Raw genomic sequence first — 43,830 nt, 5'->3', positions numbered from 1 at the left:
AAAGTGGGTTTTGCATTGCTGCGGAGTGTGTCGATTTCGGCCTGTTGGTCTGGGGTGATGGGCATGGCGTGTCTCCGGGCTGGCGGTGAGTCGGGATGATGTCGGCGCACTATAGGAAATGGTGGGCTGCGACAAAACCATTAACGTTCTCGCTGAATTAAATCATAGGTTGCGCCTTGACTTACAGTGGATCGCCCTGAAAGGTGTGCCCGTTAAGCATTTGATAAATTTGGAAGGTGATGATGAAGAAAGTATTTGGCATGATGGTGGCAGCGGCACTGCTGGCGGCCTGTAATGACCGGAGCGCCCTGACAGATGATGAGGTCGCGCAACCTGATACCGGCGGTGGTGCTGGGAGTGTTGGTGGTGCTACAGCATCTTTGGGTGATGTGGACTCGGGCACACTGGAAAACGGTGTCTTGACCGTGGTCGTTGCACTGGACGGTGAAGATGCCATTCAAGAGTATGCGTTGACGGGCGATGTGAACGGCTATGATCGCTATGACCAGCAGGAAACCCCGATCAACAGAGCGTTCACCGCAATTGCCGGATCATCTTCGGAAGAAAACGAGCTTGTCGCGATTGTCACGATGGATGGTGGTCAGTTTAACCGTTTCTTTGGTGGTGCCGTTCTGGAACAGGGTGATTTTTCTGCACCCGATAGTGGTTTTGTCTACTACCAAGGTGACTATGCAGGTCTGGTAAATGCAGGTGCCGCACTGCCCCCCGGCGGCGGTGCCCCTGATGCTGTGACACCATTTGGCGTGGGTGAGGTCGTCGGCTCTGTCTATTTGATCGCGGATTTTACCGATAACGCGACGGAAGGCACGATTTATGGGCGTCAGGTCGACATCGGTGGCGGGTTTATAGATTTGGAAGACGTTGTATTGATCACGAGCGATATTGCGGCTGATGGCACGTTTAACGGTACCGTCGAGTTGGGAGACCTGAGCGGCGTTGGTACCTATAGCGGCGCCTTCGGTGGCGACGACGCCGCCTTCGCAGGCGGACTTGTTGCACTGGATGATGGCGCTTACGAAGGTATCTTTGAAGAGGGTGTGGATACGTCAAATCTGCAGGAGTACGGCCTCTTCGTCATCGGGCAATGTGAACCGGCAAGCTGTTTCGCCGCTCCCTGAATGAACTGGCAGTGTATGAAACACATATGTTTCTCGATCGCGCTGGCCCTTCTGGGGGCCAGCGCCACCGCGCAAACGACAGTTGATTTAAGTATCGACCAAGCACGCAATATCGCGACACAGGCGCTTTTGTCAGACGACCCCGCACTTGCGTTGCAAATTGCCGAAGCAATCCTGACACAAGTCCCCGATGATCGCACCGCTCTGATCGTCGTGGCCGCGGCTGCCCCGCAGTTGGGTGATCCCGCGCGCGGCCGTGCCGCAGGGGCGCGTGCCTTTGCCGTGTCCCAAAGCGATGCCCAAAAATACGAGGCCGCCCGCCTGACCGCCTTGGCCGCTGCAAATGACCAGCGCTATACCCTTGCCACGTTCTGGTTGCGCCGCGCCCTGACCGTCGCGCCGAATGAGCAAGAGCGCAACCGCACCCTGCGTGATGCCCGTGGCGTGACCCGTCTGAACCCCTGGTCCACAAGCCTGTCATTTTCGCTCGCGCCGTCAAACAACGTGAACGGCGGTGCCGAAGATGAAGCCTCGACAGCACCCGGCAACCCCACCGGCACATTGTCAGCGGATGCGCAGGCGATCGCGGGATGGCGCGCAGTCCTTGCGTTCAACACCAGCTACCGGATGCACCAATCGCGCGAGAGCCGCACGACCGTCGGCGCGCAATATCGCGGCACGCGCGTGCGTATTACCGACGACATCGCCGTCCCTGATGAAGCATTTACAACCGATTACTACGAACTCGCTCTGCGCCATGAGCGTGCGCTGGAGAACGGCACGCTCACCTTGCGCGCAGCACGCGGACTTTATGAATATCGCGACCTTCGCGGCCCATCGGACGCACAGGTTCTCAACGATGAATACTATGATATCTGGCGATTGGGCGTTGACCGTCAGGTGTCACTGAATGCGCAGACCGTGTTATCGTTTTCGGTTGGTCGGGAGTGGCTGGACTACCGCAACGCGGGCATTGGTGAAGTCAACCGCTTGACCTTCGGTACGGGCTTTGTTCACCAGCTTGCAAGCCGCGACAGGGTTAGCGCCAATATCACAGTGGTCGATAGTACGGGCGACAGCGTAAACTATACATCACAGGATCTGACGCTGAGCGGCAGTTATCGCTGGGCCGAGCCGTTGGGCCCGATCACCCTTGGCGTTGGTGGTGGCTTCCGTTGGAGCGATTACCCCGACTACAACCTGTTGTTTGCCGTCACCGGCGGACGCCAGGACCGCACGGTCTTTGCCAATGCCGATATCGGATTCCCCGAGATATCCTATGCGGGCTTCACGCCCGGTCTGCGGATCGACGCAAGCCGCACGGACAGCAACGTGAGCCGTTTTGACCGCACGACGCTTTCAGCGAGCCTGACGATTTCATCGCAGTTCTAGTATATCCGAGTGGATGTCGCCCCTCGAGGCCAATTCCTAGAGCGCTGTAACCCATTTATTTATTTGGAAATATCGCAGAATGCGTCAGTATTCAGTTTCACTGGTGTGTCTCATGGTTATCAAGCCACGCGCGGATGATCGCCTTGTGCCGCGCGCCGTCATAGCTCGGAAAGTGCCCGCCATGCACAACGCGCACCGGCAGATCGTAAAGCCGCACCATGGATCGGTAATAATCCGCAGCATCTGAGTGATATGTATCTTCAATCAGCGGTCCGTCATAAACGATATCACCCGAGAAAAGCGTTGCAGTCGCCGCCTCCCAGAGCGCTATGCCACCCGGAGAATGGCCTGGCGTGTGGATCACCTCAAAGGTCCTGTCTCCCAGATCGACAACATCGCCATCAGCCAGCAGACGGGTCGCAGGCGCAGATTTCACTTGATAGGTCGCAGATTGGTAGGGTGCCGGTGGCAAGAGGTCAAAAATATCGTCGGTGACATAGGGATCGGCCAGCGTGGCTTCACGCGTTGGATTGGCCAATAGATCAGCCTCTGCGTGATGCACGCAGCGGTCCTCGAATTCGTGATGACATCCGATGTGGTCAAAATGTGTATGGCTGGCCACGGCCGTCAGGGCGCGTTCCGTCACCAGCGGCACCCAGTCACGCAGCGACACGACACCCATGCCGCTATCGACCAGAAGGTCCCGGTCACGACCGCGGATGTGCCACATATTGCAGCGGTAAAACGGCTGGATAAAGGGCTCGTCGATCAGGGTCACACCATCGGCTTTGGTTTGCAGTCGGTACCAGTCTTCAGGGCGGGCGCGGTCCATTGCTAAGGCTCCTTGGGAAAGACGCTGACCGTATCAGCACCGGCGGAGATGACCAGCACATCGCCAGGTGCCGGCATATCGCTGGGTGGGAGATGCGCGATCAATACCAGATCAGGGGCCGCGTCAGGGACCAGATGCGCGCGAATATGGGTGCCGAAAAACGCCGCCTCGCGGACACGTGCCGGTCCAAGTGTTATTTGCGCATCGACTGTGCCGATCGCCTCTGGCCGCAGGCATAGCGTCGCGGCGCCATGTTTTGGGGCGTGCAATTGCAAACGGCCAAACGGGGTCTCGACACCGTGCTGCGTGACTTGCGCCGGAATATGGTTCATCTCGCCCATGAAGTCCGCAGCAAACAGGCTGGCAGGCTGGCGATAGATACGGGCGGGCGCACCCTGATCTTCGATTTTGCCCGCATTCATGACGACGATGCGGTCGGCGATCGCCATCGCCTCTTCCTGATCATGGGTGACATGCACAAAGGTCGTGCCGACTTGGCGCTGGATCGCTTTGAGTTCATCCTGCATCGCGCGGCGCAGTTTCAGATCAAGCGCACCAAGCGGCTCATCCAATAAAAGGACGTCCGGTTCCACAGCAAGAGCGCGCGCGAGCGCCACGCGCTGGCGCTGGCCGCCAGAGAGTTCATGTGGGCGCTTTCCCGCGTCGTCACCCAAACCGACCAGCGACAGTTGGGCCTCGGCCTTTCGGTCGCGCTCTGCGCGGCCCATCCCCGCCATGCGCAATCCAAAGCCGACATTTTCGCGCAGGCTCATATGCGGAAATAGGGCGTAGTCCTGAAACATGGTTGTCGTCGGACGCTTGGCGGGCGCTACCCGCGTCATGTCGCGTCCGCCGATCATCACGCGACCTTCGCTTGGCGCGATAAATCCACCCAACACCGACAGCAGCGTGGTCTTTCCGCACCCCGACGGGCCAAGCAGCGTCACATATTCGCCCGCTGCGATTTCCAGATTGATGTCATCAAGTGCCTGATAGGTGCCGAACCAGTGGTTCAGGCAGGACAATGAAACAGGTGCGGTCATGAGCGGCGTTTCCGGAATACAAAAAGTTCAAGTGTCAGGACAGCGGCGATCGAGACAAGAAAGACAAGGCTGCCAATCGCATTGAGCCGTGGCGACAGCCCCGAGCGCAGCATTGACCAGATTTCAACCGGAAGTGTCACGTCAAAACGGGTAAGCAGGAACGAGATAATGAATTCGTCCCAGCTGAAGGTCATCGACAAAAAGAAGGCGGCCCCGATCGCAGGGGCCAGCATCGGTACTGTGACCAGCAAGATTACCTGCATCTCATTTGCCCCGAGATCCCGTGCGGCACGTTCTGCATTCTGCTGCTGTGCGCCCATCGCCGCAAAAATGATCGCAAAGGCCAACGGCAGGTTGATGACGACATGTCCAATCCCGGCGGTCATCAATGACAGACCAAAACCCGCCTGCGTCAGGACGATCAACAGACCAAGCCCTACGATCAGGTAGCTGACGGTCAAAGGCGCGATCAACAACGCACGGACAAGTGCCGATCCCGGCAACACGTGACGCGCCAAACCGTAGGCAGCCAGAAATCCCAGGGTAACCGCGATCAAGGATGCGCCGAAAGCCACCAGAACCGAATGGATCAGCGCCGCCGTCAGGCGACTGTCACCAAGAATATCCGCATACCAGCGCAGCGATGGCCCGTTGAACGGTGGCACCGGCAATTGCCCGTCCTGAAACGAAAACAAGACAAGTGTCGCGACCGGCAGATAGATGAACACGAAAGCCACCGCGAGATACAGCCAAGGGACAACGCGCATCATAACCGGTCCAACCGCAACCAGCGTGCAGCCGCCAGATAGGCCACTGTCACGATCCCCATCAGCACGATTGCCAGTGCCGCCGCGAGTGGGAAGTCCGCGCGGCGTCCAAGTTGCACCATAATCACCTGTGGCACCGTCAATTCCGTATTGCCGCCCAAAATCTGCGGTGTGACATAGTCGCCGATGCACAGCACAAAGGTCAAAAAGGCCCCTGTCACAATTCCAGGCAGCGTGAGTGGCAAGATCACATGACGAAAGGTCTGAAACGCGCTTGCGCCGAGGTCTTGCGCGGCACGGCGGTAGTTCGGCGAAAGCTGCACCAGATTGGCATAGATCGTCAGGGTCAGCAGCATCACGAAGAAATGCACAAAGCCTGTCACGGTTGCGAACCGCGTATTGGCCAGCGTCAACGGCTCTGCAATCAGGCCCAGATTGAGCATGGTCTGGTTGACCACCCCGTCACGCGCCAACACCAAAAGCCATGCGTATGATCTAACGACATAAGAGGTCCAGAATGGCAGGATCGCCAGCAACAATGCCAACCGCTGCCACCGCTTGGGCACATTAAACGCGATGATCCACGCCAACGGATAGGCCAGCACAACCGAAACCACCGTTACCGTCAACGTGATTTCGAGCGAGACGATAATGGCGCGCCACAAGAAACGCTTTTCCGCCAATTCCGCGTAATTCTGGAACGACAGTCCCCAAATCAGCGTGCGCCCGTCCAACGTTGCAAGGCTCATCGCGCCCATCACAATGAAAGGCACGATGAAAAATGCAAATGTCCACAGCAAGGCCGGGGCGACAAAACCCCAGCCCTGCGCGCGCTGTCCCGTGGCGGTCAACTGCAATGCCTTACTGTGACAATGTATCGAGCCACATGTCCTGCATATCTGCGTCGAGCGCATCGTCAGGTGCCGGATAAAGCTGGGTCAGGGCCAGATAGTCCGGCTGATCATCCCAGCGCAGAACCGCCTTTTGGTCGTCGGTCAGAAAGTCACCGGCCAAGGCGTTGGCAGGCATCCCCCAGAAACAGGACGAAGTGGCCAATCGTGCCTGCCCTTCAGGGCTGACGATATATTTGACGAACTCAAGTGCGAGATCCGGTTGCTGCGTACCTTCGACCACACCAATCGACTGGGTCCAGCGCACGGCACCCTCTGCCGGGATCGTCCATGTCAGATCAGGCTGTTCTTCGGCCAGCACAGCCGTCAGCCACTCACCACCACCCACAACAATATCGACCTCGCCTGTGGCAAGTGCGGTCTGCGCCGCAACGACCCCTGCAACCGACGCCGCGCGCGAGCGCATGGTGCCCATCACCTCACCGATCGCACCCAGATTGTCGCTTCCGATGTCCGCGGTCGCGATCCCTTGCGAGATTGCGGCAAGGCCCATCACGGGCAGATAGTAGTCGTATATCGAAATCCGGCCATCATATTTTTCCGACCAAACGGTCGCCAGCGACTCCATATCAGCCGGGTCGACGTTGGCGGCGTTATAGGAAATCGTGTTGTAACCGAACTTTTCGGTCACGGCATAGGTCACACCATCAACCGTGTTGACCTCTTCCATCACCACCTCCGGGAAGAAATCCGCAGTCGGTAATTGTGCTGCGTCAATAGGCGCAAGAATCCCCGCATCTACCGCACGGAACACATCAATGCCGTCGATGACCAGCACGTCCCAATCACCAGGGCGCGACTGGTCAAGAAGTGCAAGAGCTGCACCGGTGCCTTCGTATTCACGCAGGTTCACAGTGACGTTGTGCTCTGCCTCGAACGGAGCGATCAGCTCGGGGTCCATATGGTCGCACCAGACCAGTGCATTCAACTGGTCCTGTGCCGTGGCAGCACCTGCTGCGCAAGTCAGGACAGTCGTCGCAAGCAGTGTCGAAGTCAGTTTTGTCATGTCCATTCTTCCCTTTTGGTTTGATGTCTGACCGCTTGTCGCGCGGCTCTTGATTAAAAAGTTGAAGTCATTCATCTTTGTAGTCAACACCAAATTTCTTCGGAACAGCAAGAATAAGAAGGAAAACAAATGGCCGGATTGCGCGAAAAACAGAAAGCTGACCGCGAAAGGCGCATCTTGCAGGCCGCCGTGACCAAATTTCGGGCAGACGGTTATCGCGCAGTCCGCATCGAGGACCTGGCTGACATGGCAGAGGTCTCGGTCGGGACAGTGTATAATTACTACCAAACCAAGGGCGATATCCTCATGGCCACGGTCGCAATGGAGGTTGAGGAAGTTTTGGACGCAGGCCTGACCATCTTGGCCGACCCACCGCAGGCGGTGGATGACGCATTGCTTGCGTTGATCTTTGCATATTACGACCATTCTTTGGAGTATCTGACCAAGGAGATGTGGCGCACAGCCATGGCACTGGCAATCGAGGCCCCCGGCACGCCGAACGGGCGCCGTTACTTTGAACTGGACCAGCGACTTGCGGCGCAAATGACTGATTTGGTTCAGGTGTTACAGGATCGGGGCACCGTGCGGCGGGATCTGGACCCACGACCTTTGGGTGTTTTGCTGTTCAACAACCTTAATCAAATGTTTTTGGAATTTGTCAAAGATGACGACATGACGCTCGAGGTGCTGCGTCGGCGCGTTGATGCCCAGACACGACCTCTTGCGCAGCTTATCGCCGCTGGCCCCGCGGTGCATTGATACGCTAAATGGATGCTTGTGGTTATCTTTAGCCAAGTAGCCGATCCCAAACGCCACTTTATATCTGCTTCTGGTTAGCTGTTTCATCCCCCTTGCGTTTCGTACGTTGAGCCCTGCTAGTTTCTAGGCTGACCTTTGTGCGGAAAAACAACTATGAAAAAAACCACCCTCAAACCTGGTTTTCAGGATGCTGCAAAGTGTCCAGCGAGATAAGAGCGCAGAGCAAAAATGCGCTCACTGCGTTCGTTTCTGGATGACCCCCCTGTTCAATCTCGCTTTCATCGTTGCGCAATTCATAAGCCGCAAAAATTTTCGCGCAAAGAAGGTCGCACCGCTTCGATTATCTTAACAAGGCTGCCCGTTCTGCCTCCAATGCAGCGATTTGTCGGTTTATCGACGAAGTGCTGACCTGGTTCATGCCCGCCGCCAGTATGTCCAAAGTTCCCATACCTGTTCTTGAACCGGGAGCTTGGCTCGTAACAAGCTCAATGCGTAAGGCAGCGATCTCGGCATCTATTTCGGCTATCCTATCTGCGCTTGTGCGACCTGTGGATACAAAACCCTGGCCGGCGGGGAGGCATCGTGATGTACCGGACGCGACAATCAGATCGACTCTTGGCGCAACTGAGGGTGTAAAATCGGCGGCGCCGAAGCCGTTCTGCTGGCAAAGTTCGTTTGCGCGCCTTATTGCACCCTGCCGTGCTTCCGCAGAGTCAGCTCCAACATACTCCACCTGCCAGACGCCTGCGCCAATCTGCCGGTCTGTATAGCCATAGGCACTGCCTACGAAACCCTCACCAAGCGGGCCATACCCTTCAAAGCCCGCCTGAGAGCAGGCGCACAGCCCAACCAGCCCAAACAACACAAATTTCGTCTGTGCCACGCGCGATTTCATACCCATCGCTCTTTCTCCATTGCTCGCTAGCATACGATCGATCCACCCTGCCATTCCGGTGGACATGAGCTCCCTCCCTGCGAACCCGACGGCGCACTGCTGGTAGCGGTACTTCCCTGTATCGTCGCAGCAACACCTGCGGCAGCCGTTAGTCCGCCCAGCAGATCACCTGCCGTAATGCCCCCCGCTACCGGTTGGTTGCCGCTTGCGACGAAAACGCTGCCACCGGATGGGGCGCGGCCAGATCGCCGTGCCTGATATTGGGACGCCATGTCAAAGACAGTGGCCCCACCGCCACCAAAAACACGCGAGTCGAAACGGCCTGGCGCAGGACTTTCGCAATGCGACAGGGCAGAAACTGAGCTTCCAAGAAGAATAAAGACGAGCGTGATGCTAATACTTGAACGACGGATCATGCCGGAGCCCCTACATCATCATTGCATTGTCAAGGGCGTCAAAGGCATTGTCAGAGGCTCGACGCATGGCAGGAATAACGGCACGATACAGGACAATGGCGGTAAAAATGCCAACTGCGCCCACAGGACCGAAGCCAAAAACAGATGCGGCACCCACCGCAACTGCGGCGCCGACAAAGACCTGACCGATCACGCTCGTGCTCAGGTCACGTCCAAAGTTGCGGGGGATATCCATACGTCCAGATGGACAGTTCGCCATCGCCTGAGCGGGCGTCACAAGCGCCGAAAAGAATAAGAGCAACGCCGCACGGCGTGAATTCGTCATTGATCTAGCCTTCCCTGATAAACGGTGTTTGTGTCACACCGGCACTGTCATAGGTGACCCGCGCCAGACCCAGCGCCAGACGCGCATCAGCTTCGGCGATGCGTGGATCACGTGCAAAACCAGCCCCAATTAGAAATTGGTTTGCTTCTGCCGCCGAAAGGGCACGGTTCAATCGCGCGGACAGGCCTAAAAGTGCCATCAATGCCTCGGGATAGCGATCACCCGTCTGTAGCAACGAAACCCCAAGCGGGATTTCATTTTCTGTACGCACGTAATGGGTCACGACAACGACGCGTTGTCCAGCGCGTGCGGCAGCCAATCGGTTTCGCAACGTCGTGGCTGTAAAGGCACGCGTTGCACCGCAGTGCAGGGAAACCGCGACCTCGGTAAAGGCCGGGGCTGTTGGTGAGCCGAATGCGATCTGCGGCGAAAGAACACGGTTGCCGGGCACAGAGGGCACACCCTGAGTGCCACTGGTAGCAGCAGTGGCGGCGTTTGTCGCTTCGGATGTTTGTGTCCCCGTGCCAGCTTCTTCCATGCAGCCTGCAATGGCAAATGGCATCACGGTAAGAACGGCACGTCGGTCGAACATAATCTGCCTTTGTTCAAAGCGCTAAGTCGCAATTGAATTCTGACGGCGACAACCACCCAGGCTTGCCGCAACCAGTCAAAGGCTAATTTGCCCTGGAGCATCAGGATAGGTATCAATATTGATAATCAGATCTGGACAAGCCCGTGTCGGATTGCAATCGCTAGGGCCTGCTCCCGTGTGCGTGCACCCAGTTTGCTGCGTGCCGATTGAAGGTGCTTGCTGACGGTGACGCTTGCAATGCCCATACGCCAAGCAATCTCGCTGGTTTGGAGCCCTGTCGACAGCCATTGCAAAACTTCGATCTCGCGCGGATTTAGCAAGGGACGGATGCGATATATCGGGGCGTCTTGAGTTCCAAGTCCTTCGGGCCGAACCCATGCCGCCACGGCGCTAACGCAAGCCATAAGTCTTTCACGTTGGTCGGGCGCACGCAACGCTGCAGCAGACTCCAATGATGTTGCATAGAGCACGATCCCTCCGGGACGCGTGCCGTTCCATGTGGGCACCAGAACCGCATGCTTGACCTGATGTTCGACGAGCAACGCAGGCAGTGGGTCCTTGTCCGACAGCAGCCCCTTCTGCCCCACCTTTTGCAAATCGATCTCGTCTAAGGCTGTTTTTGCGGCACAATGAGACATCCACGGGTCGGATTCATGTATTTTGGCACCGACATATTCCGACATCAGACCCGCAGGTGTCGTCGATGCTACACGCACAGAATGTAAGGCTTCGCGCGGGGCAGTGCCTGCCGTCACCCAATCACTGCCAAGATTTTCTAGTAGTCCTTGGGCCACCTGCCAACGGGCGGCGGTGGTCTGCGCTGAGCACAATGCCTGATGAGCATTCACTATCTCGTTCTGCATACCGGTCCCCGCCGCGCAGTTGCCACATGCGATCGCTCTGTTTCCTTAGCCTGCCTCCGATGGCATTTATAAGGTTGCCCGACTTTGCTAAGATATCAAATGCTTTTGTGCTCAAGGACTAATTGGTCGCAGACCATACAGAGTGCATGGTTTTTGACGGGTGGATATCCTCGGCGAACACCAGCGGTGGTCCGCGGTGCTGGATTTTAGTAGCTGAATGCAGATAAAAAATGATGTCTCAAAGTGTAATCCACTTGAACTTCATGGGGACCTCCGAGCGCCACAGGAATGGTTGCCAACACACATGCTCATGAAAGTATAATGCGTCTCGTGCGACGTCCTCGTGGTCCGCACCCGACACAAGTTTTCCAGTCTGCCGCTGGCGGGCCTTTGCTGTCTGCACGAAGGCCCATGCAGTGGCTTTGCGTAGGGAGCGGGTTTTTGGCGGCGTAAGATCGACCCATTTCAAGACGTTCCGAAAAGGAACGTTTTGGGAAGTGCCGCACAGATGATAACTGTGCGGCAAGAAGTGGTTTATTCTACGTTTGCAGCCAGCCAATTTGTCATTTGCTCAATTTCGCCCACTTGTGCTTGCATGATCTCCTCGGCCAGTTTGATCATTTCCGGATCATCGCCATGGTCGAGCAAAACCTGCGCCATGTCGATTGCACCTTGGTGATGCGCAATCATGCCACAAGCGAATGCGACATCGGGATCTTGGTTCATCATGCCTTGTTCCATCGCAGGCATGGTAATCATCATTTTTCGCATGTTTTCCTGAACGTGTTCAGGAAAGGTGCTGAAATCAACGCTATCAGACCCCATCATTTCTACGCCATTTCCGACACTATGGCCCATCGCTCCATGGTTCATCGCTCCATGGTCCATTGCATCCATTTCTGTAGACGTGATGCACTGTTCGGGAAGCTGGAACGCGGCATCTTGGGCAAAAGCAGGGTACGAAATTGCTGCCGCTGCGACCGCTGTTTTTAAAAGGTTCACTTTACAGTCTTTCTCTGGGTTCGGTTTCAGAATGGGCTCACGCGCGAACCCAACAAGGCATTAACTACGGCTTCCTGTAAGTGGAGGGTCAACTACTTTCACAACACAGCTTCGTGAGCATCCAAAAGCGAAAGCGTTCACCATGAAACGTTCAGCACCGGCACGATACCCAAGCGCCATAGTGCCGTTATAACAGCACACTGGCCCTCTCAAGGCGTCCCGTGCGTTCAACGATGACCTAGAGCACCTTTTGTACAGTTACAGGCAGCACGCCTTGCCGGCCATATTCACTGTCCATTTTGTGACGATAAGATGGACAGAAGCCATTACGCTCAGGCCTATTTAATGATTTCAAAGGGTTGGATGGTGCTGTGAGAGAGGATTGAACTCTCGACCTCACCCTTACCAAGGGTGTGCTCTGCCACTGAGCTACCACAGCATCCGTGAAGCGGGGAATTAGCGGCAATCGCCCCTTGGTGCAAGCCCTCTCTGGACGGTTTTTGCGGGTATTGATAAGACCACCCCTATGAGCGACAAACAGACCAAGACCAAAGCCGAAAAGAGCGCCCAAACCCGTGAAGACCGGTTGAAGGCCGCGTTGAAGGCCAATATGGCGAAACGCAAGGCGCAGGCGCGCGCAAGGGCGGCGGCTCCGTCCAGTGAACAGAAAGAGTAGGCAGCATGGATTCCATCGTGGTCACGGGCGGCACCCCGCTGAACGGCAAAATTGCGATTGCGGGGGCCAAGAATGCGGCCCTGACACTGATGCCTGCAACGTTGTTGTCAGAAGAGCCTTTGACCCTGACCAACGCCCCGCGCCTGTCGGATATCGCGACCATGACCGCGCTATTGCGGTCTTTGGGTGTGGAAGTGACCTCAATGCAGGATGGCAAGGTGCAGGTTCTGTCCAGCCACGCCATGACATCGACCACTGCGGATTATGAAATCGTGCGCAAGATGCGTGCCTCGAACCTTGTGCTGGGGCCATTGTTGGCGCGGCATCATCAGGCTGTCGTTTCCTTGCCCGGCGGTTGTGCCATCGGCGCGCGCCCGATGGATATCCATGTCACAGCGCTTGAGGCGATGGGGGCCGAGATTGAATTGAAAGACGGCTATCTGCATGCCAAGGCCCAAGGCGGGTTGAAGGGCGCGCGGGTGCCGTTGCGCTTTGCCTCTGTGGGTGCCACCGAAAACGTGCTGATGGCAGCGACTTTGGCCAAAGGCACCACGGTGATCGAAAATGCCGCCCGCGAGCCCGAGATCGTCGATCTGGCCAAATGCCTGCGTAGCATGGGTGCGCACATTGAAGGGGAAGGCACCAGCACGATTACCATCGAAGGTGTAGACCGTTTGGGGGCTGCGACCCATCCTGTCGTCACCGACCGGATCGAGCTTGGCACCTATATGCTGGCCCCTGTCTTTGCGGGCGGTGAAGTGGAGTGTCTGGGCGGACGCCTTGATCTGGTGGGCTCTTTTGTTGAAAAGCTGGATGCCGCCGGTGTGGATGTGAGCGAGACGGAACACGGCCTGAAGGTCAAACGCCGCACGGATCGAGCGCAGGCGGTGGATGTGACGACCGAAGTGTTCCCCGGCTTTCCCACCGATTTGCAGGCGCAGATGATGGCGATGCTCTGTACCGCTGACGGCACGTCAGTGCTGGAAGAAAAGATCTTTGAAAACCGCTTTATGCATGCGCCAGAGCTGATCCGGATGGGGGCAAATATCGAGGTGCATGGGGGTGTCGCCACGGTGCGTGGTGTGGACCGCCTGAAAGGCGCGCCGGTGATGGCGACGGATTTGCGCGCCTCGGTGTCGCTGATCCTCGCGGGTTTGGCCGCAGAGGGCGAAACAACTGTCAGCCGGATTTACCACCTTGATCGCGGGTATGAGCATATCGAGGAAAAGCTGCGCGGTGTCGGGGCGCAGATTGAGCGGGTGTCGGCATGAGCGAAGATGCAAGATTTGAGGACGGGCGCGAGGCGCCTTTGCGCCTGAAGGCGCTGGATACCGAGGATCTGGCGGTGATTGCCGCACTGGTGCAGGATGCGGTGTTTCCCGCCGCCGAGATGAAATGGGATCGCAAGGCGCGGCGTTTTGCGATTTTGCTCAACCGTTTTCGCTGGGAAGACGCGCCGAAAGCGCAGAAGCGCAAGCGCAGCTATGAACGTGTGCAGGCGGTTCTGGCGGTGGAAGACGTGCTCAAGGTGCAAACCCAAGGGGTGGATAAGGCCGATGCGGATATGGTGTATTCACTGCTCGCGATTGCGTTTCTGCCCGGTGAAGATGGCACAGGCCGTGTGGAACTGACCCTTGCCGGCGATGGCGCGATTGCCTTGGAGGTTGAAGCGTTGGAGGTGCTGTTGCGCGACGTCACACGGCCTTATGTGGCACCGTCAAATAAGGCGCCGTCGCATCCCGAATAGCGCCACGCAGCCCCGGACGTGATCCGGGGCCTTTTGCACGCGACACGGTCGAGGTCCCGGATCAAGTCCGGGACGGCGCCGTGCTCTATTGATGCCCCCTGCCCTGAACGCTATGTCCTGCGCCAAGGAGAATACCGATGCCACAGTTTCTATCCACCACTGATCCCGATTTCGAGGCCCGCTTTACCGCGATCCTGAGCGCAAAGCGCGAAGACAGCCCCGATGTTGATCATGTCGTGGCAGAGATTATCGCGGATGTGCGCAAGCGCGGAGATGCGGCGGTTCTGGAACTGACGGCAAAATTTGACCGTCTGGACCTGACCGCGCAAACCATGCGTTTTACGCCCGAAGAGATTGCGGCGGAATGTGCATTGGTAGATGACGCCGACCGCGCGGCATTGCAGCTCGCCGCTGACCGCATACGTGCCTATCACAGCCGCCAGATGCCGGATGATGCCATGTGGACCGACCCCGACGGTGCAACATTGGGATGGCGCTGGACACCTGTGTCGGCTGCGGGACTTTATGTGCCGGGTGGGACGGCATCTTATCCGTCATCGGTCTTGATGAATGCGATCCCCGCCAAGGTGGCGGGCGTGCAGCGTTTGGCGATTGTTGTACCGACGCCGGACGGCGTGACCAATCCGCTGGTATTGATGGCGGCGAAAATAGCAGGCGTAGACGAGATTTACCGGATCGGTGGCGCACAGGCGATTGCAGCCCTTGCCTACGGGACCGAGACAATTGCGCCGGTCGACAAGATCACAGGCCCGGGCAACGCCTTTGTGGCTGCGGCCAAGCGGCGGGTGTTTGGCAAGGTGGGCATTGATATGATTGCAGGCCCATCCGAGATTTTAGTGATTGCCGACAGGGACAATGATCCTGACTGGATCGCGCTTGATCTGCTGTCACAGGCCGAACATGACGCGAGCGCACAGTCGATCCTGATCACCGATGACGCGGGTTTCGGGCAGACTGTTGCAGCGGCCGTCGACGAGCGGCTTGAAACGCTGGAACGCCGCGCAATTGCCGGTGCGAGCTGGCGTGATTTCGGGGCCATCATCACCGTGAGGGATTTTGACGAAGCCGCCCGTCTGTCGGACCGGATTGCACCAGAGCACCTTGAGCTTTGCACGGCTGACGCCGACGCGCTATCTGCGAAAATCACCCATGCGGGCGCAATTTTCATTGGGGGTTGGACACCCGAGGCGATTGGTGACTACATTGGCGGCCCAAATCACGTATTGCCGACGGCCCGTTCCGCGCGGTTCTCAAGCGGGCTATCGGTCATGGACTTTATCAAACGCACGACCCTTTCACGCATGACCCCTGACGCGCTGGCCGCGATCGGGCCTGCAGCAGAACGTTTGGCAATATCGGAGAGCCTGGAAGCGCATGGCCTGTCCGTGCGCGCACGTCTCGACCGCCTGAACAGAGGTGAGCCATGAGCAAGATCATCCATATCAATATCGACGACCGTAATCTGCCACCGCCGACACCCGAGATTGATCAGGAACGTAAAGTGGCGATGTTCGATCTGCTGGAAGACAACAGCTTTGCCCTGCCCGCGCGTGAAGGACGCGATGTGCCGCCCGGCCCTTACAAGCTTGAGCTTTCGATCAAGGAACGCAGACTCGTTTTCGATATAAGACAAGAAGATGACAGCGTGGCCGGAGAATTCCATCTATCGCTCGGGCCGTTCCGGCAGGTCGTGAAGGATTATTTCCAGATTTGCGAAAGCTATTTTGACGCGGTCAAAACCCTGCCCCCGAGCCAGATCGAGACAATTGATATGGCGCGGCGCGGCATCCACAACGAAGGCGCGCGGGTGTTGCAGGAACGTCTGGAAGGTAAGGCCGACGTTGATATCGACACCGCCCGCCGGCTCTTTACGTTGATTTGCGTGCTGCACTTTGGGGGCTAGGTAATGGCGCAAGGCAGCACATACGCACCCCTTCCCCAGTCGGTGCTGTTTTGCTGTGACCACAATTCTGTCCGGTCGCCCATGGCCGAAGGGATCATGAAAAAGCTCTATGGCAAGCAGTGTTATGTCCAGTCGGTTGGCGTGAAGAACGATCTGGAGATTGATGGGTTTGCCGTGACTGTATGTGCCGAACTGGGGGTGGAACTTTCACGCCACCGGTCGCGCTCATTTGATGAAATGGAAGACTGGGGCGATGATCTGTCGTCCTTCGATCTGGTGCTGGCCCTGTCGCCCGCAAGCCAGCGCCGCGCGCTGGATTTGACGCAGTTCTATCATCTCGACGTCGAGTACTGGCCGATCCTTGACCCCACAGGCCTTGGCGAGAGCCGCGAGGCGCGGTTGGACAGTTACCGCAAGACACGCGATCAAATCATGTCCAAGCTTTTATCGCGGTTCGGCCCTGCGTCTGTGTGAATTTTACCAAAGCTTAATAGAACCTATGTAGGGGTTAAAAAAATTCTCCCCGAGGTGATGAGATTATGTTTTGGACCAGGTCCCTTGCACGAAATGCTGATGACGACGCCGTTCTTGCGGCGGCTTATCATTCGCAGGCGATCATCTTTTTTCAACCCGATGGCACGATCGTCAACGCGAACGCGGCTTTTGTTGCGACAATGGGTTATGACAACGCGTCAGAGATTATTGGCAAACACCACCGTATCTTTCTGTCCGAGGCGGACAGCAATTCCGACGCATATAAAGAATTCTGGCCCAGCCTCGCGCGCGGTGAAATTTCATCGGGCGAATTCAAACGGATTTCGAAATCCGGGGATGAGGTCTGGATTTCCGCCTCTTATGCGCCCGTTCGCGATGCGCAGGGCAACGTCCGACAAGTCGTGAAACTGGCCAGTGACGTCACCGCCTCGCACCGGATTATGCAGTTGCTGGTCGACGGGCTTGCCGCACTTGGCGAAGGTGACCTGACAGCGCGCATTTCCGCTCCCGTCGCGCCACAGCACCAATCCGTCAAATCAAGCTTCAACGAAACGCTCGCAGGGCTGGAGGATCTCTTGAATACGATCCGGTCCGGATCGGAACGTCTACACGATGTCGGCAGGGCCGTGCAAAACGGGGCGCGCCAATTGCAGCAAAAGGCACAGGCGCAAAAGGAAATGCTGGCGGAAACCACAAGTGCACTCAGCCAGATATCGCAAGCGGTCGCAGGCACAAGCCACTCAACCCGCGAACTTGATCAAGAGGCTGCGCTGACAGCAGACAAGTCGCGCGAGGGCAGCCGAATCGTCGCGGACACGATCACAGCAATCAAACGTATCGAAACCCTCTCGAAAGAGGTTTCAAAAACCACAGAAGTCATTGAGGGCTTTGCATTTCAAACAAATCTGCTGTCGTTGAATGCCGCGGTCGAGGCCGCACGGGCGGGTGCGGCTGGCAGCGGATTTGCGGTGGTCGCCAGCGAAGTGCGCAATTTGTCGAACCGGTCTGCAGAGGCCTCGAAAGAGATCGCTAAATTGACCCGCAGTTGTGAAAGCGAAGTCATGAAGGGCCGCACTTTGATTGAAACTGCCGGTGCCTCGCTGGAAGCCATCAATCACGGCGCTGCAACTGTGGCAGAGGCGGTTGACCGGATTGCCCGCACGGCCACGCAACAATCAAAAAGCGTATCGGACGTCGAATCCGCAATTCACGCGATCGACATTGGCGTGCAGAATGTGGCCGCGCTTTCCGATGATAGCGCGGAGCAAGTCAAACGGCTTTCGGATGAATTGGCGATCCTGGACAACCTGCTGTCACGCTTCCAAACCAGGCAAGCCCTGCCGCAAATACCTGCGCAGATGAACCTGCGACAAGCAGGATAGCACCTGATGCGGCGGGCATGACGGGCTGTGGCGACACTGCTCGTGCACGTCACGGCCAGCACATCGCCGAGATATTCACGATTCACCCTTGAAAATTGCTGTGTTCAGGCGCATCTAGGCGGCGCCCGCTTCTTGATGCGGGTGTGAAACATAGGAGATCACATGGCCAAGGAAGAACTGCTCGAATTCCCAGGTGTCGTGAAAGAACTTCTGCCAAACGCGACGTTTCGGGTCGAGCTGGAAAACGGCCATGAGATTATCGCGCATACGGCAGGAAAGATGCGCAAGAACCGCATTCGTGTTCTGGCAGGCGACAAGGTACAGGTGGAAATGACACCTTACGATCTGACCAAAGGTCGGATTAACTATCGCTTTAAGTAGCGTGAAGCACAGCTTCGCGCGGCGCGGGGAAGGGACTTGCCAATGGCAAATCACGGCCGCGCCGGTGGATGTTGATAAATGACCACCCTCCCCCCAAACCCCGCTTTGAAGCTTGTTCTTGGCTCCGGTTCACCCCGGAGGCTGGAGCTATTGGCGCAGCTTGGGCTGACGCCCAGCGCCGTGCGTCCGCCCGATATTGATGAAGACGTGCGCAAGGGTGAATTACCCCGCGATTACGTCAAGCGGATTGCCGCCGAAAAGGTGGCGGCTGTGCCTGCCTGCGCGGACGAGGTCGTCCTCTGTGCCGATACCACAGTGGCATTAGGGCGGCGGATCATGGGCAAACCCGCAGATGCCGCCGAGGCTGCGCAGTTTCTTTTTGCCCTGTCAGGGCGGCGCCATAAGGTGATCACAGCACTCGCGGTAAAACGTGAAGGGCATATCTGGACGAAAGATGTGCAAAGCACGGTCGCGTTCAAGCAATTGTCGGACGCGGAAGTGAACGCCTACCTTGCGTCAGGTGACTGGCGCGGCAAGGCCGGAGGCTATGCCATTCAGGGGCCTGCGGGGACATTTATTCCCTGGATCAACGGATCGTATACCGGCATCGTTGGTCTGCCGCTCACCGAAACCGCAGGCTTGCTGACAGCGGCAGGCGTTGTGCTCAATGGAGGTGACACATGAAGGGTCGCATGATCGTTCTGGACCATATCGGCGAAATCGAAGCGGCAGCCTATCTGGTGGATGGCAAGCTGGATGATATCCTGATTGATCACGAAGACGCCCCGCGCCCCGGTGCGATTTTCCGTGCGATCTGTGACCGGCCGGTTAAGGGCCAAGGGGGCATGATGCTGCGCCTGCCCGCGGGTGAAACGGCATTTCTGCGCCATGGGAAGGGCCTGAAACCCGGTCAGGCGATGCTTGTGCAGGTCACGGGGATTGCCGAGGACGGCAAGGCTGTGCCGGTCACGGACCGCGTATTGTTCAAGAGCCGCTATGCGATTGTAACGCCGGGCAAGCCCGGGCTGAATATTTCGCGCCAGATCACCGATGAAGATGTGCGCGATGCGCTTTTGGCGGTCGCACATGAGGTGTTTGACAGCCCGCATGGTTTGATCCTGCGCTCCTCCTGCGAAGGTGCGGATGAAGCCGAGATTGCCGATGATATCCTTGCCATGGTCGCTTTGGCCGACGCGGTGCTGGCAGATGCTGACGGCAATGAGCCCGAGGCCCTGACCGAAGGCGACGGCCCGCACTTGGTGGCGTGGCGCGAATGGACAGGTGCGGCAGAGGTCGTGACACGTGCAGGGTCTTTTGCTGATCTTGGCGTGCTGGATCAGGTGGGGGCACTCAGCCAGCCACAGGTGATCCTGGGCGAAGGGTATATGTATGTGGAGCCAACGCGCGCGCTGGTCGCGGTTGATGTGAACACCGGCAACGATACCTCGCCCGCCGCCGCGCTGAAGGCGAATTTGGCGGCGGCGCGCGCTTTGCCGCGTGCCTTGCGTTTGCGGGGGCTCGCGGGGCAGATTTCGGTGGATTTCGTGTCGATGTCAAAGGCGCACCGCAAGCAGGTGGAACAATCGCTGCGCGCCTCGTTCAAGGCTGATCCGATCGAGACGTCTTTGGTGGGCTGGACCCCCATGGGCCTGTTTGAATTGCAGCGCAAACGCGAGCGCCCGCCCTTTCCCAAACACCTGTTCAAGGACATCTGATGCCCTGCCCGATCTGCGACAAACCGACCGAGACCGACTTCCGCCCGTTCTGTTCAAAGCGCTGCGCGGACATTGATTTGGCGAAATGGTTTTCGGGGGCCTACGCCATTCCTGCGGACAATCCCGAGGATCTGGAAGAGCTAGAGCAGCAGTTGGATGCGGCGCAAAGGCATAAACCGCATTAGCGATCTGCTTTTCCGACAAATCCCTCTGGACACCCCCCTTTCCCGCGTCTAAAACGCCGCTACCCGATGCGGGCGCACAGCGCCCACATCCCGGTGCCCGGGTAGCTCAGGGGTAGAGCAGTGGATTGAAAATCCTCGTGTCGGTGGTTCGATTCCGCCCCTGGGCACCAAAGCACCTCTTGGTGTTAATGATTGCAATAGGTTATAGGTAAAAATTGTCCCACCGTTTGCGCGGCTGGGCAAAAGTGGGACTTTTTTGTTCGTGAGGCGTTCGCATTCCCGCGCGTGAAGTCGCGCCTACTGCGGCGGATGAAGAGTCACGGTTTTCGAAGGTTTGGGTGCCTATCAAAAAGCGGCGGACCCTACCGCCCAACCGAGGTCGAGCGGTTTGCCGGAGGGCAGGATATGCCGCAGCGGTTCGCCGCGTGCGGCCTCGAGCCCCAAAAGTTCGGTGAAGGCAGCGAAATCCTCGAACCAGCGGTGCTCCTGGGAGAAGGACTGCACTATCATCGCGGCGCGGTCCGTCTTGAAGCGATCGGCTTCGAGCACGGCGGCGGCAGTCCGGTGGAGCAATTGGTAGCGGACGTGCTCGATGGGGCCAACGGGCAGCCCGAGCAGGTCGCGGATGAAGGTGATCCGTTCGGTCTTGCCTGCGCTGGCACCGACCATCCATTCTCCGACGGTCGGGCCGAAGGGTTCATTGACCTTGGCTTCGACCGCGACGGCGATCGTCTCATCCTCGGTGCGGGCGAGGGCGAATACATCGCACTGGCTCTCTCGACGCCCGCCGGGCAAGGCTACCTTGTGCTCGGGTATCGCGAAAAGCAGCTTGGCATCCGGGCCGAGCATTGCAGCGACTTCTGGCGGAAGACCCTGCGCCGTCTCCCAAGAAAGGGCCGCGGCCATCGCCGAATAGCCGCGCTTCCATTGCTTCTGCGGGTCGGCGAGGAACTGTTGCCAATCGTCTGGGCCGCTGCTGGGTATCAGGATTTTGCTCATACTGTAGGTGTCAATTCTTTTGGACTCATGCAAACTAACCAAGCGTCGCTCTTACATCCATCATCGGAATGTAGCCGCGCTTCGGGTTCTCGGGGTCGTCCAGTGGCTGGAATCCAAGGTCTGCGTAGAATTTCCAGCGACGGTCGAATTGTTCGTCCTCGAGCACGTCTAGAACGATGGCGGCGGCGCCCATCTGATCCGCGATTCCGATACATCTTTTCATCGCATCCACGACGAGGGCTGTCCCAAGCCCTTTGCCTTGCATGTCCTGCCTGACCGCGACGGCGCGGATGTAGATGACCGGAACGTCGGGCACTCGTGCGCGCTGCCACGCTTTCGGGCCGAATTCGGAACGGACCGCAAGGGCTCCCAACGTGTAGAAGCCAAGCACGGCGGGGTCGTCTTCTGCTGTCGCAATCCAGGCCGCAACCATTCCGGCCTTGATTTGTTCCGACAGGGACGACTTCAAGAAGTTGTCGATAGGTGCGAAGCCACAGGAAAAGGCGCTGCGGTCATGCAGCGCCTTGTCGAATGTCGCGTTGGTCAGTGCGGGCCGGTCCGGCGGAGTATCAGCCGGCATCCTTCAAAAAGCCTTTCGACGCATCTGCAGCACGGGCCAGTCCGGGCACGACCTTCCCCGGGGCCTCGACGGCGGCTTTGAACGCGTCGAACGCCTCGACCGGCAGAATGGAGAGGGACATACGCTGCTCCACCTCCTGCGCACGCAGAAGAGCAGCCTGACGGATGAAGTCTGCCTCCTGCAATCCGGTCGCTGCCGCAGCCGCCCGAATGCGTTCCTCATCCGTGCGATGCATGCGCAATTCCTTGCGCGCTTCCATTTTGCCCGGCGTTGGCGTCACTGACGTATTGGCGAACATGGTCAATCTCCTTTGAAAGCATCATGTACGGTAAAACGCCGTACATGTCAAGAATTGCTGTTTCGACCGTCCTACCTTTCCGGCCCGCCTCCCTCCCGCGACAGGAGCTTCATCCCGGACGCCGCAAGCACCTTCTGCCGGGCGGCGCGTGTGTAGCGCGACGCTTCCTTCATGGTCGTCCAGCCGAAGATCGCCATCAGCTGCCGCTCGGTCGCCCCGTTCTCGGCCGCCAGAGCCGCGCCCGCCTTGCGCAGTCCGTGGGCGGAACAATGCTTCAGCCCCGCTGCGTCGCATTGCTTGCGGAACCAGTTGCCGAAGCCATTAGAGGTGAAAGGTTTGCCGAACGCCGTGACGAGGAAGGCCAAGTTGCCGGTGGGCGTGGCGGCGATGACTACCTTCAATTCGGGCAGGACCGGGATGGAGAGGGTGACGGGCTTGCGGTCGCGGTTCTTGGCCTGGGTCAGAGTGATCCAGCCGTCCTTGATTTGCTGCGGGCCGAGCCGGACGATGTCCGACCGCCGCTGCCCGGTATAGAGCATGAGCGCCAGCGCCAGTCGCGGCTTGCTGCCGACCGGGTGATACTCCTCGAACTGCTGGACCTCTTCCATCGTCCAGGAATGGAAGCCGTCGCCTTTGGCCTTGAGGTAGGGCACGTCGCGGGCCGGGTTGCGTTGCGCCAGCTCGTACTCGACGGCAAAAGAATAGACCTGCCGCAGCGCCTTGACGAAGCCGTTCGCCGCTTCGGGCCGGTCGGCCATCCCGTCGCGCATCCGCCGAACATGGCGGGGTTCCATTAGCGCGTAGGGCTTCGATCCGTTCTTCTCGCAAATCCTGTCGAGGATGCCGCGCCGGACATACTTGGTTCGGTCGCCCAGCCGCTGGTATTCGGCCGAGACGTAGTACTGCTCGCAGAGCCACTTGAAGCTGCCCCTCGCGCCACGCCGCTCCAAGGGCCCCGCAGTGGCGCGCGGCGTCGCGCCCATAATCGCGGCGCGGTATTCGGAGACGAAAGCGTCAGTTCCAGGCTGACTGTGCAGACGCACCTTCAGGTGCCCGGGCCGCCGAAGGTAGACGCGCACGTTCCCGTGCCGGTCCGTGTCTTCGATGACGTGTTTCAGGCGCATGCTGCCCGAGCCGTCTCGCATGAGAAATGTTGGCATGGGTGTGCGCCGCCTTTCGTCAGCCGTCAGCCGTCCCAAGGATTGTGGTCGGATTGATCCCCATCAGGGATCAGCTCAAACGCCCGGTCAAGTTTTTTCCGGTCCCAGACCGTACGGGCATTGATCCGCTTGGGCGGCGGCATGCGCCGGTCTCTGACCAGGTGGTCGAAGAGCGTGGGCGAGACCCCGATATAGGCAGCTGCCTCGGTCCGCGAGAGACCGCGGGGCGCGAGGGTTGGCGGCAGGATGGCGGGGCGCTTGGGCATGGGGCGATCGGTTGGGGTTTCGGTTGCCCCTAGGATGCCGGAAAGGGAGGAAGGAACGAAGCCGAGAACGGGCGGAGTAGGCCCGTGGCGGGGAATGACAGGTGGTCGGCGGGTGTGGCGTTGCTGGGCGGTGTTCTGGCTGGGCCGGAGTAGTCGTACTCCTTCGCGGCACCCGCAGGATACCGCATGAAAAAAGTTTCAAGTTCAATGGGTTGGCGGGATTGATGCTTCAATGTCTGCGTGAGTGCGGCGAATAAATTCCTTGAACAACAGCAACTTGAGGTGGCCGTGCGGCATCTCTTTTATCTCGCGCTCCATTGATGCGCTGTTTCTAGGCCATGTCTCGTCACCAAAATTCAACGAAAGCTTGCTTGAAAGCTGGTCGCCGTGAGCGACACATGCGCATCAAGCGGCGGGCGCAACTCGAAAGCCTTGGGCGTTCGTGCGAAGTTCCAGAGGCGAAACAAGCACCATTCCTCGCGCCGTTCATCTGCTACGGCCAACTCGTTGCGCGAGATATGGAACGGAGTGCGTTCCCACCCGTTGGTTGTCTTGACCTCGATCAGGCGCTGCCGACCGTCTGCATCGAAACTGGCGATATCGTAACCTGCACCATCCCCGTCTTCTTCCGAAACCCAGCGGATTTGCTGCGCCAAATCCTCCCGCCCAGCTATGGTCAGCTTGTCACGCTCGTGCTTCAGGACGCGCTCCTCCCCTGCCGTGCCAAGGGCGCGGTTGCGTTCGTCCCGCGCGGCCACGTCAAACTTTCGGGCGATATGGAGCATCTGCTCAAGCTCGTCCGGCGGCGGTTGGTTTGTTAAGGTCGGTGCAGGCCCGACCCAGAGTTCCGCCGCCTCGGCCATACCATCAACTCGCCGGGAAGAAAGGGTGCGGCGCGTCCAGCCGGGGTTAATAGCCAGCCAGCGTGCGACGGCGTCGACCAGGCTGGTCTGGAAATTGAACGCCGGTTTGTACCCGGTGATCCAGACCTCACCGAGCCCCTTGAGGACAGCACTGATGTTCTGATGTTTGAATTCAACCGACCCTGCCGAACGGTTGTTGAGGAGCGGCAGAAGCTGCCGCCGATGCGCAGCCTTGTTGTAGGGACGGCCTGCCACATCGTCAGCTAGCATCGCGAAGTAGTCCGCGACGATCAGGTCATTTTCAGTATCTGTCCACGCTTGGCTCGACATTGCGCCAGGCTAGAGGAAGGTCTGTCTGATGTCACTAAAACGCGCAAATTGGCTGTTTGCTTCCGCCTCGATGGTTCTTGACTGCAGTACTATTGTGATGCCGTCTTCACAATCTTCGCTTTTCCATCGCAGTCTGGGAAACGGACGCAACCGAGGAAGGGCCCGAACCTGCCACGGCGTTCAATGAGCCATCCGTCGTCGCAACTTGGGCAGGCTTGTTGCAGCGCGTTGCATTCCGAGCATTTCATCACGCCGTTTTTCACGTCCCGGACCGGGAGTCCCACACCGCATTCTGGACATGCTGACATACGGTTTCCGCACAGTTTCACATGCTCGCAGCGATACCAGCCCGGCCCGTCCTGTCCGGGCATGTAAAGAAGGCGGCCCCCGCACTGCAGGCATGTATGCGTGCGTTCGGTCACCTCGACCGGGCTGACCACTCCGTAATCCGGATCATTCATAAGTTCGGTAACGAAGACTGAAGGCCGCGCGTCTGACGAAAGGATTGTCACCGACCGCCGGGCGCGTGTCATGGCGACATACATGACGCGACGCTCTTCTGCGTTCTCGAACGGCTCCACTTCCGGTGAGACGAGGCTTAGCAACGGATCGTCAACGATCATTGAGGGGAAACCCATACGAGCCTTGTCGGCCCCGAGAATGATCACATGGTCCGCCTCCAGGCCTTTGGAGGCATGGATCGTCTTGAAACTCAGCGAAAGTGCCGGATGTTGCCGCCGCAGTCGCCTGAGATCAGGTTCACTGAACCGGTATCGGCCAAGCAAGAGCACGGACGGCTTTTGGTCGCCATCTGCGCAAGTCTCCGACAGAGACGCGAGGGTTTCGTCGAGCACGTTTTCGGCGTTGTCGCGCCGGGTCCATGCAACCCGGATCGCGGGCTGGTCCGTTTCGCCCGCCGCACGGACTGTCTTTGTGATTTGGGCCGGGTTGCGCAAGACGAAGCGTCGCGATGCAAGCGCAATCTTGTCCACCGATCGGAAAGTGCGGCCAAGGTCAACGGTTCGGTGGATGCCAGTTGTGCCTGCAAACTGCCCCCCAAACTCGCGCCCGAAGTTCCGCATGATATGAATATCGGACCCGGCAAAGCGGTAGATCGATTGCCAATCATCCCCAACCGCAAAGACCTTCGCATCCGCGTTCTGGGCCTTGAGTGCCTTGATAAGACGCGCCCGTCCGGTCGAGATGTCCTGAAACTCGTCAACGAGAATGTGGCGAAACGGGCTGTTGTAACGTCCGCTTTCCACATGCGCAGTCGCCCGGATCACCATGTCCTCGAAATCAATGCGGTCGCCTAGGCGGTTCTGATACTCTCGAAAGACCGCTCCGAAGATATTGAGGAAGGCCTCGGCCCTCTTTCCCATTTTCAGGGTCGATGCTTTGTTGGAGCAGTCATCGATCTGATACCCGCCGTTCTTAAAATGGCGAAGAAAGGTGCCGATCAGGGACGAGAAGCCATCCACGACACCGACCTGTATGACCTGATCATAAATCGCGATATCCGGGATCGGTTTTAAGGTGACGTGTGGCGCGAGCTTTTCGGCGAGCGCGTCGAGCAACCGACCCTCCTCGCGCTCCCAGCTATAGGTTTCGATCAGGACCGTTTCGTGTTCCGCATGGACCTTTCGTTTCCAATCCATGCCGGCCAAATATTCGTCTCGATCGACGAAAGGCGCGGTCGTCAACTGCTCGGTGCCATCCGCGGTTCGTTTCTTCCGCACCCCGAAGTGTTCGATATAGACACCGCTTTCGGTCAGGCGGAAATCCGGTGTGTAGACACGTCGTCCAGTCCCGGTCAGTTTGTGTTCGTAGGTAGGTTCGTATTCGTAGGCGATGCCGTTCCGGTACAACCAGTTCGCGATGAGAAGTTCCTCGAAACTGTTGACCGTTTCCCCTTGCAGCGTCCGCAAATTGCGGCTTTCGACCTCGGAATACCATTCATGGGCGGACTTGTAGTCCCAAGGTGATGGGAAGTCGTCGAAGAAGCCCGCAAACCAGCCGATCACGGTTTCTGCCACGTCGCCGACGCGGCTGACGATGTATCGCAAGATGTCCCGGATCAGCGAAAGAAACGCCTTGTCGTCCGTTGCCGTCGGCGCAAGCGCGGGTTTTTCCCCTTCGACTTCGCCTATGATTTCATAGGCCAGGGCATGGAATGTGCGCGCGGCGATGGGAACGCCGCAACGAGCTTCGATCCGCTCAGACATCTCGGTCGCTGCGTCTCTTGCAAAGGCCAGAAGAAGCAGCTCTTCCGGAGCCCTGATCCCGGCCTTGACGAGAAATGCGGCTTTCGCGGTGATGACGCTGGTTTTGCCCGATCCGGCCCCGGCCAGAACCAGAGTCGCATCTTCATCGACGACCACGGACAGACGTTGTTCGGGCGTCAGCGGCATGGATTCGACGGTGTCGAGAAATTCCGTCCAACGGTCGAGCTGTGCATCGACAAAGCGTTCGATTGCGGCGTTGCGGGTGCCTGACGGGTCAGCAGCGAATGAAAGGATCGGGGCGACCCGGCGCATCGTCTTGTCGCCAACAGCCTCGGCGTTGAGCTTAGACAAGACACGGTCAGTCAGGTCCAATGCCTCTCGTGCCAATGGGTCGACATGGAATGCTGACGGGTATCTCTCAGGCGATTGGAGCTGCTCTAGGGATTGAAGAAGGCGCTGGATTGTCTCGTCTTCTTTGGCAAGTTCCTCAAGGTTGAATTTCGACCATGCTTGCCCAACAGCTTTGGCGAAAGCATTCGCCGCGGCCTTGTTGACAGATGGGAGAACAACCTGTTTGTTGCCAAGCAGATCGAGGGCGAAAGACGTAGAAAACATCCCCACCTGGATCGCTGGTTTGGCGACGATTTCTTCGAGTTCGATCTTGGGTCGCATGCCCCCACGAGCTGCAATACCACTGCCTTCTAGACACAGCGCACGCGGAAGTCTGCGACGCGGGTCCCGAAGGAAAGCAAGTAATGGCTGAGACTTAAGTTCCATAGACGATGGTTTAGTGCGTTTCCTGACCGTTTGGCAGGCCGCGTTCGAAGAAAAAATTGTTTTGGTTCATCGATAAGCGCGATGCACTCGAACATGGCCCAAAGGTCTTGCAGTGAGGTAGAGGGCGGGAAGAAGACTTTGGCTGCACTTAGAGATAGGCGATTGACCACCCTAAAGCAGACATTTGAAACGCATGCAAATTGACCCCTTAGATCCTATGAACCTCGGATGCTTCTTATTCGCAAATGGCGAACTTTGTCCTATCCGCGCGATGCGACACTGAACTGGTACTTTTCCAAAGACGTGTTGAGAGCCAGCCCTGTCGGCACCTCATGGCGCGCGCAGAACTCGTCCCAGATCGCACCGAATGGCAGGTCTTTGAATTCCTCGGTCAGGGTCAGACGTGTGGTGAAGTCCAACCTGTTTTCCGCTTCACGCAGGCGGTCAAACGGTGTCAGAAGCGCACGCAGCAACGCCTTCTGCATGTTCCGCGTCCCGATGACCCAAGCGGCTGTCCGGCTGATGGTCGCATCAAAGAAGTCCAGTCCAATCGCCGTGCGGTCCAGAAGATCGGCGCTTACTAACTCGTGCGCCATGGCCAGAATGTCATCATTGAGAAGGATCACATGATCACTGTCCCACCGCATCGGGCGCGAAACATGCAAAAGCAGTCGGTCCAACGACAGTGAGACCGCACTCAGCTTGTCGGCAATGTTCTCGGTCGGGTGGAAATGGCCCATATCAAGGCAAAGCAGCGTCCCCTTGCGGATCGCATACCCCATGTAAAACTCGTGACTGCCGACGGTGCAGGCTTCGACACCGATCCCGAAGAGCTTGGATTCTACCGCGTCGCACATCTGTTCGTGATCTTTGGCCTCTGCCAACATGGCATCCAGTGAAGCCTCCAGCCGCGTCCGCGCTGCCATCCGGTCAACCGGAACGTCCTTATAGCCGTCCGGCACCCAGTTGTTATTGATACAGGCTGACCCCAGCTCGGCCCCGATCCGGGCAGCGATATCGCGGGTCCGTTTGCCGTGTTCTATCCAGAAATCACGGATGCCCTGATCAGGATGTGACAGTGTCAGATTGTCGTCGGCCTTGGCATGGCCAAAGAACGTCGGGTTGAAATCCAGCCCGAGGTTCTGTTCCTTCGCCCAATCTACCCAAGGGGCGAAGTGGCGGTATTCGATTGCGTCCCGGTCCGGTGTTTCGTCCGTATCCAGATACATCGCATGCAGGTTCAGTCGGTGCTGACCCGGAATTTGGGAATAGGCAAAATCGAGGTCGGCCCGTAATTCTGCCGGGCTTCGGGCCCTGCCGGGATGGTTACCGGTCGCCTGAATGCCGCCGCCGGACGAACCACTGCGAGTTTCAAAGCCGACGACATCATCGCCCTGCCAGCAATGCATCGAAATCGGGATCGTCTTCAGCCGGTCGAGTGCAACTTCGGTCTCAAGCCCCCAGTCGGCGAAACGGGCTTTTGCGCTTTCATAAGTCATGTCTGTTTCTCCTAGCGCGTAAAGGCTTGGACGTTACCAGAATCGACGTTCAAGATATTGCCCGTCGATTTCGAAGATGTCTCAGCCGCGAAGAAATAGCATGCTTCGGCAATATCCTCTGGTAGAACCGATCGCTTGAGCAACGAGCGCTGACGGTACATTTCCTCCAGCCCTTCCTTGTCGGTGCCATAGGTGCCCGCACGCTGTTCCAGCCACTCGCCTTCCCAGATCTTCGAGCCCCGCAGAACCGCATCGGGGTTGACCACATTCACACGGATACCCGCCTCTGCCCCTTCCAGCGCCAGACAGCGAGCCAAATGGATTTCCGCCGCCTTTGCGGTGCAATAGGCCGAAGCATTCGGCGACGCCGCAAGCCCGTTCTTGGAGGCCACAAAAACGATGGATCCACCCATATCCTGCACCCGCATAAGCTTAAACGCCTCGCGGCTGACAAGGAAATACCCGGTGCTGAGGATGTCCATGTTCTTGTTCCAAAGCGCCAGTGTGGTTTCCTCGACCGGTGCAGACGAGGCGATGCCCGCATTAGACACCAGAATATCCACACCGCCGAACTCTACACCTGTTTCGGCAAAGGCCGCTGCCACTGCCTTTTCGTCGGTCACGTTCATCTCGATCGTGCGCACCACATCCGCGCTGTAGCGTGCCGCGAGGTTGTCGAGGGTCGAGGCCAGCGCCTCGGCGTTGATATCAGCCAACATCACACAGGCCCCCTCGCGCAGGTAGCGCTCGGCGGTCGCCGCGCCGATACCTCCGGCCCCGCCGGTGACCAGTGCCACCCGTCCGGCCAGCGACTTGGGCTTTGGCATACGCTGCAGTTTGGCCTCTTCCAGCAGCCAGTATTCGATGTCGAAGGCCTCTTGCTCGGGCAGGCCGCAGTATTCACTAACGGCATTTGCACCGCGCATCACATTGATAGCGTTGACATAGAACTCGCCGCTGATGCGCGCCGTCGCCTTATCCTTGGCAAAGGTAATCATCCCGACACCAGGTACCAGATAGACCACGGCATTGGGATCACGGATATCCGGACTGTTATCATGCTTGCAGCGCGCGTAGTAGGCCGCATAGTCGTCGCGGTAAGCGGCGATCTGGTCAGGCAGGCCCTTCAGAACCTCATCGATATTGTTTTTTGCCGGATCGAAATTCACGACCAAAGGTCGGATCTTCGTTCGCAGGAAATGGTCCGGGCAGGATGTGCCCAAGGCCGCCAGCGGCTCCATTTCCTTGGCATTGACGAACTCCAGCACCGCGTCGCTGTCGTTGAAATTCCCGACCATATGTTGGTTGCCACTGACGAACCCACGAATGGCTGGCATCAGACGGGCCGCAACGGCGCGGCGGTCCTCGGCTGACAGGCTGTTATACTTAGCTCCGCCAAAGGCAGGCACGTCCTTTGTGCGCTCGTCCAGCCACTTGGTCGCGATATTGATCACGTCGATTGTGGTGTCATAGCAGTCCTTTGCCGTATCTGCCCAAGTGAACAGCCCGTGGCTTTCCAGCACGACGCCATCGGCATCAGGGTTCTCGAGACAGAACTTCTCGAGCCACAGACCCAATTCATAACCGGGCCGCTTCCAAGAGAGCCACCCAATCCGGTCGCCGAAAATCTCTTGTGTCAGCTCTCTGGAATTCCTCGAGGCCGCAATCGCGATGATCGCATCCGCATGGACATGGTCCACATGTTTGCGCGGCACATAAGCATGAAGGGGTGTGTCGATTGAGGCGGCACGCGGGTTCAGCTTGAAGGTGCAATGCGGCAGGTAATCCACCATTTCGTCTTCGTGATCAACACCACGGTAGAGCCCCTTCAGTGCACGGAGTTTGTCCATGTAGAGGGTCGAAAACCCGTCAAGCTTCATCGACCCGATATCACCGCCCGATCCCTTGACCCAAAGCACCTCGATCGCCTCACCTGTCAGCGGATCTGTCTCCATGACCTTGGCTGAGGTATTGCCGCCACCATAGTTGGTGACGCGTTTGTCTGATCCGAGCGTGTTCGAGCGGTAGAGAAGCAAATCTGATTCGCCCATTCCGGCGGCTTCGCCATCCGACCAACGGTTCTCAAGCAGCTGATTTGCAGCAGTTTTCGACATCGAAGCCTCCCATTTGCCGTCTGTCACGGCATCAATTCCTTCACCTCGAAGCTGATAAAACTGCGTCAGAAAGTCAATCATGAACAATCAAAAATGATCATTCTGCGTCGCAGCATGATTGAACTTGATCGAAAATGATTGACAGGTGCGTCGAATCTGCACAGGCTTGCGGGGAACAGGGAGGAAAAACATGCATGAGACCGAACGCCACCGGATCATTCTATCCGCTGTTCAGGACCGACCTGTCGTCACTGTGCTTGATCTGTGCAACCTCACCGGTGTGTCCGAGGCAACCATCCGCCGCGACATCGCCACCCTGCACATGCAAAAGAAGCTGCGCCGCGTCCGTGGCGGGGCAGAAGCGATCTCGCCGCCGCAGTTTGTCGGGCTTGCCGGGCGCCCCTATGCCGTCAACGAAACGATGCGCAGCCGCGAGAAGCAGGCCATTGCCCGCGCGGCCGCCGAGCTTTGCGAAGATGGTGATCCGATCATTATTAACGGCGGCACAACGACCTTCCAGATGGTTCACCCGCTGGCATCCCGCCGCTGTCAGATCTTTACCAACAGCTTTCCGATTGCCGAGCACCTGCTGAAGCATTCGAAGAATACGATCATGCTGTCGGGCGGCGTAATCTACCGCGAACAGAACATCATCCTGTCTCCTTTCGACAATGACGTGACGCGCAATTTCTATGCACGCCGCATGTTCATGGGGGCGCAGGGGATAGGCCCGCTCGGTCTGATGGAGGCCGACCCGCTGCTGATCCAGGCCGAAGAAAAGCTGATCGGGCAGGCCGATGAACTGGTCGTTCTGGCCGACAGCAGCAAGTTCTCGCGGCGCTCCAGCCTTGTGCTCTGCCCTTTGTCGCGGATCGACACAGTGATCACCGACGAGGGCATTTCGGACAAGGCGGCGGCAATGATTGAAGCCGCTGATATTACCCTGATCGTCGCCTCGACGGGCGCCGCGCAGGCCAAGGTGGGGACGGCCTCATAATCGTTCCGCAGAATTTCATTTGTGACACCAAGGGAGGAATTCACATGAAACGTCGTACATTTACATCAGTGGTCGCGGGCCTCAGCCTCGCCGCCAGTATGATGGGCAGCACAGCAATCGCGCAGGACAACATGCGGATTGCGCTGGTCGTCAAGGCACTAGGCATCGGGTTCTTCGAAGCCGCTGCCGAAGGCGCCGAGGAAGCCGCAGCAGAGCTTGGCAACGTCGAGATCATCTATACAGGTCCGACCGATACGACTGCTGAAGGTCAGATCGAGGTGATCAACAGCCTGATCGCGCAGGGCGTAGATGCCATTGCGATTTCTGCCAACGACCCGGACGCGGTCGCTCCTGCCCTGCAGCGTGCGATGCAGCGCGGTATCACCGTGATCAGCTGGGACTCTGGCGTCAACGAAGATGGCCGGATGATGCACCTCAACCCGTCCTCGACACCGTTGATCGGCAACACCATCATCAAACTGGCCGCCGACCATCTGCCTGATGGTGGTCAGGTCGCCATCCTGTCCGCTTCGGCCACCGCGACCAACCAGAACGCCTGGATTGCAGCAGCTGAAGAAGTGCTCCCCAACTACCCCGGGATCGAGCTTGTCGCCACCGTCTACGGTGACGACCTGTCAGATAAGTCCTACCGCGAGGCACAGGGCCTGATGGCGTCCTACCCTGATCTCAAGGCGATCATTGCACCAACCACCGTTGGTATTCTGGCCTCCTGCCAAGCGGTTTCCGACGCAGGCAAGATTGGCGAGATCAACGTCACTGGTCTGGGTCTGCCATCAGAGATGGCAGGTTGCATTGAATCTGGTGCGACCGAGAGCTTTGCAATCTGGAACCCGATCGACCTTGGTTATTCGGCAACCATGATCGCACACGCCCTTGCGACCGGCGCTGTGACGGCGGAGCCCGACGCGGAAATCCCGACCGGTCGCATGGGGTCAGTCACACTGGACGACACCAACACGGCCGCGATGTCCGATCCGTTCACCTATGACGCGTCAAACATCGACGCTTTCAAGGACATCTTTTAATAGCGAAACCTCTTCGGCGCAGCCCACCAGCTGCGCCGATCATTCCATTGATTGGCCCGCAATCCCGATGCTGATGCACCCCGACAAATCATCCAACCTCGCCGCGCAGACGGATGATCACCCGATCTTGTCGCTCAATCGGGTGACAAAGACATTTCCGGGTGTGACGGCGCTTTCGGAAGTTTCCCTCGATCTCTACCCAGGAAAAGTGACCGCACTGGTCGGTGAGAACGGCGCGGGCAAGTCCACTGTCGTGAAAGTCCTGACGGGTATTTATCAGCCTGACAGCGGGCAGATCGAAATTGACGGCAGCGCGGTTCGCTTTCCGACAGCCCAGGATGCTGGCGCTGCCGGTGTCACAGCCATTCATCAGGAAACAGTCCTTTTTGACGAATTGTCGGTGGCTGAGAACGTATTTCTTGGCCATGCACCACGCGGGCGTTGGGGGCTGATCGACACCGGTGAAATGGTGCGCAAAGCCCGCGACATCCTGACGAGCATTGGCGCAGAGATCGACCCGCACACCAAGCTGAAAGAACTGGGCATCGCCAACAAGCACCTTGTTGCCATCGCGCGCGCATTGTCGATCGATGCCCGCGTCGTCATCATGGACGAACCGACCGCCGCGCTGAGCCAGAAAGAAATCGAGGAACTCTATGACCTCGTCGCAGATCTCAAGGCGCAGGGCAAAGCGATCCTGTTCATCAGCCACAAGTTTGACGAGATTTTCCGCATCGCCGATCACTATGCGGTTTTCCGTGACGGCGCACTGATCGGCAATGGTGCCATTGCTGATGTGACCGAAGCGGCGTTGGTGAAAATGATGGTCGGGCGCGATGTCAGCCAGATTTTTCCGGAACGCGAACATAACATCGGGGACGAGGTCCTTCACGTAAAGAACTATCAGCACCCGACAGAATTCGCAGATATCAGTTTTGCCCTGCGGCGCGGAGAAATCCTCGGCTTCTATGGCCTTGTCGGGGCGGGGCGTTCGGAATTGATGCAATCGCTCTTTGGCATAACCCGTCCCTCGGACGGAGAGGTGCGTATTGAAAGGGCAGCGGCTGTCATCCGATCCCCAGCGGACGCTGTGGGACAAGGCATCGTCTATGTGCCCGAAGATCGTGGCAAGCAGGGGGCGATTACAGCCCTACCCATCTTCCAGAACGTCACGCTGCCTTCGCTGGGGCGCACATCGAAGAACGGATTCCTAAGGCTAGCCGAAGAATTCAAGCTGGCACGCGAATATACACAGCGGCTCGACCTGCGCGCCGCGTCGCTGGACACGGATGTCGGGAATCTTTCGGGCGGCAACCAGCAAAAGGTTGTTATCGCCAAATGGCTGGCCACCCAGCCCAAGGTTATCATCCTCGATGAGCCGACCAAAGGGATCGACATCGGCTCAAAGGCTGCCGTGCACGAGTTCATGGCCGAACTGGCGGCTCAGGGCTTGGCAGTCATCATGGTCAGTTCCGAGATTCCCGAGGTTCTGGGAATGTCGGACCGCGTGATTGTGATGCGGGAAGGGCGGATTGCCGCCGAGCTATCAGGCAACGACCTGACACCAGAAACACTTGTCCGCCACGCTGCGGGTATCTGAGGGCAACGCCATGTCAAAACAGTTATTGATGTCCCGCGAAGTCCTGCTGACAAGCGCGACCGTGCTGCTGCTAGGCATAATCGCATCGCGCTTTCCGGCATTCATCGCGCCCGCGAACCTTGCAAATGTCTTCAATGACACTGCCCCTCTGATCCTTCTGGCGATCGGGCAGATGATTGTTATCCTGACACGTTGTATCGACCTAAGCGTCGCGGCCAACCTCGCCCTGACAGGCATGGTGGTTGCCATGATCAACGTTGCTATGCCGGGACTTCCCGTGCCGGTGATCATTGCGCTCTCGGTCGGTTTCGGGGCACTGCTTGGCATGTTCAACGGTCTCCTCGTCTGGAAACTCGCCATTCCGCCCATCGTGGTCACACTCGGCACAATGACGATCTTCAGGGGGACCATCTTTTTGATGTCGGACGGCAAATGGGTGAACGCACACGAATTCAGCGATGCCTTCAAAGCATTTCCGAGGACGGGGATCCTAGGTCTACCTGTGATGGGCTGGATAGCGATTGCCGCCGTTGTCTTCTTTTCGCTTATAATGACACGCACGACACTGGGACGCGCATTCTATGCAGTCGGCGGCAACCCGCATGCCGCGACATATGCCGGGATCGACGTCGGCAAGACGCAATTCTGGGCTTTCACAATCTCGGGCGCGCTGGCTGGTCTGACCGGCTATCTCTGGGTGTCACGTTTTGCTGTGGCTTTCGTAGATCTGGCCGGAGGCTTTGAGCTCAGCGTCGTTGCGGCTTGCGTTATCGGCGGCGTCGCGATCATGGGGGGGATCGGAACAGTGGTTGGTGCCATGCTCGGTGCGCTGTTCCTCGGCATCATCAGCAACGCACTTCCGGTGGTGAACATTTCGCCCTTTTGGCAACTCGCGATTTCGGGCGGGGCAATCATCATCGCTGTCGCTCTGAATTCGCAAGCAAACCGGCAAAAAGGTCGGATCATCCTCAAACGCGCGGAGACTGCCACATGACCGATACAACGCGCTTCATCCCCGACCGGCTCCAATCACCGCTGCAACGGCGTCTGAAGAGTTGGGAAACACTGTTGCTCGCTGTGGCTGTTGCGATCTTCATCGTTAACAGTTTCACCTCGCCATACTTCCTGAACGCGTGGAACCTCAGCGACATGACGTTCAATTTCACCGAAAAGGCCATGATCGCCTTTGCGATGGCACTGCTGATTATCGCAGGCGAAATCGATCTGTCGGTGGCATCCATCATCGCGCTTGCATCGACTGCGATGGGTGCCGCAGTGCAAATAGGTGTCGGCACACCCGGTCTTGTGCTGATCGGGCTCGGGGTCGGCGTTCTTTGCGGAGCTTTCAACGGTTTCCTCGTCACGAAGATGGGCTTGCCCTCCATCGTCGTCACAATCGGCACCATGAGCCTGTTTCGCGGGATCAGCTATATTGCGCTCGGAGATCAGGCCTACCGTGGCTATCCGTCTGACTTTGCTTTCTTTGGGCAAGGTTATGTCTTCTGGGTGATCTCTTTCGAACTGGTGCTCTTCGCGATCATCGCGCTGATTTATTTTGTCATCCTGCACAAAACCAACTTTGGCCGTGCAGTCTATGCTATCGGAAACAACCCTGTTGGTGCCGAGTTTTCCGGTATCCGTGTCGCACGCGTCAAATTCATTCTCTTCCTGCTGACCGGCCTCATGTCCGGCGTAGCAGCGATCTGCCTGACGTCACGCCTTGCCTCGACACGGCCCTCCATTGCCTTTGGCTGGGAACTTGAAATCGTGACCATGGTTGTTCTTGGCGGCGTCAGCATTCTTGGTGGGTCCGGCTCAATCCCCGGTGTCGTTATCGCGGCATTTGTCATGGGTCTGGTCACCTTCGGTCTTGGCCTTCTCAACGTGCCAGGGATTGTCATGTCGATTGTCATCGGCGCACTTCTGATCGGTGTGATCGCCCTGCCGCGGCTCTGGGAAAAGTGGAGAGCGTGATGGAGAAATATGCCTTCAAGATGCGCCTAAATCCCGGGATGCGGGACGAATACAAGAAGCGCCACGACGACATCTGGCCGGAGCTTGTGACACTGCTGAAAGAGGCAGGCGTTTCCGACTATTCGATCCATCTCGACGAAGAGACCAACACCCTCTTTGGCGTGCTTTGGCGGACGGATGAGCACGGGATGGACGCCCTGCCTTCGCAGGCAATAATGCAAAAGTGGTGGGCCCACATGGCCGACATCATGGAAACCCGCGACGACAATGAACCTATAGCGATCCAACTGACCACTGTCTTTCATATGCCATGAGCCATATTGCCGTCATTGATATCGGCAAGACCAACGCCAAACTCGCACTGGTTAACGCCGCAACGCTGGCTGAAATCGCTGTGGTGACCCGACCGAACACGGTCCTGCCGGGCCCGCCCTGGCCGCACTTCGATGTCGAGGGGCATTGGGAGTTTCTGCTGGAAGGGCTAGCCCGCTTTCACGCCGATCACGGCATCGCAGAGATCACAGTCACCACACATGGGGCTTGCGCGGCCCTGATCGAGCATGACGGCAAGCTAGCAGCACCGATCCTCGACTATGAACACAAAGGTCCAGATACGCTGGCTGACGACTACGACGCAATCCGTCCCGCATTCACCGAAACAGGATCACCGCGCCTTGGGTTGGGCCTCAACATCGGAGCGCAGCTTTTTTGGCAGTTCCGGACCGACCCGACACTGAAAGACCGCACGCGCCACATCGTGACATATCCGCAGTACTGGGGCTTCAGGCTCACTGGCGTAGCCGCGACGGATGTAACTTCGCTGGGCTGTCATACGGATCTGTGGAACCCGCATAAGGGCACACCATCGTCGCTTGTGGAGCAGTTGAGGATCGAGGATCTGCTAGCACCGGTGCACCGGCCCGCCGATGTGCTTGGCCCGATCCTGCCCGAGATCGCAGCACGGACGGGCCTTGCACGGGATACGCCGGTGCGCACCGGCATCCACGACAGCAACGCCTCGCTCCTGCCGCATCTGCAATATCGGGAAGCCCCGTTTAATGTTGTCTCGACCGGCACATGGGTCATCGTCATGGCCATTGGCGGCAAGCCGGTCACGCTAGATCCGACGCTAGATACGCTGGTCAACGTCAATGCCTTCGGCGACCCCGTGCCCTCAGCAAGGTTTATGGGTGGGCGGGAACATGATCTGGCGCTGGAAAGACGTGCCGCAGCAGTCAACGACTCGGACCTAGAAGAGGTTTTGGACAACCAAATCATGCTGATGCCCGCGCTCGTGCCAGAGACCGGTCCTTTTGCAGGGTCACAGGCTCACTGGATAGGCGTGGAGCCCGCCATTGGGAGCGGCAAGCGGACAGCAGCGGTCGGCTTCTACCTTGCACTCGTCACTGCCCGTTGCCTTGAGCTGGTGGGGCATGAGGGACCTGTGATTGTCGAGGGGCCGTTCGCCCAGAACGGGCCGTTCCTATGGATGCTTGCTACCGCATCAGCTTCGCCGGTCATACCGATGGGGAGCGCTACTGGAACAAGCCCAGGTGCGGCACTCCTGGTGGTGAAAAGTGGGCAGCAGCCATTGCTTCGGCCCTCGCCGCTAGTTCCTGATGACCGGTTCAGTGCAGCACTTGAACATTACGCGAAGATTTGGCGTTCAGCTGCCGCACAGATCAGCAATCAATAATGCCTCGCTTCCGGTTCCAAAAGTAATAAGATCCGCACCCCTTCAAGAGCAACTGTGTGTAATGGAGCCGGGCAGTCATGAGGTCTGCTTTTGTCAACCGAAGCACTGAAGCCCTGCAAAAAGCCAACGGCGACTCTGGGCCGTCCTTGTCTTGCCTCGCGCCCCAGATCGTGCCGATGCTGCGCCGCGTCCGAGGTCCGCAGAGAGCCCTCTTTACCGATTTTCTGCCTCGCAGCGAATGTTCGGTTGCGAGCAACTGACCACATAGCGGCCGAATTTGCTGCCTTGCTACGCTTTCGAAGCAGGAGGGCTATTGTCAGCGCCTCGCTGCTTCGATTGCAAAAACCTTCCGATCGCAGCAATTGGCGCGGCATCAATTCAGCGGCGCAGACCGATGTCTCTGAGGAAACGCTCATTAGCGTGGCGAAGGTCGACATCGGAGTAGGGGCGCGGTCCGAAGAGAGCCTTCACGAGCGTTAATGGTAGGCGCAGGGCGCGTGCGAGGGGCGACGTCGGTGCGCGGGTCTGCCGCGGTGCCGAAAGATCGGTCATGTCTGGTTTCCTTCTAAAGAACCTGTCGGAATAGCCGGTTTGTGAAGCCAGGCTGACAGCCAGAAGGGTGAATGTCCTGAAGCGGCCCTAAACGTTCCGAAAACTTCGGAACGGTTCGAAACGGTCGGCAGATTTTCTTTTGACGCCTACGGGTTGAAGGCAGCCACAGGCGGCGATGGCCCGAGGCTAAAGGGCTAGCTCGCGCGGTTACGTCTTTGCGGCGGCCGTACTCGCATCAAGGTCACGAACCAGGCGCTGAAAGCGAGGAAGATCGCGCAGGGCGTCGAGGTCGGTATCCTGTTCAACCCAGACAGAGAAGGTGACAGGGTCGACACGCGGCAGGCAGGCTTCGAGCGTACGGAGTGCGGCATCCGTTTCACCGAGCAGCGCCATGGCGCAAGCTATGTTGTAGTCGATGCTTGGATCATCGGGATCAACAGCCTTGACCCGCAGAGCCCATTGCTTGGCGCGTTCGGCTTCGCCCAATTTCGCAAAGGCACCTACCCCGCTGATCAATGCGTAGGAATCTGACGAGTTCTCTGAAAGCACGCGTTCCGCCCGCACGAGCGTGCGGCGGGCTGAGTCCAGCACCTTCTCATGCTGTCCTGTTGCTTTGTAGCACATGGCGACATGGGAGGTGGCCGCCAAATCTGCTTCAGAAAGCTCGGATGCGCGTTCCCAATGCAAAATGGCTTCGTCGTGCCGCCCGGTCTGAAAACACGTTCGCCCATAAAGAAAGCGCACATCGTAGGACTCCGGGTCCAGTTCAAGCGAGCGTTCGTGAAGCTCGAAAGCCTCGTCGAAGCGTCCAAGGCCAGCCAGGACGAAGGCCTTTGCCGCAAGCGCTTCTGACAGGTCGGGATTCAGAGCGAGGGCGCGTTCAGCCGCGTGCAAGCCATGGTCAGCCGAGGCCGAAAGGGCGTGAAGCCCCGTCTGACTGATCGCAAGTAGCGCCCATGCCAAATCATAATTGGGGTCGATATCAAGCGCCTTTTGAGCGAGGCGGCTGGCAATCTCGAAGTTGCGCCTGTCCAGACGTGTGTGGTGGTAGCGCGCCTGAAGATAGAGTTCATAAGCTTCGGGGTTGTCGGTTGGGCGCGACTGGATTGCCGCACGCTCGGCCGGGACAAGCCTGACCTTGAGCGCGGCAACGATGGCCTCGGTAATCTGATCCTGAAGGTCGAAGATGTCGGTCAGGTCGCGGTCGAAGCGCTCCGCCCAGATCGGATGCCCCGTTGTGCCATCGACAAGCTGGGCATTAATACGAATCCTGTTGCCGGATTTGCGTACGCTGCCCTCGACAACATGGGTCAGGTTCATGTCGTGGGCTGTTTGCGCGACATCGACGGAGCGACCCTTGAAGGTGAAGGCCGTGTTGCGGGCGACAACACTCAGCGCCGCGACCTTGGAGAGATCGGTGATGACATCCTCAGTGATACCGTCAGCGAAATACTCCTGATCGCGATCGTTCGAGGTATTGGTAAAGGGGATTACAAGGACTTCGGGGAAAGCGGTTTCGCGCTTGTCGGCGTCAGGGGCAGGGACACGCGTGTTTTCCCCTACAGGGAGGACGAACTGGTAGCCCCTGCCAGGTATCGTCGCCAGCGCCTTGGGTCCGAGCACCTTTCGCAGGGCCGAGACATGAACGGTCAGGTTGCTTTCCTCAACCGCGATGTCCGGCCAGACGGCGTCGAGTATCTCTGCCTTGGTCAGGACGCGATGTCGGTTCGCCACCATGAAGCTCAGCATGTCGAAAGCCCTGGCGCCCAGGGACAATTCGATACCGTCGCGCGATAGCTTGCGCTCTTCCGTTGCTAGGAGAAAATCGCCGAAGCGGAAGGAGGACAATGATTTTATTCCCGGATCTGCCTTCGATTTTTCGTAACATCAGTCTGGCATTATAGATACGAAGGTGTCTATGCTTCCTAGCAAATATCGGTTCTTGATGCTCTTTCGATCTAGCGTTCATCTTTGCAAACCGCAATATCCGTCCGCAAGAACGGGCATTGGAGCGCAGCGCACCTCAGTTATCCGAACCCCGCAGGGCTTTCGGTGTTTTCCTTGTGCGAATATATCCAGTAATCCTTGAGGTTTCCAACGAGTGCTTTGTCCCGCGAATTTCCCATTCGTGGACCTCGAGATTTCGCGACTGCAGCGAACGGCGGCTATGTGGGCTGCGACCGCAGCATCGGCCCCCCCGGTTGGAGGTCGGCTCTGGGCCGAGACCGGCGGCCAGAGGGGCATCGTCTCGAGGGGCGGAAAGTGTGAATTTGCTGCAGGTGCAAGGGGATCCTGTCAGACACATCAAAGCGGCCATTCAGGCCTCAGGTACAACGCCTCCCATGCCGGAGCAGGCAGCAAGGTCAGCAATGCGCAGGAAGCGGGGTTTGCAAAGTTACGAACCCCGGTCGCCCATCGAGACGTCACCGGCCCATTTCTCCCGGACGGCTTATTGCGCAGCGTGGGCCAGCGAGCACCCCTTAGCGGGCGGTCGTCAACCGTTAACTCTTGTCCGCAAGCGTCACACAGGCGGGTGAACCGCTGTGCACTTTATGATGATCAATTAGAAATCCGCCTACAATGCGATCATTCAAGCTGAATTTGGTTGTAGTCGATGCCACCCCATTTTTAAGCTCGAGGAGCTCTCTATCGCCCGCGTCGTCCAAGGGTCAATCCAGCGGAAAGATAGGCCGCGGCACCCGATAAAACGGCAAGCTTCGCAAATCAGGAGAACAGAGCGCGCCGCTGTCACATACGATCACGCGGTCTGCAATCGGCTCGAATGCAGCCCGGAAGTGTTGTTGCGATTTGAGAGCCACAACGCGGTATGCCACCGGATCGATGCCGAAGGCGCGGAACTGTTGCAGGTCCAGCATCTGACCAGAGTTGGTCACGACCAGAACATCCACGCCCCCGATCCGCAATACCGCCGTAGGCCCCCACGTGCCCGGCAGACCACCGATCATCGGGCCGTCGCCGGTATAGTGACCATCTGACAGCAGGATCAGCGTCCCCGTCACGCGAATGGGCCCGCCGCCGAACCGTGGGTCGGTCTTGCCGCCCAAGGAAAGCGTGACCTTGGCACCGACGGCGTGCGTGTGAAGCATGGCCGCCGCTTCCGGGTCGATCATCGGGCCGAAACAGGTGTCGGCCACGCCCGCATTCAGCAGCGCGGACAACAGGCCCGGTGCGTCGCCGTAGCCGCCGGCCCCCGGATTGTCGGCATAGTCGGCGATGACCAGTGGACCCGCGCCTGCATGATCCAGCGCTGCCGCTGCCGCCTCTTCTGGGGTAAGGTAGCGGTTGAGCACCTCTTGCCGTCGGTCCCAGATGTCATCGGCTAACGTCTCGGCAAAGCTCCGGTGCGGACGTTCGTCGCCAGTGTAAGTGACGAGCACGGTGGGGCCGATTTCCGGTATGTCGGCATTTCCGAAGCCCGCGTTGATGCTGACCGCCAGCGACCCATGGGTCGCTTCATGCGCCCGTGCCAGCGCATGACGCGCGATCATCGGGCCTTCGTCGGTGCGTCCGCTGTTGGCCTCTTCCAGCATCGGACGGGTCACGCGCAAGGTGCGTGGTGTAATCTCGCGTGTCATGGTGCGGTGCAGGATTGCAGCGGCGCGGCGGCCGGTGTCGCGCATGTCCACGTGCGGATAGGTCGAATACGAAATCACGATCTGTGCCAGATCGCACATCTGCGCCGTTACATTCGCATGCGGGTCAAGCGTGATGGCAATCGGCAAATTGGGTCCCACTACAGCGCGCAGGCGCTCCAACAGCAGGCCCTCGCCATCTGGATGATCTTCGACGACCATAGCGCCATGCAGGCCGAGGATGATGCCATCCAGCGGGCCGGACTTGGCCGCATCAATGATGCAACCTGCAATCTCGTCAAACGCAGCACGGGTCACCGGCCCCGCAGGCGAGGCTGCAGCGCTGATCGTATAGCGGGTTTCCCAGCCGTGCAAACGTGCCCCATCCATAAAGCCTGCGATGTCTGTGTTCGCGTCCGCACGCTGCGCAACGGCAGTATCGCCTTGCAGAAACAACCGCGCGCGGAAGGCGGCCAAGTCTGTGGGGCGAATGCTGAACGTATTCGATTCGTGTGCGAATTCAGCAGTCAGAACAGTAAAGGTCATCAGGTTTCTTTCTTGGGGTTCACCCCTGTGGGTGGTGGCAGGCGATTTGATGGCCACCTGCACCCGTCACCAGTGCGGGCCGGTCCAAATGGCACAGCGATGTTGCGGCCGGGCAGCGGGCGGCAAAGGCGCAACCGGGTGGCAGGTTGAACGGGCTTGGAATTTCACCCTTCATCATCTGCACGGTTTTGCGACGCGTCGGGTCAGGCTCGAAATGGCTGTCCATCAGCGCGCGTGCATAGGGGTGATGGGGGGTATCGCGGGCGTT

General features: G+C 58.3%; 44 protein-coding genes and 2 tRNA genes. 23 read left to right on the top strand and 23 right to left on the bottom strand.

Translation table 11 applies throughout. The features are described 5' to 3' along the window. The first annotated feature begins 239 nt into the window (after window positions 1-239). Together VGP75_RS02225 and VGP75_RS02220 are read left to right on the top strand one after the other, a co-directional pair. Window positions 240-1,139 (top strand): HupA family protein, encoded by a 900-nt coding sequence (locus tag VGP75_RS02225; RefSeq protein WP_327542096.1) that lies wholly within the window; start codon window positions 240-242, stop codon window positions 1,137-1,139. A 15-nt stretch (window positions 1,140-1,154) separates the two neighbouring features. Beyond that, a complete protein-coding gene (locus VGP75_RS02220; RefSeq protein WP_327542095.1) occupies window positions 1,155-2,531 on the top strand; it encodes a hypothetical protein in 1,377 nt (458 codons plus the stop codon). 97 nt (window positions 2,532-2,628) lie between these two features. Here VGP75_RS02220 and VGP75_RS02215 read toward each other — a convergent pair whose 3' ends face one another. The 5 genes from VGP75_RS02215 to VGP75_RS02195 are packed head-to-tail and all read right to left on the bottom strand — an operon-like array spanning window position 2,629 to window position 7,090. Then, window positions 2,629-3,363: an MBL fold metallo-hydrolase gene (locus VGP75_RS02215; RefSeq protein WP_327542094.1), complete on the bottom strand. Its 735-nt coding sequence runs from the start codon at window positions 3,361-3,363 to the stop codon at window positions 2,629-2,631. A gap of 2 nt (window positions 3,364-3,365) precedes the next feature. Beyond that, window positions 3,366-4,406 carry an ABC transporter ATP-binding protein gene (locus VGP75_RS02210; protein ID WP_327542093.1) on the bottom strand — a complete coding sequence of 347 codons (1,041 nt, stop codon included), beginning with the start codon at window positions 4,404-4,406 and terminating at the stop codon, window positions 3,366-3,368. Further along, a complete protein-coding gene (locus tag VGP75_RS02205; RefSeq protein ID WP_327542092.1) occupies window positions 4,403-5,176 on the bottom strand; it encodes an ABC transporter permease in 774 nt (257 codons plus the stop codon). Before VGP75_RS02205 ends, VGP75_RS02210 begins: the two co-directional genes overlap by 4 nt. Continuing rightward, on the bottom strand, window positions 5,173-6,024 hold the full coding sequence (locus VGP75_RS02200) for an ABC transporter permease (RefSeq protein ID WP_327542091.1): 852 nt from the start codon (window positions 6,022-6,024) through the stop codon (window positions 5,173-5,175). Before VGP75_RS02200 ends, VGP75_RS02205 begins: the two co-directional genes overlap by 4 nt. A 10-nt stretch (window positions 6,025-6,034) precedes the next feature. Continuing rightward, window positions 6,035-7,090, bottom strand: a complete 1,056-nt coding sequence (locus tag VGP75_RS02195; protein ID WP_327542090.1) for an extracellular solute-binding protein — start codon at window positions 7,088-7,090, stop codon at window positions 6,035-6,037. A 129-nt stretch (window positions 7,091-7,219) separates the two neighbouring features. On the opposite strand from VGP75_RS02195, the gene VGP75_RS02190 reads away from it, so the two are divergent. After that, window positions 7,220-7,849 carry a TetR/AcrR family transcriptional regulator gene (locus VGP75_RS02190; protein WP_327542089.1) on the top strand — a complete coding sequence of 210 codons (630 nt, stop codon included), beginning with the start codon at window positions 7,220-7,222 and terminating at the stop codon, window positions 7,847-7,849. A 340-nt stretch (window positions 7,850-8,189) separates the two neighbouring features. Here VGP75_RS02190 and VGP75_RS02185 read toward each other — a convergent pair whose 3' ends face one another. The 6 genes from VGP75_RS02185 to VGP75_RS02160 all read right to left on the bottom strand — a co-directional run bounded on the left by VGP75_RS02185 (window position 8,190) and on the right by VGP75_RS02160 (window position 12,381). Continuing rightward, window positions 8,190-8,810, bottom strand: a complete 621-nt coding sequence (locus VGP75_RS02185) for a hypothetical protein (RefSeq protein WP_327542088.1) — start codon at window positions 8,808-8,810, stop codon at window positions 8,190-8,192. A gap of 360 nt (window positions 8,811-9,170) precedes the next feature. Then, window positions 9,171-9,485 carry a hypothetical protein gene (locus VGP75_RS02180; protein ID WP_327542087.1) on the bottom strand — a complete coding sequence of 105 codons (315 nt, stop codon included), beginning with the start codon at window positions 9,483-9,485 and terminating at the stop codon, window positions 9,171-9,173. 4 nt (window positions 9,486-9,489) lie between these two features. Then, a complete protein-coding gene (locus VGP75_RS02175) occupies window positions 9,490-10,077 on the bottom strand; it encodes a hypothetical protein (RefSeq protein WP_327542086.1) in 588 nt (195 codons plus the stop codon). Between the two features lie 125 nt (window positions 10,078-10,202). Next, window positions 10,203-10,940: a helix-turn-helix transcriptional regulator gene (locus VGP75_RS02170; protein ID WP_327542085.1), complete on the bottom strand. Its 738-nt coding sequence runs from the start codon at window positions 10,938-10,940 to the stop codon at window positions 10,203-10,205. A gap of 534 nt (window positions 10,941-11,474) precedes the next feature. After that, window positions 11,475-11,942, bottom strand: a complete 468-nt coding sequence (gene copM / locus VGP75_RS02165) for a CopM family metallochaperone (RefSeq protein WP_327542084.1) — start codon at window positions 11,940-11,942, stop codon at window positions 11,475-11,477. A 364-nt stretch (window positions 11,943-12,306) separates the two neighbouring features. Beyond that, window positions 12,307-12,381: transfer RNA gene (locus VGP75_RS02160), tRNA-Thr, on the bottom strand. A gap of 87 nt (window positions 12,382-12,468) precedes the next feature. On the opposite strand from VGP75_RS02160, the gene VGP75_RS02155 reads away from it, so the two are divergent. From VGP75_RS02155 to VGP75_RS02100, 12 genes are all read left to right on the top strand, one after another. Continuing rightward, window positions 12,469-12,618: a hypothetical protein gene (locus VGP75_RS02155; protein WP_327542083.1), complete on the top strand. Its 150-nt coding sequence runs from the start codon at window positions 12,469-12,471 to the stop codon at window positions 12,616-12,618. Window positions 12,619-12,623: 5 nt separating this feature from the next. Further along, window positions 12,624-13,889, top strand: coding sequence for a UDP-N-acetylglucosamine 1-carboxyvinyltransferase (gene murA / locus VGP75_RS02150; RefSeq protein ID WP_327542082.1), 1,266 nt, complete (start codon window positions 12,624-12,626; stop codon window positions 13,887-13,889). Then, window positions 13,886-14,365 (top strand): DUF2948 family protein, encoded by a 480-nt coding sequence (locus VGP75_RS02145; RefSeq protein WP_327542081.1) that lies wholly within the window; start codon window positions 13,886-13,888, stop codon window positions 14,363-14,365. Before murA ends, VGP75_RS02145 begins: the two co-directional genes overlap by 4 nt. A 137-nt stretch (window positions 14,366-14,502) precedes the next feature. Then, window positions 14,503-15,813 carry a histidinol dehydrogenase gene (hisD, locus tag VGP75_RS02140; RefSeq protein WP_327542080.1) on the top strand — a complete coding sequence of 437 codons (1,311 nt, stop codon included), beginning with the start codon at window positions 14,503-14,505 and terminating at the stop codon, window positions 15,811-15,813. Next, window positions 15,810-16,289: a UPF0262 family protein gene (locus tag VGP75_RS02135; RefSeq protein WP_327542079.1), complete on the top strand. Its 480-nt coding sequence runs from the start codon at window positions 15,810-15,812 to the stop codon at window positions 16,287-16,289. Before hisD ends, VGP75_RS02135 begins: the two co-directional genes overlap by 4 nt. Window positions 16,290-16,292: 3 nt before the next feature. Further along, window positions 16,293-16,763, top strand: a complete 471-nt coding sequence (locus tag VGP75_RS02130; RefSeq protein WP_327542078.1) for an arsenate-mycothiol transferase ArsC — start codon at window positions 16,293-16,295, stop codon at window positions 16,761-16,763. 65 nt (window positions 16,764-16,828) lie between these two features. After that, window positions 16,829-18,166 (top strand): methyl-accepting chemotaxis protein, encoded by a 1,338-nt coding sequence (locus tag VGP75_RS02125; protein WP_327542077.1) that lies wholly within the window; start codon window positions 16,829-16,831, stop codon window positions 18,164-18,166. A gap of 162 nt (window positions 18,167-18,328) precedes the next feature. Then, complete coding sequence (gene infA, locus VGP75_RS02120; protein ID WP_007205486.1) at window positions 18,329-18,547, top strand: translation initiation factor IF-1; 219 nt, start codon at window positions 18,329-18,331, stop codon at window positions 18,545-18,547. Between the two features lie 78 nt (window positions 18,548-18,625). Further along, window positions 18,626-19,231, top strand: a complete 606-nt coding sequence (locus tag VGP75_RS02115; protein ID WP_327542076.1) for a Maf family protein — start codon at window positions 18,626-18,628, stop codon at window positions 19,229-19,231. Beyond that, a complete protein-coding gene (locus tag VGP75_RS02110; protein WP_327542075.1) occupies window positions 19,228-20,262 on the top strand; it encodes a ribonuclease E/G in 1,035 nt (344 codons plus the stop codon). Before VGP75_RS02115 ends, VGP75_RS02110 begins: the two co-directional genes overlap by 4 nt. Next, window positions 20,262-20,447 (top strand): DNA gyrase inhibitor YacG, encoded by a 186-nt coding sequence (locus tag VGP75_RS02105; protein WP_327542074.1) that lies wholly within the window; start codon window positions 20,262-20,264, stop codon window positions 20,445-20,447. Before VGP75_RS02110 ends, VGP75_RS02105 begins: the two co-directional genes overlap by 1 nt. A gap of 95 nt (window positions 20,448-20,542) precedes the next feature. Beyond that, window positions 20,543-20,617 (top strand) — tRNA-Phe (locus VGP75_RS02100). Window positions 20,618-20,792: 175 nt separating this feature from the next. On the opposite strand, the gene VGP75_RS02095 is transcribed toward VGP75_RS02100, so the two are convergent. The 7 genes from VGP75_RS02095 to VGP75_RS02065 form a co-directional block, all read right to left on the bottom strand. After that, the gene (locus VGP75_RS02095) at window positions 20,793-21,446 is read right to left on the bottom strand and encodes a DUF6946 family protein (protein ID WP_327542073.1); all 654 of its coding nucleotides are present in this window, start codon (window positions 21,444-21,446) and stop codon (window positions 20,793-20,795) included. 34 nt (window positions 21,447-21,480) lie between these two features. Beyond that, a complete protein-coding gene (locus VGP75_RS02090) occupies window positions 21,481-22,026 on the bottom strand; it encodes a GNAT family N-acetyltransferase (protein ID WP_327542072.1) in 546 nt (181 codons plus the stop codon). After that, window positions 22,016-22,324 carry a type II toxin -antitoxin system TacA 1-like antitoxin gene (locus VGP75_RS02085; RefSeq protein WP_327542071.1) on the bottom strand — a complete coding sequence of 103 codons (309 nt, stop codon included), beginning with the start codon at window positions 22,322-22,324 and terminating at the stop codon, window positions 22,016-22,018. The genes VGP75_RS02090 and VGP75_RS02085 overlap by 11 nt, the downstream gene beginning before the upstream one ends. 71 nt (window positions 22,325-22,395) lie before the next feature. Then, entirely contained in the window at window positions 22,396-23,484 is a 1,089-nt protein-coding gene (locus tag VGP75_RS02080) for a tyrosine-type recombinase/integrase (RefSeq protein ID WP_327542070.1), read from the bottom strand. 26 nt (window positions 23,485-23,510) lie between these two features. Beyond that, window positions 23,511-23,750, bottom strand: a complete 240-nt coding sequence (locus VGP75_RS02075; protein ID WP_327542069.1) for a helix-turn-helix transcriptional regulator — start codon at window positions 23,748-23,750, stop codon at window positions 23,511-23,513. A 356-nt stretch (window positions 23,751-24,106) separates the two neighbouring features. Further along, entirely contained in the window at window positions 24,107-24,943 is an 837-nt protein-coding gene (locus VGP75_RS02070) for a protein NO VEIN domain-containing protein (protein WP_327542068.1), read from the bottom strand. An 89-nt stretch (window positions 24,944-25,032) separates the two neighbouring features. After that, on the bottom strand, window positions 25,033-27,519 hold the full coding sequence (locus VGP75_RS02065) for a UvrD-helicase domain-containing protein (RefSeq protein ID WP_327542067.1): 2,487 nt from the start codon (window positions 27,517-27,519) through the stop codon (window positions 25,033-25,035). Between the two features lie 93 nt (window positions 27,520-27,612). On the opposite strand from VGP75_RS02065, the gene VGP75_RS02060 reads away from it, so the two are divergent. Then, window positions 27,613-27,873: a hypothetical protein gene (locus VGP75_RS02060; RefSeq protein ID WP_327542066.1), complete on the top strand. Its 261-nt coding sequence runs from the start codon at window positions 27,613-27,615 to the stop codon at window positions 27,871-27,873. 332 nt (window positions 27,874-28,205) lie between these two features. Here the strand turns inward: VGP75_RS02060 and VGP75_RS02055 are convergent, their stop codons facing one another. Both VGP75_RS02055 and VGP75_RS02050 read right to left on the bottom strand, forming a co-directional pair. Then, window positions 28,206-29,444, bottom strand: coding sequence for an L-rhamnose isomerase (locus VGP75_RS02055; RefSeq protein WP_327542065.1), 1,239 nt, complete (start codon window positions 29,442-29,444; stop codon window positions 28,206-28,208). 11 nt (window positions 29,445-29,455) lie between these two features. After that, window positions 29,456-31,558: a bifunctional rhamnulose-1-phosphate aldolase/short-chain dehydrogenase gene (locus tag VGP75_RS02050; protein WP_327542097.1), complete on the bottom strand. Its 2,103-nt coding sequence runs from the start codon at window positions 31,556-31,558 to the stop codon at window positions 29,456-29,458. Between the two features lie 190 nt (window positions 31,559-31,748). Here VGP75_RS02050 and VGP75_RS02045 point away from each other — a divergent pair, with 190 nt between their 5' ends. The 7 genes from VGP75_RS02045 (at window position 31,749) to VGP75_RS02015 (ending at window position 38,871) form a co-directional block, all read left to right on the top strand. Beyond that, window positions 31,749-32,555, top strand: coding sequence for a DeoR/GlpR family DNA-binding transcription regulator (locus VGP75_RS02045; RefSeq protein WP_327542064.1), 807 nt, complete (start codon window positions 31,749-31,751; stop codon window positions 32,553-32,555). A gap of 44 nt (window positions 32,556-32,599) precedes the next feature. Further along, the gene (gene rhaS, locus VGP75_RS02040; RefSeq protein WP_327542063.1) at window positions 32,600-33,601 is read left to right on the top strand and encodes a rhamnose ABC transporter substrate-binding protein; all 1,002 of its coding nucleotides are present in this window, start codon (window positions 32,600-32,602) and stop codon (window positions 33,599-33,601) included. Between the two features lie 73 nt (window positions 33,602-33,674). Next, window positions 33,675-35,201: a sugar ABC transporter ATP-binding protein gene (locus VGP75_RS02035; protein ID WP_414727757.1), complete on the top strand. Its 1,527-nt coding sequence runs from the start codon at window positions 33,675-33,677 to the stop codon at window positions 35,199-35,201. 10 nt (window positions 35,202-35,211) lie between these two features. Beyond that, a complete protein-coding gene (locus VGP75_RS02030) occupies window positions 35,212-36,195 on the top strand; it encodes an ABC transporter permease (protein WP_327542061.1) in 984 nt (327 codons plus the stop codon). Next, window positions 36,192-37,175 carry an ABC transporter permease gene (locus VGP75_RS02025; RefSeq protein WP_327542060.1) on the top strand — a complete coding sequence of 328 codons (984 nt, stop codon included), beginning with the start codon at window positions 36,192-36,194 and terminating at the stop codon, window positions 37,173-37,175. The genes VGP75_RS02030 and VGP75_RS02025 overlap by 4 nt, the downstream gene beginning before the upstream one ends. After that, entirely contained in the window at window positions 37,175-37,489 is a 315-nt protein-coding gene (rhaM, locus tag VGP75_RS02020; protein ID WP_327542059.1) for an L-rhamnose mutarotase, read from the top strand. The genes VGP75_RS02025 and rhaM overlap by 1 nt, the downstream gene beginning before the upstream one ends. Continuing rightward, window positions 37,486-38,871: an FGGY-family carbohydrate kinase gene (locus VGP75_RS02015; RefSeq protein WP_327542058.1), complete on the top strand. Its 1,386-nt coding sequence runs from the start codon at window positions 37,486-37,488 to the stop codon at window positions 38,869-38,871. Before rhaM ends, VGP75_RS02015 begins: the two co-directional genes overlap by 4 nt. A gap of 759 nt (window positions 38,872-39,630) precedes the next feature. On the opposite strand, the gene VGP75_RS02010 is transcribed toward VGP75_RS02015, so the two are convergent. From VGP75_RS02010 to VGP75_RS02000, 3 genes are all read right to left on the bottom strand, one after another. Continuing rightward, window positions 39,631-41,271: a winged helix-turn-helix domain-containing tetratricopeptide repeat protein gene (locus VGP75_RS02010; RefSeq protein ID WP_327542057.1), complete on the bottom strand. Its 1,641-nt coding sequence runs from the start codon at window positions 41,269-41,271 to the stop codon at window positions 39,631-39,633. An 821-nt stretch (window positions 41,272-42,092) separates the two neighbouring features. Beyond that, window positions 42,093-43,562, bottom strand: a complete 1,470-nt coding sequence (locus VGP75_RS02005) for a M81 family metallopeptidase (protein WP_327542056.1) — start codon at window positions 43,560-43,562, stop codon at window positions 42,093-42,095. Window positions 43,563-43,581: 19 nt separating this feature from the next. Beyond that, window positions 43,582-43,830, bottom strand: a 249-nt coding sequence (locus tag VGP75_RS02000) for an oligopeptide/dipeptide ABC transporter ATP-binding protein (RefSeq protein WP_327542055.1), incomplete at its 5' end; no start/stop codon positions are given.

The organism is Yoonia sp. (assembly GCF_036007805.1).
Classification (GTDB): domain Bacteria; phylum Pseudomonadota; class Alphaproteobacteria; order Rhodobacterales; family Rhodobacteraceae; genus Yoonia.
This window is presented reverse-complemented; position numbering and strand designations above follow the sequence as displayed.

What these genes read in the sequence shown, in the direction of transcription:
- VGP75_RS02225 (WP_327542096.1), top strand. Translation starts at nt 240, where the DNA reads ATGATGAAGAAAGTATTTGGCATGATGGTGGCAGCGGCACTGCTGGCG.
- VGP75_RS02220 (WP_327542095.1), top strand. Translation starts at nt 1,155, where the DNA reads ATGAAACACATATGTTTCTCGATCGCGCTGGCCCTTCTGGGGGCCAGC.
- VGP75_RS02215 (WP_327542094.1), bottom strand. Translation starts at nt 3,363, where the DNA reads ATGGACCGCGCCCGCCCTGAAGACTGGTACCGACTGCAAACCAAAGCC.
- VGP75_RS02210 (WP_327542093.1), bottom strand. Translation starts at nt 4,406, where the DNA reads ATGACCGCACCTGTTTCATTGTCCTGCCTGAACCACTGGTTCGGCACC.
- VGP75_RS02205 (WP_327542092.1), bottom strand. Translation starts at nt 5,176, where the DNA reads ATGATGCGCGTTGTCCCTTGGCTGTATCTCGCGGTGGCTTTCGTGTTC.
- VGP75_RS02195 (WP_327542090.1), bottom strand. Translation starts at nt 7,090, where the DNA reads ATGACAAAACTGACTTCGACACTGCTTGCGACGACTGTCCTGACTTGC.
- VGP75_RS02190 (WP_327542089.1), top strand. Translation starts at nt 7,220, where the DNA reads ATGGCCGGATTGCGCGAAAAACAGAAAGCTGACCGCGAAAGGCGCATC.
- VGP75_RS02185 (WP_327542088.1), bottom strand. Translation starts at nt 8,810, where the DNA reads ATGTCCACCGGAATGGCAGGGTGGATCGATCGTATGCTAGCGAGCAAT.
- VGP75_RS02180 (WP_327542087.1), bottom strand. Translation starts at nt 9,485, where the DNA reads ATGACGAATTCACGCCGTGCGGCGTTGCTCTTATTCTTTTCGGCGCTT.
- VGP75_RS02175 (WP_327542086.1), bottom strand. Translation starts at nt 10,077, where the DNA reads ATGTTCGACCGACGTGCCGTTCTTACCGTGATGCCATTTGCCATTGCA.
- VGP75_RS02170 (WP_327542085.1), bottom strand. Translation starts at nt 10,940, where the DNA reads ATGCAGAACGAGATAGTGAATGCTCATCAGGCATTGTGCTCAGCGCAG.
- VGP75_RS02155 (WP_327542083.1), top strand. Translation starts at nt 12,469, where the DNA reads ATGAGCGACAAACAGACCAAGACCAAAGCCGAAAAGAGCGCCCAAACC.
- murA (WP_327542082.1), top strand. Translation starts at nt 12,624, where the DNA reads ATGGATTCCATCGTGGTCACGGGCGGCACCCCGCTGAACGGCAAAATT.
- VGP75_RS02145 (WP_327542081.1), top strand. Translation starts at nt 13,886, where the DNA reads ATGAGCGAAGATGCAAGATTTGAGGACGGGCGCGAGGCGCCTTTGCGC.
- hisD (WP_327542080.1), top strand. Translation starts at nt 14,503, where the DNA reads ATGCCACAGTTTCTATCCACCACTGATCCCGATTTCGAGGCCCGCTTT.
- VGP75_RS02135 (WP_327542079.1), top strand. Translation starts at nt 15,810, where the DNA reads ATGAGCAAGATCATCCATATCAATATCGACGACCGTAATCTGCCACCG.
- VGP75_RS02130 (WP_327542078.1), top strand. Translation starts at nt 16,293, where the DNA reads ATGGCGCAAGGCAGCACATACGCACCCCTTCCCCAGTCGGTGCTGTTT.
- VGP75_RS02125 (WP_327542077.1), top strand. Translation starts at nt 16,829, where the DNA reads ATGTTTTGGACCAGGTCCCTTGCACGAAATGCTGATGACGACGCCGTT.
- infA (WP_007205486.1), top strand. Translation starts at nt 18,329, where the DNA reads ATGGCCAAGGAAGAACTGCTCGAATTCCCAGGTGTCGTGAAAGAACTT.
- VGP75_RS02115 (WP_327542076.1), top strand. Translation starts at nt 18,626, where the DNA reads ATGACCACCCTCCCCCCAAACCCCGCTTTGAAGCTTGTTCTTGGCTCC.
- VGP75_RS02110 (WP_327542075.1), top strand. Translation starts at nt 19,228, where the DNA reads ATGAAGGGTCGCATGATCGTTCTGGACCATATCGGCGAAATCGAAGCG.
- VGP75_RS02105 (WP_327542074.1), top strand. Translation starts at nt 20,262, where the DNA reads ATGCCCTGCCCGATCTGCGACAAACCGACCGAGACCGACTTCCGCCCG.
- VGP75_RS02095 (WP_327542073.1), bottom strand. Translation starts at nt 21,446, where the DNA reads ATGAGCAAAATCCTGATACCCAGCAGCGGCCCAGACGATTGGCAACAG.
- VGP75_RS02090 (WP_327542072.1), bottom strand. Translation starts at nt 22,026, where the DNA reads ATGCCGGCTGATACTCCGCCGGACCGGCCCGCACTGACCAACGCGACA.
- VGP75_RS02085 (WP_327542071.1), bottom strand. Translation starts at nt 22,324, where the DNA reads ATGTTCGCCAATACGTCAGTGACGCCAACGCCGGGCAAAATGGAAGCG.
- VGP75_RS02080 (WP_327542070.1), bottom strand. Translation starts at nt 23,484, where the DNA reads ATGCCAACATTTCTCATGCGAGACGGCTCGGGCAGCATGCGCCTGAAA.
- VGP75_RS02075 (WP_327542069.1), bottom strand. Translation starts at nt 23,750, where the DNA reads ATGCCCAAGCGCCCCGCCATCCTGCCGCCAACCCTCGCGCCCCGCGGT.
- VGP75_RS02070 (WP_327542068.1), bottom strand. Translation starts at nt 24,943, where the DNA reads ATGTCGAGCCAAGCGTGGACAGATACTGAAAATGACCTGATCGTCGCG.
- VGP75_RS02055 (WP_327542065.1), bottom strand. Translation starts at nt 29,444, where the DNA reads ATGACTTATGAAAGCGCAAAAGCCCGTTTCGCCGACTGGGGGCTTGAG.
- VGP75_RS02050 (WP_327542097.1), bottom strand. Translation starts at nt 31,558, where the DNA reads ATGTCGAAAACTGCTGCAAATCAGCTGCTTGAGAACCGTTGGTCGGAT.
- VGP75_RS02045 (WP_327542064.1), top strand. Translation starts at nt 31,749, where the DNA reads ATGCATGAGACCGAACGCCACCGGATCATTCTATCCGCTGTTCAGGAC.
- rhaS (WP_327542063.1), top strand. Translation starts at nt 32,600, where the DNA reads ATGAAACGTCGTACATTTACATCAGTGGTCGCGGGCCTCAGCCTCGCC.
- VGP75_RS02035 (WP_414727757.1), top strand. Translation starts at nt 33,675, where the DNA reads ATGCACCCCGACAAATCATCCAACCTCGCCGCGCAGACGGATGATCAC.
- VGP75_RS02030 (WP_327542061.1), top strand. Translation starts at nt 35,212, where the DNA reads ATGTCAAAACAGTTATTGATGTCCCGCGAAGTCCTGCTGACAAGCGCG.
- VGP75_RS02025 (WP_327542060.1), top strand. Translation starts at nt 36,192, where the DNA reads ATGACCGATACAACGCGCTTCATCCCCGACCGGCTCCAATCACCGCTG.
- rhaM (WP_327542059.1), top strand. Translation starts at nt 37,175, where the DNA reads ATGGAGAAATATGCCTTCAAGATGCGCCTAAATCCCGGGATGCGGGAC.
- VGP75_RS02015 (WP_327542058.1), top strand. Translation starts at nt 37,486, where the DNA reads ATGAGCCATATTGCCGTCATTGATATCGGCAAGACCAACGCCAAACTC.
- VGP75_RS02005 (WP_327542056.1), bottom strand. Translation starts at nt 43,562, where the DNA reads ATGACCTTTACTGTTCTGACTGCTGAATTCGCACACGAATCGAATACG.